Below are 57,671 nucleotides of genomic sequence, written 5' to 3' on the forward strand. Positions count from 1 at the left end.
CTTTCCCAAAAGAAGCGCAATTGGAGGCTTGTTTACCGTGGAATTATGAACCTGATCAGCAATTAGTAACTGAATGAAATACAAAAACGGACTAACTCAAATATGAGGAAGTCCGTTTTGTGTTTCAATACGTCCGGTTATAGTGTGCTTACTGTTAAAGCCTACAAAGACGGTCTTTGAAGAGTCAAAAATAATCATCACTCCAATCGGAATGATGATTATTTTCAATACATTGATTTTAATGCTAAAGATGTGATTTCGATTTGAACTAATCAACCCCAATTACCAAGTAACCGCGCCGCATTCTTGGGTAAAAGTCCCGTTAGCATCGTTCTTAGGGTCACTGACCATATTCAAATAAATCCTAATAGTCCGCCGCAATCTGATACATTAAATAAACAAAGTCTCCTTGGCTAAGATTATTTCTTAATGGTGACTGATTACTAAACACAACTGCAACGTGGTAATTATTCTTGCTGCTATCGTAACCAGTATGGTACCCCTGGCCACTAAATGAACCATTATTATAGACTTCACCTGGACGGCTAACGAATAAGCCGCCAGAATAATGGCTGCCGTAGCTAAGAAATTGCTGATACTGTTGCTTAGTCAAAATGACGCCGTTTTGAAGCGATAGAACAAACTTCAAATAATCGGTGGGTGTGGTGAGTATATTCCCAGCACCAACGATGGCTGATGCTCTAGGAAAAGATAACACATTTGGATCCATATAATTAGCCTTTCCCTTGAGAGTATAAGATTCTGCCAGTTTATTAGTTAAATGAATTGGCTTATCTTCTACCAAGATCGATTCGTGCATGCCAGCCTTACTAAAAATACGCGTTTCAACGTTAGACATGTAGGACTTGCCGGTAACTTTAGCAATAATTCCAGCTAAGAGTACAAAGTTATCATCGCTATAATGATAACCTGGATGCAAGTTTACTTTCATGACTTTTATAGCCAAATCAACCGCTTGCTGCTCGTTTAAGCTCTGACGTGGAAATTGTTCACTATTGCTGATTCCAGAGGTCATACTTAGAAGTTGTTTAATTGTAATCTGCTTACTGTTAGCTACTTGCGGATAATATTTGCTTAATTGTGTGTTAGCAGCAATCTTTCTTTGGCTGATCAGTTGTTCAATAATGACACCCGTGATTGCCTTTTGCAGTGATGCCAGCGGGTATACCACGGTGCCATCACTACTATTACTCAGTTTATTAGTGATACTGGCATACCCTGTATTGATAACAGTTGGGGTTGTTCCGCCTGCCGGAATTAACGCGACCGATCCTAAGAAACCAGCATTTTGCATGGTTCCTTGTGCGACATTTTTGAAAGACGTCGGCTTAATACCATGAATGTGCATCCAGCCTAGATATTTATTAAAATAACGTAATTTTACGTACGACCCTGTTTTGGTGGTCTTGGTCTGCATCACGCGAACATAATCATCGCGATAATTACTGCCGTTTGCATCACGGGTTTTCGTGCTCCGACTGGTATTATACGGTCCATCATTGTAAATCGCATAACCACTACCCAGCTGATTGATAATTTGTGCATCGTAGTGTCGGTTACTCGTTTTCAAAACACGGTTGTAACTTGCACTGGCCCTTTGGCAACCTCCAAGCATTTCCGCACACACGATAGTCACGACAACCGTTAAGAGTTTACAAGAAAAATCCAGACTCCTATGCATAAACAAGAACCCTTTCCTCTCTAAATTAATGATTCGTTGGGATTTAATCCTTTTCAACACAGTTCACAACTAGATTATGCTTCAAATACTAGTGATCTTAACTCAACATCCGATTAAAAAGCCGTTGCGCAACTGGTAATATCGGTTCTCCTGGGCGGTAATCATTTGATAATAGAATCACACCGGATTTACCATCATGCGTCAGTAACCCAGCCGATTCATAGCCATAGCCTACACCATGTAAACGCACGCCATTCAACTGATTATACACACCTCCACCGTAACTTGAAAAACTCCCTGGACGGTGAAGTATTCTGATATTCTTCTTTGAGACGATTTTGCCACGCAATAACTGCTGTTCGGCTTTAAATAGATTACTACTCGTCATGTAGATATCGCCAGTCCCCAGTTCCGTACTAATTGATGCTTGGGACTCTTTAAATGCTCGGAAGTAACTCGAACGGGTTTGCGCCTTTGAATGGTAGCGATAGCCATTCGTTTTAAACTGATTATGGGACCAATCTTGCACAAAACCCGTATGAGTCAAGTGCATGGGTTGCTGAATTGTTTTGGCAAAATTATTGACATACGATTGTCGCGTCAAGCGCTGTACGATTCCTGCTAGTAAGACATAATTAACCGCGTCATACTTCCATGACCCTAATTTATTGGGGCGACTTTTGACATGTTTAACTGCATAACGCACGATTCCAGATTCACTTAGGACCGTTTTGGCCTTCTTTTTCATTGAAAGTCCAGAAGTCATGTCTAATAAATTACGAATTTGAATCGCATGTGCATTGTGAATTTTGGGGTAAAAATTTGATAGTTTTGTCTTCATGCTGAGCCGATTTTGTTGGATCAATTTCATAATCATGGCAGCCGTTAACGTTTTTTGAATCGAGAGGATTTGATACTCAGATTGATTGGTATTTAATTTCTTTTTAGCATAGTTCGCATAGCCAAACGATTGTTGATAAATTGGATGGTTATTTTTGACAACTAGAGCAGTACCAACAAAATGATGTGAAACGAGTTCTCGTGTAATCCGATTATCTGTTGTATTGGAAGAATGTTGTGTTGCAGTTGGCTTCCGACTTTTTTCAGGTAATTTAGATTGTTGCTTTATTTCCGATACATTGTTTCTGGTTTGATGCCAATAATAAGCTGACCCAATAACGCCTAAGCCAAATAAAACCAGAAAAGAACTGATTATTCTCTTTCTCATATTCATTTGTTTCTGAATCTCCTTGACATTATAGTCAATAATTTCTTCAAAAATATACTGAACTCGCTAAAACGCTTCATAACCGGATCTAGTCACATAACCAATCTTTGTCAGAAAAATAGCGCGCTCAGAATGATTAAAAGTGTGACATATCTAGCCCGTTATTTAACGATTTTTTCCTGCCAATTCTTTGAAAAGTAGTAACGATTAATCTGATAATGTGGTGTTCTTTGACGTTTTGCAATGAACGGCTGTGCAGCTTGATCAACCGCTAACCACCCACGCCACCCTAGATGGATGCTATCCTGCATAAAATAATTGATATTCCCATCTTGAGTTAAATCAAGTACATTATTAAAACCTTGACTATTTAATTGTTGTTTAATTTTGTGACTAGTCGACATCAACATCTGCTGCGATAGTCCCGTATACTTTGCCCATTTGGCATTGACTGGCGGAATGATGAACAAAACATCAGTATTAGTCTGTTTAAACTGATTTAGCATAAGCTCAAAATCACTGTATTCGGGAGATTGTCGATAATCAAGGTTGACCTGACAATTTTTCAGCGTTTTAATTTTGCCACGTAACTTTTTACGATATAGATTGTTTTCAATCTGAAGTTGATTGGAATTGGTGTTTCTTTTCCCCATCGCTCCGGCTAATCGGTTAATCTTCGTAAATGAATAACTCTGAGGAAGTTTTTTTGTCCCGTTATTTAGCCGTCTCATCTTATTTTTTACAATAAACGCCGAAAAGAAATGGTCTTCACCGTGTAATACCTTTAAGCGTAACTGCAAGTAACGGCGTTGATTAGCTGACAATTGCTCACCGTTTGCAATTCGTAAAGTAGCTTTTCCCATCATACTAGTACGGTGAAAAGCGTTCATTTTGAGAAGTCGTTTTGCCGCATATTGATCTGCTTGGGTGTTCTTCGCTTTTAATAACCACTGAGCCGTTGCTAAAGGCGAATAATAAGCTGAAAAGGCTGCAGGTATTTGACCTTTTTTTGTAAACCACTGGGGCGAAACGACGACGACTGCTTTCTTATTTTTAAGTTGTGACGTCATGTCCTGCATCGCAAAATAGTGAGTCAATGATTGTGTCCCTGCCTTACCTAATAAGAATGGGCGTTTTGACCAATGATACTTCTTTGCGACGACACTTGGATGAGTCATATCCAACCGAGAAAGTTCAGATGACCCGAAAAAGGGAACGTAACCGTTCTTTAGTGCGGCTGTTTTGATAGCTTGTCCTTTTAACACATTATTCGACTGTGACAAAGAGGCCTTTTCGAGCCCTGAGGCACTATATGATCCAGCTTTGTACGGATAAATTAGTAATAAGCATGACATAATTATCGCTACCAAAACTGGCCCAATGGTTAATCCAAGTTGATGACGATGTTTCATTGTAAGCTTTCCACCTTTGAAATAATTTTGTTCGGTGTTTCCCATTCCGAACGATTGAATTCTGAAATTGGGATTGAAATGCCAAATTGTTCTTCTAACTCCATAACTAATTGAACGGTGGCCATAGAATCAAGCAGGCTATTCTCATAAAGATTGGTATCCATTTGACCGCTTAAATCTTGACCTGTTAGTTCCTTTAAGATGTTAAGTACCTTTTGTGTATTGTTCATAATGCAATTCCTCCAATTATTTTATTTGAACCATAATGTATTTAAAAATCCTGAGAAAATTAAGAAGCTAAAACAAACTGTGTTAAACGTTAAAAATATAGCAATCCCTTCCGTGAACATGTTGTGTTTAATCAGATTAGGATGGGCTTTTTTATATCTAAGCCAGTAATCATTGATAATGATGGCGGTTGCGTGAAATAGCCCATAAACAATGTAATACCACGTTACGCCGTGCCAGAATCCCATGATCAAAAAGTTAAGGAGATACGCTACTTGGGACACTCGAATACGATTTTTAATGAGTCGCTTTTTCATGATAAAGAATGTGACGCGCATAAAAACAAAGTCTCTAAACCAGAAAGATAACGACATATGCCACCGATTCCAAAAATCTTTAATGTTGTGCGATCTAAATGGTGCATTAAAGTTTTCCGGTGTTTTAATACCTAAGAAATAACTAATCCCAATTGCAAACAAACTATAACCCGCAAAGTCGAAGAAAAGGTACATGCTGTAAACGTACATATATTCGACCAAATGCAGTGAAAGTCCAGTTCCAAAAAATGCATGGCGTTCTAGTAGAGCAACGTGTGCAATCCGTGGCAGCAACCAGGTTCCAAAAAAGTATCCAAGAATAAACTTATAAACAAAGCCTTTGAATATATACTGTACCCCACGATCGACCATTACCAAGTATGCATCTCTGCTTAATACTTGCTGTTCATCCGCTTGGAATCGTTTAAACCGATCAATCGGTCCTGAAGACACCGTCGGAAAAAACAGAAGAAATCTTACAAAATCTCGAACACGAATTTCTTTAATGGTTCCATCTCGAAGTTCCATCAGAACTTGTACGGTTTTAAACGTTAGATAACTAATTCCTAAAAAGCCAAACAAAGAAAGCTGAGAGGACGGAAAAATTGGTGCTAACTTAACAATTACTAAGGGGAAAATACTGAGGATAATCATCGATAAAAACATCGCAGTTGAGTTATGACGCTTACGATAGGCTTTGTAAATTTGAACTAATAGTTGTTGAAAAATGATATAAGCTGCTAGTGCAATACCTTGGTGCCATTTAATACCACCAAAAGTAATCAATAGGAAACTAAATGTCCAGATTGCTTCATACACTTTCAACCTTTTTCCGAAATATAAACCGATCATTGCTGGCAGTAGTGTGCCAATTAAAAGAATAAAATACGCCGGATTCGTGTATGGTTGTAGGTTAATCATGACCATTAACCTCAGTAATCAAAGTTTTTACGTCGATTTTACCGTTAGCACTCAACGGTAATTTGTCCCGAAAGCTAAACCGTTGCGGGATCATATAGGGCATTACTAACTTACCTAAAGCGTCTTTTATTTGATTGGTGTAAGCCAAAGTATTGTCGGTGGATTGCTTTGGTGACACAATTCCAATGAGTTGCAGAACTTTTCCTCTGTTATCATATTTGGGTACTACTACACCTTGTTTGATCAGTGAAAGTTGAGAAAGATAGTGATTGATTTCTTCCAATTCAATTCGATAACCATTTAATTTAATTTGGAAATCGGTTCTACCACTATAAAATAGCAATTTGTCACTGTAGTAACCTAAATCACCGCTTTTATAGGCACGATGGCCATTTAAATCGATAAAAGCTGCTGTTGTTTTTTCTGGGTTATTCAGATATCCTTTTGAAACACTTGGTCCTACAATGATAAGTTCGCCTTTTTCATTATGTTCTGATTCAATCACAATCGAAGTATCAGACTTCACATAGCCAATAGGTAATCGGGAATATTTTTTTAGGATATCAGTAGTTATTTCGACACTTGTCACCGCTACGGTAGTTTCCGTTGGCCCATAGGTATTGTAGACGTGTGCTAGTGGGAACCGCTGTTTTAACTTTTCAGCCGTGGCATGTGAGAGTTCTTCACCGCAAAATAGGAAAGTATCCAATTGTGGGAATGCTTCTGCAGTGAAATTAGGATCGACTAAACAGATATCGATCAGTGATGGTGTTGAAATCCAACTATTCAGTGCCAGCTTCGGAAGCAAAGTAAACATCGACATGAAGTTATCGGTAATTTTTTTGGGTAATACTTTCAACGTGCCACCACATACAAGAGTTGGATAAATTGCCATAACTGATAAATCAAATGAAAATGAAGGCTGCAGTAAAACATTTTGCCTATTAAAATTAAATGATTGCGTCATCCATTCAACAAAACTTAGCAAGTTCTGATGGGTAATTTGGACGCCCTTAGGTTTTCCTGTTGTGCCTGATGTAAATAGGATGTAGAAATTATCATTTAAGGCGAGTTCTTCTTTTTTTGTATCGTTGGAAGAAGTGATATATATTTCGTGTAGCTCTTTCAAACGAAGTAAGGGAACCTTAGTTTCTAATGGGAAGGGTTCAATGCTAATAATCAGTCCAGGATTGGCAGTCTCGATGATCGAAGCCAGTCGCTGCTGAGACGAGTGGGCATCTACAGGGATGTATGCGTGTCCCGATTTAGCGACACCAAGAAACGACACTAACATGTCAAAAGTTTGACCGCCATAGACCATCACCGGCACATCTTTATTTAAATTCAAGTGTTTAATAGCTGTCGCCATGCGTCCTGACCAAGTTGACAGTTCTTGATAAGTATTTTGGATTCCTAGATAATCAAATGCTACTGCGTTAGGATGCGACTTTGATACTTGATCAATTGTTTCCAAAATGTTTTTGTTCATTATAAACACCTCTTAATTTTAATTTTTAAAATTCATTATAAATAAAATGTCCACCATTGATGCCACTGTAATCGTAAAGGTATACCAAGGTTAAAATGATGATGATATAGCCAGCGGTTCTTAAGATGAACTGGATGCCAACACCATGGCACATAAGCCAAGTCTTGACTAATTGGCATCTTTTCTTGAAATTACTTTTGCCAATTAACATAAAAATGCCTCCTGTCTGAGTTTTTACTTAGTCTACCCCAGTATCAGAAGTGGGACTACCTATAAAAAATAAACCTAAACTGAAAAAAATTTAGTATTGAAATACGTTTTATTTATTTAACAATTAACATTAACAGTTTAAATAACAGCACTAAAACACAAGAAGCGTCCCGACATTGATGTCAAAACGCTTCATACTAGCTGTTATCTAAAGGCTGAAAGTACAAAAACAGACCGAGTCTTTACTACAAAAAGCATGTGGTATCAAATATTAGTGCTTTTAGATTTATTAGGCATTACCCAGCAGCCTCGCCAAGTTGCTGGGGAATGCCTTTTTGAATTCATTGAAAATGGTATCAAGAACTGCGGTCAATATTTCGAATCGTGCACCTTGACCAGTTATTGTTTCTAGTAACCAGTCTAAGACTTGGGCAACCTCAATATCGGGTAATGCATAGTAATCAAGGGTCAGCTCATACCAGTAAAACGTACAACACTGTCTTAGCTGCTAATAGGGTTCAGCAAGTACATCACGGTGCCGGAACCCCCGGTAACAATAGTTCAATGGAGTCATTTTGAAGTCATATGAAAGATGAGTTTTTCAACTTCCATCAGGCGACCACTAGAACTGAACTAATTAACTTGATTAATCAGTATATTCATTGGTATAGCACCAAATGTCTACAACAAACACTAAACGGCATGACCCCGGAAGAATACCGAAATCATGCCGTTCAAAACTGCGCATAAATCTTTAATTATTTGGTTGTCCACTTGACCTGTGCCAAGCCACTGTACCTTTTTAACTTTCAACTTTTAGTTAATGTTAAAGATGCAATTTCAGTTCGAATCTAATTACCAAGCAACTTTGCCGCCTTCTTGAGTAAAGGTCCCGTTAGCATCGTTCTTGGGATCACTGGCCATTTCAATTCCGCGACGGGCACCATCACTGACTGACTGTGCGCCATGTTCTTCAAAGGACTTCTTATTTACTAAATCAGTTGCAGTCATACCAGGATCTACCGAGTTCACAGTGATACTGGTTCCTTCAAGCTCTTTAGCAAAGGACACAGTAATCCAGTTAACGGCACTCTTAGAAGCGGAGTAGCCAAATGAATTCAAGTGGTAGAACAATGAATCTGGATTCATAGCAGCGGTTAACGACCCCATTTCGCTGGAAACGTTCAGAATCTTACCAAATGGTGCTTTCTTTAATAATGGTAAAGCGGCTTGAATCATAGCGGTCGTCCCTAAGAAATTGGTATCAAAGACTTTTCGCAAAAATGCGAGTGAAGTTTCTGAGGGTTTCTTTGGTGCACCACCAGAAATGCCAGCGTTGTTAAACAGAATGTTCAGGTAGCCAAATTTCTTTTCGATTGCTGCCATGGTGCTATCAATCGTACTTTGATCAGTAATGTCACAGTGAACTAAATCAACCGCGATTCCTTCGGCGCTTAAGTCTGCTTGCGTCTTTTTACCGGCTTCCATGTCATAGGCACCGATAAAAATGTGCTGGCCTTTTTTACCTAATTGTTCAGCGTATTCACGACCTAGCCCTTTTTCAGCACCAGTAATTAAAGTAACAATTGTCTCTTTTGACATTATGCATTCCTCCGACTTTTTTAGATTCACAAATTACATTTAGGCAGGCTAAATGCAACATTAAATTGTAATGACTAATACTCCAAAAGCAGTGACGACTTGCAAAACTCTAGCGGTTATCCGGTCATAGTAGCGCTCAAAGAGATAACTAGGTAGATAATCTTGCTCAATTCATAACTTGATAAGTTAAATAAAATGTATCAATATGCCATTTTGAGTCGTTTAGCATCACTTTTTTGCGTATTAGAACTTACACCATAGAGCTTATCACGAAAATATGTGGCTGGCAACATTAATTATGTAGCCGGCGCCACTTTTTAAATTTATAGTTCTTATGCATTACCCGTATGGGGAGCCTTGGTATCTAGTATAAAATAACTAATTTTGCGTTACTGAACCATTGAACACATGCTAGTAACTTTGCCATAAGAAATTGCTCACCAATTCTGAATTTTTTTCATTTTTTATTCAGTTTTACCCCGTTGAACAGTGTGATATCAATTGTTTATACTGTCTATATGTCCAAATTTGGGGGTGTAAGTTACCTAAAATTTGGTCTTTGAATTCAGAAAAATGAGGATCGATAAAGATGAAGTTAATTCGTGATTTACACTGGTTTCAAGCACTAATCATTGCCGGCATAATTACTCTGGCAATTGCCGCGCCTGTGATTTTTCCGCATGTTACAATGATACAACGAGCTGGCTTGGGGTTTGGTGGACTAATCGTTGCAGGTATCCTCATTGGCACTGCTCATTGGCTTCAGCACCAATCGGCACGTACGCAACGGTGGGTACTGACGGGCCTATTAATAACCATTGGCATTCTTCAGGTAGGTTTAGCCATTTTTTTTGTTGACGCTGGCGCAGCAGACTCATTTATCGTGAAGAACCAGTCAGTTATGCTGGCCAGTCACCTTACAACGCACTGGAACTCCTATTTTCAGGTCTACAGCAACAATAATAACCTGGTGTTACTGCAAACGGCCCTGTTGAAAATCTGTTACTGGCTTGGATTAACTGCACCCTGGCGATTACTCAACCTCCTGCGCTTTTTATGGTTAGATACTGCATTGTGGGCGGGGCTCACTATTCTTAAAACGTGGCACCGCGAATCCTTAAGACCACTATTTGCCGGTATGTGGCTGTTGACGATTCCCCTTTTCTTTTTTGGCTTATTTTTGTATTCTGACCCACTCGTTATGCCGATTCCAATCGTCACACTGGCACTGTGGCAGCAAAGTCGCCGGCATACTGGTTGGGCACGCTATGGATTGGATGCCCTGTTAGTTAGTGAACTTTCCATTGGGGTACTCATTAAACCGAATATGATCGTTATCTTGATTGCTTTTATCGTCATGCTAGGATATGGTTGGTTTAGACGAATAACGGCAACTAAAACGGTCCTTGTTCTCGGGTTAGCTTGTATTTTAGCGTGCGGCGGTGGCAGTTTAATTGCCAAAAATGCTGCTAAGCAGGCTGGTTATCAGGCTGATTCGAACCTTGCCCTACCTTCCACTAGCTGGATCGCCATGAGCTGGAATCCAGCTACTAATGGTGAATATACTTTCCAGGATGCCTATCAGGAACGTCTATTGCCAACAAAACAGCAAAAGGCAGCTCATGCTAAACAACTGCTTCAAAAACGAATCATAAAATTAGGTCCTACCGGTGTTACCAAACACCTGATCAAAAAAAGTGATGCCTTTTTGTCGGCTGGAACGTTTGGCGGCTTCTATTTGACAAATCAATGGCAGACCGCACCACACTGGTTTCTTGCATCAAAAGAAGCCATTAATTACCGTCTGTCAGTCATTTCACAGATTCTTTATATTGGCGTGTTGTTAGTGGCACTGCTGTTTTTTGCAACACCAATGCTCTTTTGGGAAAACAGTTTTCTATCGCTTGGTCTTCTTGGACTAATGAGTTTTCACATTATCTTTTGGGAAGTTGAACCACGCTACGCCCTACCGTTACTACCGCTATTTTTACTTTGGGGGGCACTCGGTACCCAACAAGTACCCGCTTTAGCCGCCCATGTTCATTGGCGACTGCCGAAATACACGTTACCAGTACTGACCGGTATCGGTCTGGTAATTGGCGGTATTGGCCTCACTAGTTTTCAAAAAACGACTCACTTACGGAATGTTGCGGAGCAATCAGACGGCAAATACTATAATAACTACCAGCTCCGTCTTAGACCGGGTCAGTCAGTGACTTCACGCATTCGCGTTACTGTTCCAAGTTCCGCAATCATCTTGCAACTCAGTCAGCATTCACGAACGCCAGTAGCAGTAAAACTGTATCGCAACGGTAAGCTTGCGGCACACGTAGCTGGACCCGCTAACCTGAGTAATCAGCTTCGATATCACCGTACTGCAAACGGATTATTTACGGTTAAAGTAGCCAATATTGGACACCGTAACGTACCTTTAGGTGTGGCTAAGAGCGCGTTTTTAATCAATCAGGAACCGCTAGCCAGGCATAAAAATCTTTACCTGCGTTACCACGTACTGCTAGGTCAAATCGCACATTACTAATATCAACACAAGCGAAACAAAATAAATATAAATCAATTTTTTTAGAACCCTGAATTATCAAATCGAATGCAACACTAATAACCTATTCTCATAATTAGTCTTGTAGTGACTATAAATCAGGAGGTTAAAATAAGGCATACCGATTCTGCTTATTACAAGCAGAATCGGTATGCCTTATTAAATATCATTATTAATGACCCACAATGACCTTTTTAACTAATTTCACCCCACCAAAGCGCACCACAGTTTTACCCTGATGATTATGGTGATCGAGAATTAATTTAACCACGGAACCAGCTCCATCTTCAACGGTCCGCATGAAGCGGTTATCCATATGGTTATTCAAGTCGGTAGTCACACCGCCTGGAACGGCACCAAAAATTTCTACGGGAATATGCTGGGCTTTAAAACTGTTTCCAAACATCATGGTCATTTGGTTAAGGGCTGACTTGCTGACACAGTAAGCAAACGGATGAAAGAACCGGTTACCAGTAGCTGGAATGGTCATATTGACGATTCGACCGTGATTTTTCGCTAAAATTGGTGTAAATGACTTGATCAATTCAAAGTTGCCGGTGACATTGACGTCTAACGTTGCTTGCAGATCAGAAGTCTTAGTATCCATCGGTTCAGCACTCATATCACCGGGAATACCAGCGTTATTGACCAGTACCTTCAGCTCTGGATGAGTTTTAGCGATGTTAGTCGCCGCGAAGTGGATCGTTTCATAATCATTGAGGTCGATTGGCATCCATTCCACGACAATGCCTTCTTCCTGTAATTTTTGCACTGCGGTCAGTCCACGCTGCTTATTCCGTGCACCTAACAGAATCGTCCAGCCCTTTTTACCGAGCTGACGGGCAATTTCAAAACCGATGCCCTTATTGGCACCAGTGATTAATACTGTATCTGACATTTTAAGTCCCTCTTTACTGAAAGATAATCGTAATTCTAGTTTAACACGCCACAACTGATGCACTACAGCTTAAAAGTTACATACAAATTAAGAATCTAGTAACGTTGAACTAAGAATTGATACAGCGGATGCGTAAACTGGGTGTATTGAATGGCATCAGCAAAGTTGCCAGTGACCATATCGGCGTCATGACCCGTGATTAATTTTTGAACCCAGGTTGGATCAACTAACAGTTGCTGGCCAACTGCCGCAAACTCTGCGTGCTTTAGCAACCTCTCAACATCCGAACGGGTCCGCACCCCGCCAACACCAATCAGTGGTTTACGACCAGCAATGTGTTCATGTAAGTAAGCCAGAATTGATTTTTCCTGGTAGGTTTTGGTCCGTGAGACCCGGTCAAATTTATCCAATGAGACGTGCAGATAGTCTAGCGGCCTTTGCAGTAGCTGATCAACTAGATAAAAGGTATCGTCTAAACTAATACCCGGGGTTGTGAACTCTTCAGGCGAGAACCGGTAGCCAACAACAAATGGCCGGTCAGCATATTGGTCAACTGCGGTAAATACGCTGTCTAAAACCTGCTTGATAAACGTAAAGCGTTTCTCCCGGGTACCGTCGTATTCATCGGTTCGCCGATTGGAATGCGGTGAATAGAATTGCTGCAGCAAATATAAATTGGCACCGTGCAGTTCGACGCCATCAAAACCGGCTTCAATGGCCCGTTTAGTTGCTTGACCAAAGGCGTCAATCGTTTCGTGAATTTCGGCTAACGTCATAGTTCTGGGAGTGGCTGTTTTGGGTGAACCATCACGGTGCTGTCCCGCAACAGCACTGGCACAGAGCGCCTGCTGCCCGTTTAACGCATCCGAACGACTCATACGGCCAGCATGAAAAATTTGAACAAACGCCTTGGCCCCCTGCGCCTGAATTGCACTGGCCAATTTGGTCAGCCCTAGTAGATCGTCATCATGAGCGATACTGAGCTCGCCAGCCCAGCCTTTACCCATGTCAGTGACGTTGGCAGCACCGGTGATTACCGCACCAACACCGTGTGAGCGCTCAGCGTAGTAATTGATTTCGTCACTAGTAATTGTGCCATCATAGAAGCTCTGTAAAGTCGTCATTGGGGGCATGACCAGTCGATTCTTAACTGTCACACCCGATTGAAATGTAAATGGTTCCTGATAATTTGTCATGATATTCTCCTATTCATAATAGCGATGTTCATTAGCTATTAATTATTTAAGTCCAGCTTAATTGGTGCATGATTAGCCCGTTCTGAATGACCGACGAGTGCGGCATTTAAACTATCGATATTTCATGAAATAATTTGCATCTGCTTTTTCTCCCCGGATTAACTTATTTAAATTGACATCATATAGTCTAACATATACCATTTCAGTACCAAAAAAGACTAAGCTGTTTGCTTAGCCTTTTTGACGTCATTTCGTGGATATTAATTCAAATTCTTAATCTATGAAAATAGTTTCTTAGTGGCTTTAGCCAACGTCTTTAAGTCCTTATCATAACGTGGTGTACGAACCAGCTTGCTCATTGGAATCCCCGTAAAGTGATAGGCCGCAATTTCACCTGAACGAACGGCACTTTGTTCAGTAAAGACCATTTGATATGGCTGTTCGGCAAATTCACCGGTAAAGGCTAAATTAGTACTGTGGTCTGGGATGACTTTTGGCCGATCCGTTTTAGCCCGGTTATTGAAGAGCGCCGAAGCATATGGCATATAGACTGGAATGCAGTTGACAATGCTATCCATGATATCAGCTTTCTTGTCCATAATGTTACCTGGACCCGGATCAACTTTAGAGAGCTGACCAATCAATTCTTCAGCCATTTCTTTACCATTCATCTTGATGTACGGCTTGTCGACAAATTCACCGTGGCGTCTCGGATACAAGAAGTAGCCCCAGATAACGGATTCATTCGGCTTTTGCGTTGTAAAGTGTGGCTGATGGTGAACCACGATGGACATGTTAACGTCTTTTTGACCTAGGTCAGTAATCAGTGTGGTCGAGATAAAGGAGTTCAGCGCATTGCCGGGTAACTGGGTGGTGATCCGGGTAATTTCATTTAACAGTAAGTGATTCTTAGTAGTCAACGTGAAACTGCTCCACTCGCAGGCGTTCCGGTCAGCAAAGAACTTGTCAGGGTTACCAAGGTTGTAGAAGTGCTCCGTAGCTTTCTTCCACAGACCGGATGCGGCCCCGTAGTCCATGTTTTCGGTAACTGGCGTATCGTAGTCCCCCATGGTTGCTGAATCGGTAATAGAACCGTTGGTAAAGATCACCGCGGTCTGCTCATCAACATCCACCGTTTCTTCTTCACCCGTCTCCGTGTTGGTCATGACTAAACCAGTGACGGTAATTTCATCTTGCAGCGGCGTGTCTTTAAAGTGCCAGTCAGTAACTCGCCGGTTCAAAACGAAGGTACAGCCTTGATCTTTGAGATAGTTGATCAATGGCAGCATCATGGATTCGTATTGGTTATAACGGGTCCGGTTGACACCAACTAAGTGTTCAATTTGTGTAAATTCGTAGATCATTTGATGCATGTAGCGCCGGAGTTCTTGCGCTGAAGACTGAATCCGGAAGGCAAAGGTGGTTTCCCACATGTACCAGAAATTAGTCTGGAACATGTGCGGATCATCATTGAAGTAGTCCGCAATCGTCACGTTATCCAGCCGTTGTTCCTGGTCATCAGGCATCAAGATCAGTTTAGTCAACAGCGAACGGTCCTTATTATTTAGTCCCAATTTACTGCCGTTAACGATTCCCTTGCCACCTTGCAGCAAGCGGGCTTTATCAAACGTTTGGTGACGGGCGTCAAATTCATGGGTATCGGCTGCGGCCGTCATACCCGTTTCAGTACCGGACGGAATCCGCCCCAGCAGATCCATGAGATCAACGTACGTCCGGTAGTTAAGCATCCGACCGCCACGGGCTACATAGCCGGCCTGATTTTCGGTGGGATGATTTTTATTCCAGTAATCATCCTTGGCATACTTCACTTCATCACCGTCGTTTGAACCATGGTCATCAATTGAATAAAACGTGATCTGATCGCCAGACCAGTGAGCTTCTTGAATCAGATAAACGGCACTTGCCATGTTAGCCAAACCAGCACCGATCATTATCGCTTTAGTTTTAACCATGCAAAATCCTCCTTTATCTTTTATACCGAATCACCCTTATTATAAAACGCTTTCATGAAAATCAAAACCCCTAGAAAAGCTTCAATCAAAAAAAGACCCGCAATCGTTCGCGAAGTCCTTAAATATAGTCTTATTATGATAGCAAAATCAAGCTTTATCAGTGTCCATGAGCCAGGCTAAGGCCAAGGATTTTTCACCTAAATGAGTCCCAATAACTGGACCAAAGAAACTGCGTTCAATGGGAATCTCGGGAAACTTATTTTTGATCTGTTTCATCCAGTTATCGCCACCTTCAGGATCGTTACCATCGATAATGATCCCACGGAGCGGATAATCTGCTTGCGCTATGGCTTCCGCAAATAAATCCTCCACTCGCAGCAACGCTTTTTTACGGGAGCGCACCTTTTCAAAGGCCACGATCTCGTGACTTTGATCATCAAAAGTTAAAAGCGGCTTAATTTTTAGCAGACTGCCAACAAACCCGGAAGCGTTTGAAAGCCGGCCACCACGAACTAAGTTTTGCAGGTCATCCACCACAAAAATTTCATCAATTGTGGCTCGGACAGCGTCTAAACGAGTAATGATCTCGTCAACGTTCTTACCCGCACTTGCCATTTTAGAAGCTTCAATGGCCAAATAGCCCATTAGTTTAACCGTGATCTGTGAGTCGTAGACCACCACATGTGTATTGGTCAGATTTTCGTTTACCTGTCTGAGTGAATTCACAAAACCAGAAATCGTGCTGGCCAAGTGAATACTAATGATGGTGTCATAGCCCTCATCACCCAGCTGCTGGTACAGCTGAATCATTTCACCCAGCGGTGGCTGAGAGGTACTTGGAAATGATTTTGAGGATCGCAATTTTGCCCAAAATTCTGCGGTGCTAATATCGACACCTTCATTGTAGGAACGGCCGTCAATGATCACTGGGATCGGAACGACGTGGATCTGGTAGCGCTCAATGTCTTCTGTTGACAAATAGCTGGTACTATCAGTGACGACAGCTATTTTCATTGTAAACACCCGTTTCTTTTTTCAATTTGATTAACTTACTTTTTAAGTCTGAGTTTAATTGTAACTAATCCCGGAAGTGAAAGCAAGCACTCACCAAAACGTAACGCTTGTTTAAATTTTAAACGGTTTGGTGGTTATTTGGTGTCTTCTTCTAAAATGCTATCTGCCCGATCCAGACTGCGACTCAGCCGGTTCAACATGATCTTCATCATTTGCTGTTCGTCTTCCGGCCAATAATGAAAGACCGCATCGATCAACGCTTGATAGTCAGTATCAATGTTGGCCAGTGTCTCGTGCCCCGTTGTTGTTAAAGCATATTCCAACTGGCGGCGGTCTTTACCAACCGCAGTTTTGGAAACCAGTCCTTTGCTGGTCAAACTTTTTAACTGCCGGCTTAACGTTGACGTATCCAACTGTAATGCTTCAGCCATGGCATCTTGCGTGATAACTTGATTCTGAATTTGACGTAAAAGTCGCCATTCAGCAATGGTCACGTGATAATGTTTCGTAATTTTCGTCGTTTGCGTCTGCAATGATTTGGCGGCTAAGCTTAAATTATCTAGGATTCCTTCCAAGGCACGTCTCCTCCTTATAAGACTGATTTACTTGTATTATACATCTTTTTTATTAAAATGCGGCTGATTTGCGCTATTTTACGCTATAATATAGAACCAATCGGTTTACTAAGCTTATGAACACCGTTATACTAGTAGCCGTGCGAAAAAACGAACGAAGGAAGTGAGACCATGTCATTTGATGGTGCATTCACCCACGCGATGGTTGGCGAATTAGGTCAACAACTGGTTGGCGGTCGCGTTTCAAAAATCAACCAACCCTATAATAATGAAGTGATCTTAACCATTCGGGCTAACCGCAAGAGCTTGCCATTACTGTTATCGGCAAACCCAACTTTTGCCCGAATTCAAATTACCGATATCCCCTATGTTAATCCGACCACTCCGACTAACTTTACGATGATGATGCGGAAATACTTGAGTGGTGCAATTTTAACCGCAGTTTCTCAGGCTGCCAATGATCGGGTCGTGCACTTGGACTTTACCAGCCGCAACGAACTGGGCGACCAAGTGACATTACGCTTGATCATTGAAATCATGGCCCGCCACAGTAACGTGATCCTGATTGATTTGGCAACGGCCACGATTTTAGATACGATCAAACACGTTGGTTCCGACCAAAATCGTTACCGAACGCTGTTACCTGGTGGCCATTATATTAATCCGCCAGCTCAAGATCTCATTGATCCCTTTGAAACGGCTGCGAGTCATTCGGTTGAAACACTGGTCCGTGATTATCCCAATGAAGATGTGCTGGCCAAACAGCTGCGGCATACTTATCAGGGACTGGGTCAGGATACAGCATTGGGATTAGCCCGAGCCCTGCATCAGCCTGGTCATCTCGATACTAACTTTAACGGTTTTTTTGACCGGTTTGATCACCCAGAGCCGGTTCTGGTCACAACGGACAAGGGCAAGACTGGCTTTAACGCCTTCCCGTATGGCCAAGAACACGTGACGAGCAAGTCGTTTGACAGTTTAAGCGCCATGCTGGACTTTTACTATCAAGACCGCGCTGAGCGCGACCGGGTCCAGCAGCAAGGCAGTACCTTGATTCACGTGGTTCGCAATGAACTAAAGAAAAATAAAACTAAGCTCAAAAAACTGCAGTCAACGCTTAAATCAGCCGAAGATGCGGATGAGTACCGGGTCAAGGGTGAACTTTTGACCACCTATCTGAACAAGGTTTCCCGTGGGATGACAGAGATTTCGCTGCCTAACTTTTATAATGACGAGAAACCGCTAAAGATTGCCTTATCCAATCAAATCAGCCCCTCACAAAACGCTCAGAAGTATTTTAAACGCTACAATAAGTTAAAGGCTTCAGTAGCCTACGTCAACGACCAAATGGCCAAGACGAACGCCGAAATTGATTATCTGGATAACATTAGTTCACAAATTGAACTGGCGGCCCCTAAAGATTTGGCAGATATTAAAGCTGAATTACAACAAGGCGGTTATCTGCGTGATCATGAGCATAATCAGCGCAGTGGCAAGAAGAAGCGCCGGCAAGTTTCCAAACCAGAAGTTTTTGCCGCTAGCGATGGGACAAAGATCGAAGTTGGTAAAAATAATCTGCAAAACGAAAAATTGACGTTGCATAGTGCAGCTAAAACTGATATCTGGCTGCACGTTAAAAATATGCCAGGTTCACACGTAATTATTCATAACCCAGATCCGACTGACCAGACCCTTTTGGAAGCTGCGAACATTGCTGCTTACTATTCCAAGGCCCGGCAGTCTAGTTCGGTGCCAGTTGACTATGTGCAAGTTAAGAAGATTCGCAAACCCAATGGCGCTAAACCCGGTTACGTGATCTATGAAGGACAGAAAACCCTGTTCGTCACGCCGGATAGAGCGTTTGTGGCAAAACTAAGTACCAAGTAATAGAGATAATAAAAACCAGGCTTTCAGCCAATAACTGAAAGCCTGGTTTTTTAGTTATAGCGTTTCAAAACTAATTCGAGCACCCACTTCTTGTGTCGTGAGCCCCAACTGGTCAGGTAGCTGCAGCTGCTTAAACGGGAAGGTCCCGCGAACTTGCGAGCGCCGGTCCGAGCGAATATCCACTGCTAACTTCGCAATCAGATCCTCATCGATCTCACCCAAGGCTTGCCGAACTAACATGCGTACCCAGTTAATCCCCGTCACCTTATTTAAGTAGGCAATGGTCGTCAGCCGTGTCGGCCGCACCCCTGCAAACTGAGGTGCCTGCTGACCATTAGTTGTATATAGCATCTGGACCATGCCAGTCCGTTTGTGGGCACCAAGATAGTCCTTAGCATGGGCGATGATCGCCGTTAACTGCTGATCCGTTAAAGTGGCCGGCGTGCGCATTAACGTGATCTGGTCCAGCGTTGTTGCAATACCCCGATCCGAACGCAGATCACTGGCTAAGATCGGTACAATGTGGCCCTCAGTGACGAATAAATCAAGGCCGATATTGGCGTGGTCATTAAGCAGCTCACTACGTTTCTCTTGATCCGGTGGCAAAATAGAAATCACGTAATTGCGGTGACGCAACTCCCGTGTTAGATAGTGCCGGTTACCGGGAACAAAGATTTTAACGGGGTGTTCAATAGCAATGACGTTCATAATGTCCCCTAATTGCACGGGGTCAATGATCTGCTTGTCAGACAACGTTGCAGTTAACGAGCCGGCATTCGGATTGGTATTCATGATCACCGTTTGATAACCTGATTTGCGCAGCTGCTTAAGCATTTCGGTTGTAAAATAATCCGCTGAAGCGTTCGGTCCCAGTTGATTGCCGCCACGGCCTAAGACCAGCACGGTTTTCGCCGAGATCTGCTGGCTTTCATTTTCCAGTTCAAAGGTACTGTAATACGCTGTTGGTGAATTGAGCAGCTCGCCGGCGGACGGTTCGATACCTTTATAAGTTGGCGAGATATGATTATCTTGGCCGAGTTTACGAACAGTGTCGATATCGGTATGCCAGATTCGCGCAATCATCCCGTCACCAAAACCGTAATAGCGGCCTTCATGTAGCGCATCGACGCCCATTGGATGGGCTTTGATATGGTCTTCAATCTCTAAAATATGTCTTAATTTAACAAAGTAAAACGGATCAATTTTAGTTAATTCAGTCAGTTCATCGATCTGATATCCCCGTCGCAGTGCTTCAATCAACACGAGAATACGGCTGGACAACGGATGAATCAGCTGTGAGATCAGCTGTGAATCCGTTAGATCGTTCATTGATGGCAATTCATCTTGCGGACTGAACTGCGATGAACGTAGGGCCTTTAAAATGGCCTCTTCAGTACTGCGACCCACCCCAATAGTCGAACCCACGGACTTCATGACCGTGCTTAAATGCTGGTCAGCATTTTTGACATCTTCAAACGGCCATAGTGGGATTCGGACGACCACGTGATCTAAGCTAGGTTCTAATAACGCCGTCTGTTTAAAATGATAGATCTCTGGCAGATGCACATCTGTCAGTTTTTGATTTAAGTATAGATTAGCGGCTACGTAGGCAATCGGATAGCCGGTAGCACAAGCAACCAGTGACGTTCCCCGATCATTATAGGGAGTGACTTTAGTCACGTAGTAGCTGTTCTCAGAGCTGCCTAACGCAAAATGGGTGTGGACCACGCCGGTAAATTGAAACTGATTGTTAATGGCAAAGGCGGTGTCGCGCAGCGTTTCGTATTCTTCATTGCTTAAGGTCAATGTGGGGGTGACCACCATTGAGTCGCCCGAGTGAATCCCGATTGGGTCAATGTTTTCCAAACCGGCAATGAGCACTTGGGTACCCATGGCATCACGCATGGAGACTAGTTCAATTTCTTTATAGCCCACGATACTTTGCTCGATCACACACTGCTTGAAGCGCGACCAGGAAAAGCCCCGGGAAATCGCGCTGATCATGTCCTGTTCGTTTTCACATAGCATCCGGTTGGTATCGATGCGCGGTGCAATCGGTTTGACAATCACCGGATAGCCAATTTTAGTGGCCACGTTAATGGCTTCATCTAAAGTTCCAACCGTTTCCGAAGCGATTACAGGAACGCCGACATGGCGCATCACGTCATTGAGCCGATCCGGATTATTAATATCCATCAAAGCATCGGCCGGAATGCCCAGCGTTTTCACATCGTTGTCAGCCAATACGCCATTTTCCTGCAGTTCTTGAACCACACTGATTGCCGTTACGCCACCCACTGAGGCTAAAATTGCGTCGGGCTGTTCCCGTTCAATGATGCGCTGAACGTTATTCGCCGTGACCGCCTGGATGAATATATTGGTTGGCTGAACGTCCTCCAGCGCGACTGAAAACGGGTTATTATCAATTAAGAGTGAGCGGATGCCCTGTTTTTTAAAGGCCTGAATGACTTGAACGCAAGCCGCGTCTAATTCAGTTTCATGACCAATTTCAGTTGGTCCACCACCGATTATAAGTACTTTTTGAATTTCATTATCCATCTGATCACTCCCGTGTCCCCATGATTTCAACAAATTCGTCAAAGAGGTCCACCGAGTCGTCAGGACCGGGTGCACCATCGGGGAAAAATTGGACCGAAAACGCTGGATAATCGCGGTGCCGCAATCCTTGAATCGACCCATCGATTAAATCTAAGTAAGTCGTAATTAACCGATCACGGTCCACCGAATCTGGATCCACAACGTATTCTTCACTTTCCATTGCATAAATAATTTCATTAGTGATGATTTTTCGAATCGGGTGATTAGCGCCGTGGTGAGACAATTTCAATTTAGTGATTTCAGATCCATTGGCTAACGCAAACAACTCGTGGCCTAAACCAATCGCAAATAACGGAATACGCTCCTCAATCGTCCGGATCATGTCCAAGACACTTTCTGGCAGATCAAGTGGCGAGCCCGGACCTGTGGATAACAAGACCCCATCCGGATCCAAATTGATAATGTCTTGTGCGCTGGCGTCCCACGGTAAAACGGTCACGTTGCAATCCCGTTTAGATAACTGCCGTAAGATCCCATGTTTAAGACCAAAATCGATTACGACCACGTTATAGCCCTGATTCGGGTTGGGGTATGGCCGTGGTGTCGCCACTTGCGCCACTTGCTGGTTCGTTAACACCGTGGCGTGCAGCTGATCGAAGGCGTGGTCGTCGGCGACATCCACAATACTGCCTTTAATCGTCCCAGTCTGTTTGATCTGGCGGATGAGATGCCGAGTATCAATACCACTAATTCCCGGAATATTATGCTGTTTTAAAAATTGATCAAGGGACAGTGAGCGCTGCCGATTTTTCGAAATGTCGGTGATATCGCGGACCACCATGCCTTTAGCGGTTGGCAGAATTGATTCATAGCTGTCATGTGCAATACCGATACTGCCGATAATCGGCTGTGAAAAAACAATAATCTGGTTGTGGTAGATCTGGTTCGTCACGATTTCTTGATAGCCCAGCATACTGGTGTTAAAAACAATCTCGCCAGTGGTCGTTGCACCAGCACCAAAACTGTGACCTGGGTAGATTGAACCGTCTTCCAATATTAAAAAACGTTGTGCCATTTATCTCTCATTCCAATCCTGATTACTGGACTATCTTTCGATGATCTCGACGCTGTCTTGACCATCGATCTCACTAACGGAAACTTTGATGCGTTCCTGCTGAGAACTGGGAATGTTCTTGCCCACAAAATCGGCGCGAATCGGCAGTTCTCGGTGACCGCGATCAACCAAAACCGCCAAGTTGATCTGCTTAGGCCGGCCGAGATCCATGATGGCACTCATCGCAGCCCGAATCGTGCGGCCCGTGTACAAAACGTCATCTACTAAGATCACTTTCTTATCGGTAACGGGAAAATCAATTTTGGACACAGTGACTGTGGGATCAACATCTTGAGCGTCGTGTTCAATATCATCACGGTATTGGGTAACGTCTAATTCACCCACTGGAACGGTAGCGTTTTCTAATTGTTTTAACCGGCTGGCGATGCGCTGTGCCAGATAGACACCACGGGTTTTAATGCCAAGGATCACCAAACCATCGATACCCTTATTGTGTTCAATAATTTCGTAAGTAATGCGTGTCAGTGCCCGTTGCATTGCCATTGCGTCTACAACTACTTTTGCCATGAGTGGCCTCCTATTTTTTAATCCTAAATGTTTAAAAACTGCTATAACTTTACAATATGCTGGAATGACTGGACTTGCAAGCCAGACTATTTTAATCCCGGTGTCTGTTCTCTAAGCCGATTGACCACCCGCTTAAAATCATCAGGCAGCGGTGCTTCAAAGACCAGTTGTTTACCCGTAACGGGATGCTTAAAGCCCAACTTTTTTGCGTGCAAGAACTGACCGGAACCGGCAATGGTTTTACGTGGTCCGTAGAGTGGATCGCCAGCGAGCGGATGACCGATGGATTTCATGTGAACCCGAATCTGATGGGTTCGGCCGGTTTCCAGCCAGCATGAGATCAGCGTATAGTTCAAATAGCGCTCTAAGACCCGGTAGTGGGTAACGGCGTGGCGACCATCGGCTACGATTGCTTGCTTTTTGCGATCTTTTGGCGAGCGGCCAAGCGGTGCATCAACCGTTCCGCTATCTTGTTTGATCACCCCATGGACCAGCGCAATATATTCCCGGAGATTAGTCTTATTTTTGAGCTGTTGGGCTAATGACCGGTGCGCGTTATCGTTTTTAGCAACCATCAAGAGACCCGAAGTATCCTTATCGATGCGGTGCACGATGCCGGGTCGATACGTTCCGTTAATGGTGGACAGCGGTGAATGATACAGCAGTGCGTTGACCAGCGTATGATCGGGGTGCCCGGGTGACGGATGGACTACCATGCCCGATGGTTTGTTAACGACAATGACGTCATCGTCTTCATAAACGATATCGAGGGGAATGTTTTCCGGTTCCAAGTCCAGTGGCACGGGATCTGGAATCGTGACTTCGATCTGATCGCCAGGTTGTACTTGATATTTAGGCTTTTCAACCTGACCATTGACCAGGACCCGTTTTTCGTCAATGGCTTGTTTGAGCTGCGAGCGGCTTTCATCGGGCATCATGCTGCTCAGAACTTTATCTAACCGGCCCGTTTGATCCGTAATGGTTAACTGTTCTTTTCTAGCCATGGTTGGCCTCCGCTTTATCCTCGAAAAATAACACGATCATGATCCAAATGACGCCAATAGTGAGACACGTATCGGCAAAGTTAAAGATCGGGAAGTTAATGAAGTCCAGCTGAAACATATCCACGACAAACCCGTTAACCAGCCGATCATAAAAATTACCGAGGGTTCCCGCAATCATGAATGCCAGGCCGATCTCATACTGCCAGTTGTGACGGTAACGGACTAAAAACCAGATCATCACGGCTAAAGCTACCACCGAGATCACTAGAAATAACCATTGCTGACCTGCTAGCATACTCCAAGCTGCCCCGTTATTTCGCAGATACGTTAACGACAGGACGCCGGGGAGCACGGTATGGGTACCGCCCAAGGCAATACTCGCCACAACCAGGTGTTTGATCCATTGATCAATGAAAAATAATAAAATAATAAATACGGTACTTAGCCCAATTAACAAGTTGGCAGCTCCCTTTATTCTGTAATGTGTGAATCACCTGCTCAGTTTAAATGACAGGTAGTGTTCAGATAGCTTTATTATATCAAAAAAGCGGCTGATAAACTTAATTGTCATCAATCCGCTTTGTTTGATTTAAGTTTTAATTTAAAACAGGCCGGTAATCTTGCCGTCAGCATCAATGTCCATATCTAAGGCGGCCGGATGTTTTGGTAATCCTGGCATGGTCAGCACGTTACCGGTCATGGCAACGATAAAACCAGCACCTAGTTTTGGCACAAATTCGCGAACGTGGATGGTAAAGTCAGTTGGTGCCCCAAGGGACTTCGCGTTATCCGATAATGAGTATTGCGTTTTGGCCATGCAGACTGGTAATTTATCCCAGCCATATTTAGCAAAGCGCCGCAGTTGCCGCTTAGCCTTAGATTCCAAAACCACGTCCTTGCCGCCATAAATCTTTTGGACGATGGTCGTCATTTTGGTGACGAGGTCATCATCTGACTGGTAAAGTGGCTTGAAAGTACTAGTTTGATGAGTTGCGTTGACCACGGCATCGGCTAAGTCCAATGCACCGTCACCGCCATTGGCCCAAACGGTGGTGTCAAAGGCTGGTACCTGCAGGTCGTTTTTAATATAAGCTAATAATTGCTTGATCTCAGCATCAGTATCTGAGTTGAAGCGGTTAACTGCGACGACTACTGGTACGCCGTAACGCTGCATACTTTCCACGTGACGTTTCAAGTTAGCCGAACCAGTTGCTAAAGCATCTAGATTCTCAGTTTCCAAATTCTTTTTGTTGACCCCGCCATTGTACTTCAAAGCGCGGACAGTAGCGACGATCACGACAGCATCTGGCGTTTTACCTAAAACCGGTGTCTTAATGTCCATGAACTTTTCGCCACCCAGATCAGCACCGAAGCCCGCTTCAGTGACTACGTAATCAGCTAATTTCAAAGCGGTTTGAGTTGCCAAAACGGAGTTGCAGCCGTGGGCAATGTTAGCGAAAGGACCACCGTGAATGATGGCTGGGGTGTGCTCCAAGGTTTGAACCAGATTAGGCTTGATCGCGTCCTTTAACAGCAACGTGATGGCCCCGCCGACCTTTAGATCAGCCACTGTTACGGGCTTTTTATCGTACGTATAGCCAATTACAATGCGATTGATACGGGCCTTTAAGTCAGCGAGGTTTTTGCTAAGGCAAAGGATCGCCATTAATTCGCTGGCAACCGTGATATCAAAACCGTCTTGACGCGGTACACCGGATGTCCGGCCACCTAGGCCGATCACCGTTTGCCGCAGTTCCCGGTCGTTAATGTCTAGAACCCGCTTCCAGATGACCTGGCGTGGATCGATGTTAAGTTCATTACCCTGCTGAATATGATTATCGATCAGCGCTGCCAGCGTATCATGGGCTTCAGTAAGCGCATGCATATCACCGGTAAAGTGAAGGTTGATGTCTTCCATTGGCACGACTTGGGCGTAACCACCACCGGTAGCACCACCTTTCATGCCCATCACTGGGCCTAAAGAAGGTTCCCGCAGTGCGATGGCAACTTTCTTACCCTGACGTTTAAGCGCATCACCTAAACCAACGGTCACCGTTGACTTACCTTCTCCAGCCGGTGTGGGGTTGATCGAAGTCACTAAAATTAATTTAGAATGCTTAATGTCCCCTTTAACGGGTAACTTAATTTTAGCTTTGACCGCACCATAGGGTTCAATCTGGTCAGCAGATAGGCCGAGACCAGCAGCAATCTTGGTAATTGGGTCTTCTTTTGCAGCTTGTGAAATTTCAATATCGTTCAAGTTAACAACCTCCAATTTATTTAACAATTCCCTTTTGGGTCTCACTAATGATATTACTCAGTTCGATGGTAGAATTCAATGGCATTAAAAATTGATAAATTTTGCCACCATAAATAAAGCCTAGGCGATACTTTGAAACGGTCACTTCTTGAACGTCTTTTAATTTAATGTTGACCCAGTTATGATTAATGACGCGACTGACCCGAATGCTGCCATGATCGAGGTAAATGTGGCGAAAATGGATCTGCGCCCAAGTCAGTATGAGAAAGACTGCGCCTAACGCATAAGCCACCCACTGTAATTTAGCGGACAACTCTAACCCTAAGATCAGGGATAAAAAGAGGACACAAAACGTCCAGGACCAGAGGATGATGCTACTTAACGGCGCTGGCTGATATAAAAATTTACGTTTTTGATTTATGATAAGAATACCTCATTTCGAAAGGTTTGATCGCATGTATACGTTATACACAGATGCAGCAACCAATGTTGATACGCAGCGCAGTGCAGCCGGAATCTTGATCATCCACGCTGGCAACCAGCAGCAGCTGCATGCACAGTTACCCAATGGTGATAATCACCACGCGGAATTTTACGCGGCACTGGCTGGTTTTAATGCCTTATTAGAGACTTTAAACGGCACGGCAAAAAACGTCACCGTTCAATATTTTACCGATTCTAAGATTGTGGCCGAAAGCGTTGAAAAGCGCTACGCTAAGCACTATCAAGAACTAGTGGATCAATTATTAGCTAAACAGACCCAGTTCGGTCTGGTCATTACCCAATGGCTGCCAGAAAAGCAGAATCAAGGTGCCCATAATTTAGCTCAGCAAGCCTTACATGAAACGAATTAACTCAGGTAATCCGACAAAGGCTTTTCGTAGTTAGACCAGTCGGGAGTGCCACCATAGATCAAGGTACCGGCTAATAACCGACCAATCAACGGCCCAGTGGTCAACCCAGAAGCGCCTAATCCACTAGCTACTAATAGCTGCGGATGTGATTTTAATCGACCGAAGAATGGTGAAAAATCAGTGGAATAAGCCCGCGTCCCCACTTTGACCTTGGTCACGTTGTCGGCAGTTAAGTAATCCGCAAACTGTTTGGCGCTATTTAGCAGATCCTGAGTTGCTTCAGGAGTAGCTGTTAGATTAAAGCCGGCTTCATCATCATGGGTAGCCCCCACGATCAGCTTGCCGTAGCCCAACGGAATAAAGTCCCGTTCACCTTCTGGCATGAGTGCTGGCATGTTTTCCTGCGTACTATAGTCAGGGACTGACAGTTCGATCAACTGTCCCTTTTGCGGTCGAACAGCGGCTTTAATCCCCAGTGGTTTCAGTAGATCATTCAGCCACGGACCAGCGGCGATGATCACGTGATCAAAGTGCTGCTTTCCCGTTGGAAATTGCAGATTACCGTCCCCATCGAGGTTCACCCGTTCGTGTTTGACCGTTAAATTCACCCGTTGTGCCTGTGCTAACAGCTCAGTAACTAAGGCTCCACCATCGATTCTGGCACCACCGCTGACGAAGATTCCCGGTTGCGGGTTGGTCAGTAACGGCATCCGCTGTTGAACCTCTTTAGCGCTCAGCAGTTCAACGTCACCCATATCGGGGGCATCAGCTTGCCGTTCCTGCGCTAATACGTACAGGTCATGCAGGTCTTTTTCATTGGTTCTGGTAATAATGGTCCCTGTTTGATGGTAGATATCGGTAGCCAGATTGGCCTGCCGAGCTAATGTCATTAAAGTGGTTGCCCCATCCTTGGCCAGCTGATACCACCGTTGATTTCGACGCTTAGATAGCCACGGTGAAATGATACCGGCCGCAGCTTTGGTTGCTTGACCCGCACCATCATCATATAACGTCACACTAATTTGGCTGCCTCCAGGTAAACTGCTGAGATAATAGGCAGCACTTGCTCCAACGATGCCGCCACCAATAATTGCAACTTTTTCGTTCATGATATTGACCACACTCCTGACATCAATTTTGTTCTCATAGCGTAATTCTAGCATACTATTGCTTTCAACAGTAAACTAGAAATTTCTGCAAATTTATGAAAATCGATAGCTAAAAAGTCCGTCATGATCATCATGACGGACTTTTGGCGTTAGTTGTTAATGTTTAGCTTATTTAAGAACCTTAAACCGATCGTCATCAGCCATAAATTCTTTATCACCGGCTGGAGATTCAATGGAGCCAAAGTCCATTTCAGCTCGTAACTTCCAGCTAGCTGGAATGTTGAAGGCAGCTCTGACTTCATCATCGATCAGTGGATTGTAATGTTGCAGATTAGCGCCCAAACCGTTTTCAGCTAACGCGGTCCAAACCGCAAACTGGGCGTTACCTTGGCCCTGTTCTGACCAATCATAGAAGTTATCAGCGTAAAGCGCAAAGTCACTTTCAAAACGGTGCACGATGTCCATATCAGTAAAGTACATCACGGTACCATAAGCGGCTTTAAAACCATTGATCTTCTGTAACGTTTTTTGGTAAGCCTCTTCGGTTGGTACTTCAGACTTTAAGCGTTTAGCAACAATGTCCCATAATTTTTCGTGGCTGTCACCAAACAGGATCACGGCACGAGTCGTCTGGTTGTTAAATGAAGTCGGTGCCCACTTGATGGTATCTTTGATCAACGTTGCTAATTCATCTTGGCTAGCAGTCACGTTGCGACCTAAAGCGTAGATTGAGCGGCGGTTCTTGGCTAGATTTAATAATTGTTCTTTCATTTGATTAACTCCTCCATTTATGTAAGCTAGTTGTTTTTGTTTACAAGCAATAGTATAACAGCTTACTTTTTGTAAGTAAAGCATAATCTTAACTAAAAACTGGTTTGTTCTCTCACAGTCGGCATGCTAAACTGAGACCATTGATTAATATGGAGGGCGTGACAATATGTTGCATCAACGAGCTGGCCGTCAGTTGCTTATCCAGTACGGCTACTTTTTAGTTTTATGGTTTGTAGTTCAAATCTTTGTGAATGTACCGATTCTTAATTTAACCCGTGGCTGGACCCAGGAACTGCTAACGGATGCGGTTAAAACGCTGATTTGGCTTGGTATTGGGCTATTTATGATCCACCACACAAAAAAGGACCAGTTCGTTATCGAACGGCCCTTTCAGTTGAATCTAAAATTTAAACCACTCTACATCACGCTTTTAGCAATCGTGGTTTATATGTTAGCAACGGCGCTCATTCAACGCCACAGTATTGGTATCGTGGCCACGTTTAAACCCACGATGCTGCTGCAGGACTTTTTGGTTGTGGGAATTTGTGAAGAAACGCTTTTTCGGGGGTATCTGCTGAATCGCCTACGAAAATTAGTCCCTTCAGAACAAACTGCCTTGATCATTCAAGCCATTTTATTTGCCCTGATTCATTTGCCGCGGTACCTGACCACCTATCCAGCGCTTTCGCTGCTCACGATCGTCGGTCAGTTAGTCACCGTTGCCTTACTTGGCTACCTGTTTGGCTGGCTGTTTCTCAGGAGTCGCTCACTGTGGCCAGGCATCATCGTGCACTCCGTTTGGGATCTATTGATCGTTCTTTTGATTGGCAGTTAAGTGTAATTGCCCATTCATGACTGAAGACACCGCTGAAACGGTGTCTTTTTTTGTAAAAATGGCAAGCATTTCCATAAAGCTTTCAGCCGTATTCGTGGCGTTCAAGGCCGTTAGCGGCAACCAGAAGATACGGCCTTCATCGCCCTGTTTAATGGTACCTGAAAAGTGACTAGTGCGATACAAGAACCCAATCTTTCGGTAACCGGCCTGCTGGTCGAACCATTCGACACAGCCACAGGCTTCAAGCTGGCTAATGTGCAGACCAGTTTCTTCAAAGACTTCGCGAATAACGGCATCGGCCACGGGTTCATTAGGTTCAACGTGGCCACCAGGAAACGTGTGACCAAACTTCCATTTGATATCCGTTTTATCTTCAACTAATACCTGCTTAGTTGCCGTATCGTAAACCATGCACATATTTACTAATTCAACGCGCTGCGTGCGATCCAGTCCCATGTGACCACCTCATTTAATTTAGTAGTTTCATTATAAGATAGTCGTTCATTTACGTAAATGGGCTGTTTGACCCTTAAATTCAGTCGCGTAGAGTTTCATATCAGTTTGAGCTTTAGCCATGTCTGAGCTGAGCCCAATGGTGTAGTCAGCTTCTTCGCCATGTTCACCAATATCTAGACCTAACGCTTCTTCGTCACGGTCGACCCGCATTGGCATAACGAGTTGAAGCACTTTGATGAGGACAATACACATGATTGCTACAAAGCCAATGGTCAGGGCCGTGGCAGCCAGCTGAATTAAAAATAGATGAGCCCCACCGCCATAGAACAAACCGTTTCCGGTCAAACTGCTGTTCACGGATTTAGTGGCAAACAAACCAGTCGCAATACTACCGATAATGCCACTGACCCCGTGACAGCCAAAGGCATCTAACGCATCGTCCACGCCAATGCGATCCTTGAGCACGTTCACAAAGAAGTAACTGCTGCAAGTGGCGATCAGCGCGATCCAAAAGGCCCCGGCAATGGTCACATAACCAGCTCCCGGTGTGATGCCGACCAACCCACACAGTGTCCCGGTACAGACACCGACCAAGGTTGGTTTGCCCTTAGTGAAGATGTCCAGAAACATCCAGGCCACCATGGCCGTAGCCGTGGCTACCGTGGTGGTTAAGGTTGCTTGGACCGCCACATTGTTAACGCCCAGTGCGGAACCCGCGTTAAAGCCGTACCAGCCGATCCACAAAATCGTGGTGCCCAGTAAGACCCATGGCAAATTGTAATGGGTGTGGGGAATATCGCCGAACTTGATGCGTTTACCCAGAAAGGCTGATAACACAAATGCTGTGACGCCGGCATTAATATGAACCACGGTCCCACCAGCAAAATCAACAGTCCCCAGCTTAGCTAGAAGTCCAGTTGGGCTCCAAACCATGTGCACCATTGGGTAGTAAATAAAGATGGACCAAACCACTAAAAAGGTCAGTAGAAATTTAAAACGAATCCGCCCGACCACAGCACCCACGAACAAGGCTGGCGTAATAATGGCAAACATCATTTGAAATAACGAATAAAGGCTAGTCGGAATATGAGTGCTGGTTAACGTATTCAGATTTAAGTGACTCATGAACGGATGCGCAAAACTACCGAAAACACCGCCATGATCACCCACAAATGACAAAGAATAGCCAATTAAGACCCACAACATAATAGCAACACCGGTCATCACAAAGACTGATAGCATTGTATTGACAACGTTTCGCTTTGACACCAGACCACCGTAGAAAAAGGCCAATCCAGGTGTCATGAACAAGACTAGGATACTAGCTAGAACCATGAACGAGACGTTAACAAGACTCATAGAATCACTTCTCTCTTTTATTATGTTATGAATAGTAACATGCTTTCAAACGCTATTCCAGCGGTATTTTACCGATGTCAACTCAAAAAAATAAATAGTTTACCAGTAAACGGTGTCGGCTAGACATGAGGATAGCATTAAATTTTTTTGAAGTTTTCCATAGTGATGTGAGCTTTTAACACGCTGAAAGGTCATAAGTAGCAAAAAAGCAGCAACCGACATGTTTCGGTTGCTGCTTTAGCGTTTGATACAGTTAGTTTTTACGGTGACTAGCCCAGAATTGGAAGTAATCCGTTCTTAGCGCACCGTTATAAAGCTTCCGGCGCTTAGTGGCTTTTTGACCGTAAAAGGTTTCAAATTCAAGGTCGGCTGTCAAAATATACTTCGACCAAGTCGTTAACGGTTTGAAGACGTGGCCCATTTGTTCGTATAACTTCCGGACACTCTTCTGATCGCCCATTCGTTTCCCATATGGTGGGTTCACGATGATCACACCGTCTTCTTTGTCGGTCTTAAAGTCTTTGACCGCTACTTGTTTAAAGGTGATATCGTGCAGTACGCCAGCGCCATTCGCATTGAGCTTAGCGATATCGATCATTGACCCGTCAATATCGCAACCGGTAATGTCGACTACGTCATCGTTTTGTTGCTCTTTAGCTTCTTCTTTAAGCTCATTGGAAGCCTTTAGATTATCAGGATGCCAGTTCTCACATGAAAAATGACGGTTGATTCCTGGCGCAATGTTGCGTGCCATAAGAGCTGCTTCAATGGGCAACGTCCCAGAACCGCACATTGGGTCAACAAATGGCATATCAGTATGCCAGTTTGTCAGCATGATCAAGGCAGCCGCAAAGTTTTCCTTTAACGGTGCTTCACCTTTTTCCTGACGATAGCCCCGTTTAAACAAACTGTCACCGGTGGTATCAAGGGTTAAGGTCGCTTCGTCCTTATTTAGTGCAATCTCTAGTGAGAATAATGCACCCGTTTCTGGGAACCGGCTCTTACGGTGATAGGCACCAGCCATTTGGTTAACGATTGCTTTTTTAGTGACCGCTTGAATATCGGGAACACTAAACAGTTTTGAATTTTTAGACCGGCCGTTCACCGGAAATTTAGCATCCATTGGGAGTAATTGATCCCAATCCATGGCCGTCACCGTGTCAAAAATATCATCAAAAGTCGTTGCCTTAAAGGTTTTCAAAATAATTTTGATACGGTCTGCCGAACGCAGCCAAATATTGGCCCGTAAAATATCGGTCATATCGCCTTCAAAATAGATCCGGCCATTATCAACACGAACTTTGTATCCTAAATCCCGTAATTCTTGACCCGCTAACGCTTCAAGTCCACTGGCGGTTGCTGCATACAGTTGAAATTGTTGTTTTGCCATGATTTGCCTCTTTCTTTTATGGTGAGTGGCCGTTTAAGTGCAAAAAAAAGGTGAGAGTCGCCTCTCACCAATCCTGAACTGTAAATCTCTATAAGCCATGTTCCGTACTTTACTAGATGTCAGGGACAGTCTAATAAAGCGGTAATCATCTATCTCGAGAGTTAAAAACTCTCCCCCCACATTTAGTTCATTTCCAGATGTGAAGCTCCCCTACCATAGTTTGGGTTGCCCGCTCGAGGGGTTTACCAACGTTCCACCGTACCAGTTTTCCAATACGTCATCGTCGCTGTGGCACTTTTCAGGGATATTAACGCATAGCCGAGGCCTTAGCGCGTTTTCCCGCCGTAACTTCTTACGAAGTCCCCCGGCTTATTTTTTCACCGAGCACGAACACTACAAGCATCTCAGCTTGTGCGAGCATGGACTTTCCTCAGCCGACATAAGCCGGCCGCGATTACCCGAGATTTACAAGTTACTATCAAATTGTTAAAGACGGTGTGATGTGTTAGCACCACTGTCTATTTGAGAACCAAACACATGACGTTCCAAGTTAGAAAGACGCTTCAAAATATCCATGTTCGTTACATTGGTAGCTGGCTGACTCGGTTGAGCCGTTGTTGTGCCACCAACAGACAATTGTTTCGTCAATTCATCAACTTTTGCACGCAGACGTTCGTTCTCGTCTTGAAGGTGCTGACTTTCCTTCGTAAATGCTTCATAGTCCTTGATCACATTATCTAAAAAGCTGTCAACATCGGCAGGATCGTAACCCCGCATCTTCTGACGGAACTCTTTTTGAAGGATGTCTTTTGGATTATAATTAATGGTTGCCATTTAAATACACCTCATCATTTATTCAACACCAACATTTAAGATGTTATCAAATTTTAGTTTAAATTGAAACCCTTTTTTGAATTTTCTTTTGAATTTTCTGCAAATTCGTACGAGAATTCTTGTAATTGATCGAAATCAACGAGTTGCAGCGGATAATCATGCTCATCTTGCCATTTCACAATTGCATTATAATCGTACCTCGATTTGCCTTCGTTGTCTACATCGTATACTAAGATTGCGCCATCGGTATGTGTCAGCATGAATTCTTGATAATTTCTTAATTGTTGCGGTGACGAATAATCGTGGTTGCTGACACTGGCATGAAAATCAACCTGTGAGATCAACGTGGCTAGCTTAGCTTGATTATCTGGTTTCCAATTATTACCAAAGTGAGTAAAAGGTGTCATCATGGCAACCTGAAGTTCCGGATAATCTTTTTTTAACGCCACACCAACCTGGGCGGCCCACTGCTCGATTCCCATTTGACCGCCCGTGATCAGCCAGTTCGTGCCGTCTTCAACGGCTTGTGTCATGAGCCGTTTCAAGGCGTATTGCAAAACTAAAAACTTGGGTTCCTTCTCAGAAAAAACACCTAATTCATAGGCGCGATAACCTGTTATCCACACACGTTGCATACCTCTAAATCTCCTTTTGTGGTATCATTTCAACCATGAGTATGATACTGGAGTTGATTTTCTTACATCATACTTAACTTAATAGTTTCATATTCCAGTTTTTATTCACTAGCCAACTTGGTATAATAACCCTAACTGGGTAGGCACTTTTTTTCAATATTTTACAATAGGAAAGAGATGATCCAGCCAGTGACAATCCATTATCCTAACGGGACACAATACCGACCGCAACCGGTCAATCGGTCTAAGCATACAGAATCTGCCTTAGTCAAACACGGGGACCGCGGCATGACGTTAGAACAGGAAATAAACGAAAGCAATCAATATTATCTTGCCCACGATATTGCAGTTATTCATAAAAAGCCGACTCCTATTCAAATCGTCAAGGTCGATTATCCCAAACGGAGTGCTGCAGTGATTCGGGAAGCCTATTTTCGGCAAGCCTCCACTACTGATTATAACGGAATTTATCGTGGCCGGTATATCGATTTTGATGCTAAAGAAACCAAGGAAAAAACGCGTTTTCCACTGGATAATTTTCATCAGCATCAAGTTGAACATATGCGTAGTTGTTTAAAACAAGGCGGAATTTGTTTTGGTTTAATTAAATTTGTCGCGTTTGATCAATTATATTTGTTGAAGGCAACTGATTTAATCAACTATTGGGATGCGCGTAATCATGCGGGGGGCCGAAAATCAATTCCGTTCACTGCATTTCAAACCCAAGCCATTCCAATTAAATATTCACTCAACCCCACCATCGCTTATCTTGATGCGGTTGATCAACTCATCTAACGCCTTAATCAAAGGAGTCTATTTATGTCAAGCAATCAATCCGATCCACAACCGACCCGTGCAGAACTGCGAAAAAACCAAAAGCGTGGTTCTAATAACGGTCATCACTATATACGGCGAATAATTAAATGGGTAATTGGCCTTTTCTTAGCTGCCATCCTAGTAGGTGCCGCTGTGTTTTTCTACTATGCACAGGGTGCACCAAATATTTCACAGTCGTCGCTAAAGAGCGACACCTCTACCAAGGTATATGATGCTAATAACAACGTCATTTCCAGGTTAGGTGCTCAAAACCGTGATTATGTTAAATCGAAAAACATTCCTTCACAGTTAAAAGCAGCCGTTGTTTCCATTGAAGATCGACGCTTCTATAAAAACCATGGTGTCGATCCCGTCCGAATCATGAGTGCAGCGATGCATAACGTCACCGGTTCTTCACTGGGACTCCAAGGTGGCAGTACGCTGACGCAGCAACTCGTTAAGCTGTCAGTCTTTTCAACCGCTCAGTCTGATCAAACTTTGAAACGTAAATCGCAAGAAGCCTGGTTGGCAATCAAAGTTGATCAAAAATATAGTAAACAGCAAATTTTGGAATTCTACATTAATAAAGTTTACATGGGTAATGGCGTTTATGGGATGCAGACTGCAGCTCATTACTACTATGGTAAATCATTGTCCAAACTGAATTTACCGCAATTGGCCATGTTAGCTGGGATGCCGCAAAGCCCCACTAACTATGATCCAATTCATCACCCTCAATATGCGAAGTATCGGCGTGATCAAGTGTTGACCGCGATGGTTGCTAATAAGCAAATTACGGCTGGTCAAGCAGCCACTGCTAAGGCCACGAGTGTCCAAGCTGGGTTAGCCACAACGCACCCAGTAAGTACGGTTAATTTGACCAATCAAAAATATATCGATGCTTACCTCAAACAAGTTTATGCCGAACTGAGAAGTGATGGCTATAACACTAATACCGATGGACTGCGGGTTTACACTAACCTTGATATGTCAGCCCAAAAGCACCTTTATAACATCGCTAATAGTAATAATTACGTGGCTTATCCAAGCAACAAGTTCCAAGTTGGTGCCACGATGGTCAATCCGCATAACGGTAAAGTTGTCGCTATGCTGGGTGGTCGTAAGACCGGTAAGGTGACCTTTGGACTTAATCGCGCGGTTCAAACTGACCGTTCCAGTGGGTCAACAGCTAAGCCGTTAGCCGATTATGGGCCAGCAATTCAGTACCTGAAGTACCCAACGTATCAGCCCGTTCAAGATACGCAGTACTACTATCCGGGTTCTAACCGCCAGTTAAATGACTTTGATAATAAACATGAAGGTACGATCACCATGCGTAAAGCACTGGTTGAATCACGTAACATTCCAGCGGTGAGAACGTTGGATGCTGTTGGTATTAACCGTGCTACTGATTTCTTAGGTAACCTTGGTATGACGTTCAATAATAAATTGACGCTTCAAAACGGGATTGGACTTTATATTTCCACGGAGCAAGAAGCAGCTGCTTATGCAGCTTTCGCTAATGGCGGTACTTATTACAAGCCACATTTGCTTAACCGTGTGGTTACCGCTGATGGCAAATCACATTCCTATGGTTCTAAGGGTACTCGGGCAATGTCGCCGGCAACTGCGTTTATGATTACCGATATGCTGAAGGGCGTGATGTCCAGCTCAGACGGTTCTGGTACCGCAGCCAACATCTCTGGCCTGTACCAAGCCGGTAAAACTGGTACCACTGCTTATCCAGATGATTTTGCATCGCAAGTTCCTGCTGATGCAGCGATGGATTCTTGGTTCACCGGTTACACCAAGAATTACTCACTCTCAATCTGGACTGGCTATGATAAGCAATTCCAGACTGGCCACTATATTCCTGAGGCTCAAACTAGGATTGCGCAGGAAATCTATCGTTCCGAAATGAGTTACGCGCAACAAAACGCAAGTAATACGGACTGGACTGCCCCATCGGATGTTGTTTCAACAAAACGGGGTAATTCAACTGAGTATTACGTTGCGGGATATCCTGGTGATGCTTCGACACCAACTAATGATAGTAATAGCAGCAGCACAAATACCAACGATACCACTGGTAATAACCAAGCCAATACCAATACTACGTCCAGACCGACCTCTTCCAGTGAACGGTCCGGCACGTCCACTGAGCAGCGTCCAACCGGTGGTAATGGCGGAAATGGTAATGGGAACGGAAATGGCGGCGGAAATAGCAATAATAATGCTCAGAATACTAATTCTGCTTCCGCTGGCAGTTCTCGAACCGGCAACAATAATAGTAACAATAGCAATAGCACTACTGCTAATTCTAACGCGAGTTCTGGTAGGTCAAGCACATCAGCGCCTAGAGCTGCTCAATAAACAAGCAATAAACTAAGAGGGTTCTGGTATTAATCAATGAAAATTGGTTAATGCCAGAACCCTTTTAGTTTTCGAGATAATATTAAAATTCAAAATTGTTACCAGTAACGCTATTAAAGCTGATTATTAGCATTAACAAATTGTCTAATTCGTTCGGCTTCTTGTTTCAAATACTTGGCATCCTTTTGATCAACAATGTCCCCGACTACCGATACAAGCGGTATGTGAACAGCTGGATGATCAATATTAGCATCAATAGTCGGGTCGTATACGAATTTAAGATTGGCACTATACATGACTTTCATCTCAAAGGGATCGTTGATCGGTGTATTTAAATAACTCGCCATAATTTTGGCAACTTCTGAAATGATTGCTTCACCAGTGAGTTTAGTATTTTCGTTACACCTAATAAAGAAATGTAGGGCATCGCTATCAGGCATACCAATGGTGATGTTGGTTAAGCTAAGACTGTCAGCATCGCCCGCTTCATGAGTGATGCTGACCTCCCTATTCAACATTTTAAAAACTTCTTCAAGAAAACCCTTTAGTTCACTGGGCGAATAGTTCTGAAATAGTTTCATATCCTTTACCACCTTTATTTTCAAACAGTGAGGAAATATAAGTTTATAAGTTCTTAAATATAAATCAGATGGAAGAAATTGTCTATTTTAATGTTTGTTGGTGGTTTTGGGTTTGTTTTTTAATAATAAGTTAAAGTAACTTATTATTAATTTATTTAATTAAAAAAGATCAATTCGTAAATGAACTGGTCTTTCCCATTTCCATCTTAAATGCATCTAGCCTATTTCTCAGGCTTTTATTTTTGTGGCCGCTCCCCAATCTTAAACATGGGAATATCTGGCAGTCCCTTCTTTTTAGCACCCTTATTCGCTTTATTTGAGCTTGTAGACGTCTGTGCTTGACGATGCTGTCGTTCATGCTGAATCTGTTCAGGCGTCGTCAGGTGCCTTTTTTGCCAGTTCAGCAGGATTCGATCCATGTACTTCAAACTGTAAACTTGGTTTAAGACTGCCTCTTTCAACGCTAAGCGAATGATCTCAACTTGATAATGATCTTCGTCCAGCCATTGAGAAATCATCTCCAATTCAATTGGGGAAAGTGGCCGACCAAACTCGGTTTCAATCTGGTTAAAAATCGTTTCGCGATTATTTTCAACTTGACTGGTCACTGCTTTGGTTTCGGCTTTTTTAACGTACTGGGCTAACTTTTCGTACAGTAAGGTAAAATCATACGAATCACGCGCCAATTGACCTGGCTGCTGCACCGTGTCGATCTGCATCAACCGCTTACCGATCATCGTGTGTAGCTCTTGGAAAATTTGGTTATCAGTCAGTCCGACTGCCTTCGCAATCGTTTCAGTCTGCGGAAAACTAATGCCCCGATCGTTATAGCTTTTGATCTGCAAATAAATCAGGAATTCAGTATTGCTCATGCCTAGTTCGCGATAATGTTCCAGCAACAAGGTTGAAAGGCTGGTATCGCCCGATTTAAGTAACGCTTTCGCAAATGCATCCATGCGAACTCCTCCAATCATTTAAAATTGTTCTAAACGTGAAGAAACTCCCCCATTGCACTAAAAATTAGGCATTGGAGAAGTTTCTGCATCAAAAATAGTTGTCTATGGCCTACGGGTAGATCCGGTTCAATAAACGTGGAAATGGAATGGTCTCCCGGACGTGGTCTTCACCTGTGATCCAAGTAAGTGCACGTTCAAGGCCTAAACCAAAGCCTGAATGAGGAACGCTGCCGTACTTACGAAGATCTAAGTACCAGCCATATTCCTTGGGATCAAGACCTGCCTTGATAATTTGATCATACAAGTAATTGTAATCCGTTGCCCGTTCAGAGCCACCGATAATTTCGCCATAGCCTTCTGGTGCTAATAAGTCAGCACAAATCACAACATCTTTACGAGTTGGATGCGGCTTCATGTAAAATGGTTTGATTGATTTCGGATAGTTCAAAACAAAGACGGGTTGGCTAAAGTGATCCGCCAAGAAGGTTTCTGCTGGTGAACCGAAGTCAACGCCCCAGTCAACATCAAAATCATTTTCCTTCAGCATTTCAACGGCTTCATCATAACTGATTCGGGGATAAGGTAGCTGAGTATAACGCTTGAGTGTTTCAACATCACGACCCAGTGTATCCAATGCATCTTTACAGTGATCGATCACGTTTTGAACCAAGAAAGCGATGTATTGTTCCTGAACCTCTAAGCTTTGTTCTTGGTGCATGAAGGCCATTTCTGGTTCGATCATCCAAAATTCGATCAAGTGACGACGGGTCTTGGATTTTTCAGCACGGAAAGTTGGTCCAAATGAAAAGACTTTATCAAAAGCCATGGCACCAGCTTCTTCGTAGAGCTGACCAGATTGTGACAAATAAGCATCACGATCGAAATATTCCGTATGGAACAGATCAGTAGTTCCTTCAGGCGCACTGCCAGTCAGGATCGGGGCATCAATTTTAGTGAACCCTTCCTTGTTGAAGAATTCATAGGTTGCCCGGATCACTTCGTTACGAATGACCATCGTGGCGTGCGGCCGTGATGACCGTAACCATAAATGACGGTGATCCAGTAAAAAGTCGATCCCGTGTTCCTTAGGTGTGATCGGATAGTCTTCACTTTCGCCAACGACTTCGATAGTTTCCACTGCAATTTCGTAGCCAAATTTAGACCGACTGTCTTCATGAATCACACCGGTGATCCACATACTGGTTTCTTGCCGAAGTTCTTTAGCAGTTTCAAAGACTTCCTCTGAAACGTTGTTTTTTAACACAACACCTTGGAAAAAGGCGGTACCGTCCCGTAACTGCAGAAAAGCGATTTTCCCACTGGAACGTTTGTTAGTCAGCCAAACACCAATTTTGACTTTTTCGTCAACATGGTCTTTGGCGTTGATGATGTTAATCTGTTGCACAATGTAACCCCCAATAAATAATTAGTCTTTAAATTGTACCATGAACTGGTTAATTCTAGCCATAGCTGTTTTTAATGCGTCCAGATCAGTTGCATAGCTGATACGAACGTGGTTTTTAACACCGAATGCAGAACCGTCTACTAAAGCCACGTGGGCTTCAGATAATAAACGGCTAACAAATTCACCAGTCGTGGCGATATCTGAGATCTTCAAAGCACCACTCACGTCTGGGAAAAGATAGAAGGCACCCTGCGGTTTAACTTGCAAGTCGAATCCGGGAATCGCTGTTAACAGCGGATAGATCGTGTTTAAGCGGTCTTCAAACGCTTTGCGCATCACTTCAACTTGATCTTGATTCCCGGTAAAAGCCTCTAATAATGCGTATTGACTGACAGCAGTCGGGTTACCGGTCGCGTGGGACAGAAAAGCTGAGATCTTACTGATCAGCTGCTCATCGGCCACAACGTAACCCATCCGCCAGCCAGTCATAGAATAGGTCTTGCTGCCACCAGAAATAATAATGATCCGCGGATCTAACTGATCAGCCAATTGCGCGATCGAAGTGAAGCTCGCACCGTTATAAACCAGCTGACCGTAAATATCATCCGTGACCACCATAATATCGTGATCTTTCGTCCAGTCATTCAAGGCCGCCAACTCCTGCTGATCGTAGATAACACCAGTCGGATTTTCAGGACTGTTCAGCACAAAGGCCACCGTTTTATTGGTTAATTTCGCCGCTAGATCAGCTGGGGTAACTTTAAAGCTGGCCCCAACTGGCACTGAAACCGGTACCCCGCCAGCGAGTTTGATCTGTTCAGCATAACTGACCCAGTATGGTTCTGGCAATAAGACTTCGTCGCCCGGATCCAGAATCGTTTGAAACGTGCTGTACAGAGCCATTTTGGCACCAGTCGTAATGGCAACGTTCTGAGCTGATAAGTCAGTTAGACCGTAGTCACTAGCCGTTTTATCCGCCACAGCAGTCCGTAGTGGTAAGATACCGGCAGCCGGGGTGTAAAAGCTGGTTTTTCCCGATTTGATAGCATCAATTGCTGCCTGTTCAATATTTTTAGGCGTTTCAAAATCCGGTTCACCAATGCCAAGGTTAATCACATCAATACCGTCAGCAATCATTTGCTTTGCCTGAGCAGAAACTTTCATGGTAGCAGATGGCTGAAGCTGTTGTGCACGCTGCGAAATCTTCAAAAGAATGGCCTCCTTGAATAACTAGATGTTTTCGATAGACTGTAATAATTTACCCGATTTAAAGTCTAACGTTTCATAACATAATTGACCCTTTTGATTCATATAACTAACGACCCATGCTGTATGGCCGTTAAAGACACTTAGTGACGCCGAGAGTACCTTCTTAGGATGATGTTTTGACCAAACGCGGCTTAACGCTTGATTCCGTGATAAGCCGTTACTTTGCTGCAGAACCCTAACGTTGCCACCCTTTTGGGGAACAATAATATATACTGACTGATTCTGATTATTTTTACCAGCAACGGTGTAGTAGGTCTCGTCTAAATTAGTCCAGTAAAAGCCGTCAGTCGTTTTTAAACCAGCATATTTTCTGGCAATCGAAACGGACTGCGCTTTAGCTTTAGTCACTGGAGAAGTAGCATGATGAATCCCCACAAAACCAACTAATATTAAAACGATGATGATGCCAAGTACCGTCAGCATAAGCCGACTGCCAAACCGTTTTCGGCTCGCATGTTCCCTTCTCATGTTCTTTGATGCGCCTTCTTTCAGTTATCACTGCGAACAATTATATCAAAATCTCAGCTGTCGTGGCTGATACTTTTGTGTTTTTTAAAAAATTTAGTCATATCGCTAAGTAATTGCGACACCGTCCCGGTCATCGTCGGTAGACTAGCCGGCAAAGTTTTCAAAATGGTCTGCCCATAATGTCGCGAAACTAACCGACTATCTAAGACGATCACCGCACCGTAGTCTTGCCGTGTTCGAATCAGCCGGCCCACGCCCTGACGCAGTCGCAGCGTCGCTTTAGGCAGCGAAAGATTGTAAAACGGATTTTTGCCCTTAGCTTTCATCCGGTCGTACTGAACTTTCGTTTCTAACTGATCCGGTGAATCAAACGGCAAGCGGGCAATGACTAGCAGCTGCAGTTTATCCTGTGGCAGGTCAATACCCTCCCAAAAACTAGCTGCCCCCAGTAAAACGGCGTTGTCTTCATCCATAAACCGCTTGATGAGTTTTTCCTTAGACCCCGAGATCCCCTGCGCTAAAATCAGCCGCTGCCTAGGGTGAATTGCATCCGTTAGCCGCTCATAGACGGCTTCGATAGCTGCTAAGGAATTAAACAGGACTAGCGTCGGTCGGTTGACCCGCGACAATGTTTGAATCAGCGTTTGTGAAACGTACTGATTGTAAGCATCCTCGTCTTTAATGTCAGGTGCGTCGTTACTAATGTACATTTTCGCTTGGGTCGCAAAATCAAAGTCTGATTTCAGCCGGCGCATCTTCACGGCACCCCGATCAAGGTCTAACTGATCATACAGATACTGTGAACGGTTGGAAGAAAAGAGCGTCGCACCCGTAAACATTGGTGCTTGAAAATGCGAGTAGATCTGCTGTGATAAAAAGCCTTCCACGGTCATCAGGTTAGACGCCACCATAATATGACTCAGATCATTACTGATCGTCAACCAGTAGAGGTAGCTGCCCGTACCAGCTTCTTCATGCTTAGGGGCTTGCCGAATTGCCGACAGCGTGTCCCAGGCATCCGTGATGGCATTGACCGCATGACTAAAGCGTAAAAACAGTTCTTCATCGCTCTTCAGCCAGCGGTTAGACTGTTTGTAAAAGGAATCGGTGATCTTAGCTAACCGGTCTTGGAACTTACCCACTAAAATGTCTAATTGTTCAAATAAACCTTCACGCTGGGTGAGAAAGCCGACCCAGTCATCCTCAGAAATCACAATTTCCTTGTACGGCTTGGTAAACTTACCGCCAAACTGGGCTTTGAAGTGATTGGTTAAATAATCGCTTAAAGCGCGCAGCTGGCGACTAAATTCAATCAACCAGCGGTAAAAGGTATTCAGATCATCATTTAACGTTAACCCGTCAGTGGCAGCCGTCAGCCCGTACTCGTTTTCCGGGTCCAACAACTCCATTAATCGCCGGCTGGTCGAAAGTGACACTTGAAAATCGAACTTTTGCCGCTGAGTCTTTAACGCGTAATCCGCCAGGTGCTGGGCTTCATCCACAACCAAATACGGCTGGTGAAAATTATCGCCTAGCAGATCAGCATGCTGAATTAAAAACGCGTGATTCACGATAATAAAACGCGTGTACTTCAACCGCTGATACAGCCGACGGAGAAAATCATCTTCGTAAAAGGGATCCGTATCCGTTAAGTCGGCCATCCCATGATGGTAAACACTATCTAGGTATGGCGGTTCATTTTTAAAATGCAGTTCATCGAGGTCCCCAGTGGCGGTCTGGGTTAACCAGACTAACAGTCTGAGTTTAATTAATTGCGTCTGCTTCGAATGGTCGGTTTGACTCAACGAGATCTTAAACCGTGACAAGTCCAGATAATGGGCGTTGCCCTTAACCACTTCCGCGTGGGTCTCAAAGGGCAGCATCCGTTCCAATAATGGCATGGTCTGATTGATCAGTTGATTTTGCAGCAGCACCGTATCGGTAGCGATGACCACCTGCTTATCAAATTTTTGGGCGAGATACGCCATTGGCAATGCATAGCCCAGCGTTTTCCCAGTACCAGTCGGCGCTTCAACGATCAACGGCTGATTTGCCGTTTGCGCATCCGTGTACTGCCGGTAAATTAGGTTCATCATCTTGGCTTGATCAGCGCGCCACTCAAAGTGTTCGGGAAACCGTTTTAACTTATTTTTTTTGGTCCGTGGATACGTGTATTCACGGTCATCAGTCGCCGTGATCACCGGTGTCTTACGCAGGGCAATCCCGTGTGACACGTACAAATAATCTGGTAAACTGCGAGGGTGTTTGCGAACTTCCGCTAACCCCCACTTAAATACTTCACCAGTATCCTGCGGTAATTCAGCATCCTCCGCGACGATTTGCTGCAGCGTCACGATTGGCAATTCCAGCATCCGCTTAAACAATACGATCAACAGTTCACCGGTCACTAACGCATCATCGTTAGCCGTATGCGGGTGATCATGAACGATATTTAAGTACTGGGTTAAATCATGCAGGCGATAACTCGGCACAGTCGGCATTAAAACCTGACTCAGCGTCACCGTATCAATGGCTTGAATATCAAGTCGCGGATACCCGACCCGTTCCAGCTCAGCGTTAACGAACGGAAAGTCAAAATTGACATTATGTGCCACAAAAACCGTGTCAGACAGCAGACTAAAAATCGTCCCAGCAACGTCATCAAACAGTGGTGCCCGCTTGACCTGCGCTTCTGAGATCCCGGTCAAAGCCTGAATCGACTGCGGAATTGAAGTTTGGGGATTAACGTCCGTATTGAAATGGTTAATAATTTTGCCATTTTGCACGAGGACGCACCCAAATTGAATCATTCGGTTGCCTTCAGCAACGTTAGTACCGGTCGTTTCAATATCAACGACGGCATAAATTGTATTTGCATCCATTAATTTCACCAAATTCTCTATTAGCTTTCTTTGTTTATCATACTACACTTGGTTCCTAGGCGGAAGCAGACGTTGACAGATGACCCGTTTTAACCGTCAAACAACCGCTTTTTCAAGGTTTGTCGACTTTTCCTATATAATAGCTGATTAATGGTAGCTGGTCACTGATAACTCCAAGTTAATCCGTCAAACCATTCTTAACAAAGCATTAAATTTAGCGTATTTCGAGCGCTACACGCCACGCTATCTTGTAACCACGGGCTATTTGTCGTATGATACCATGTGTTTCTAAGCATTCAAAACAAGACTAATTTAACTTTAAAACTAAGATTAACTATTTGAGGGGAGCAGTTACAGTGGAGACACCGGTCAGTGGCAACAGTCACGCAAAAATCATATTAATTGGTGAACACAGTGTGGTTTATCAGCAGCCTGCAATTGCACTGCCCTTACCTGCCGTGCGTGAAACCGTCACTTTAGCTCTGCGCCCAGATGGTGTGCAGCAGCTGATCAGCCGCTATTACACGGGCAACCGGCAGTCAGCTCCTGCACAATTACACGGTATCAATGAATTAATTGATGACCTATTAGCGCGGTTTGAAACTCAAAATGTCGGTTTTGACCTCACCATTAACAGCCATTTACCGGCTGAACGCGGCATGGGTTCATCAGCCGCTACCGCAGTGGCTATCATCCGCGCCCTGTACCGTTTTTTCAAACGGCCACTCTCCCACGCTCAATTATTAGCAGATGCCAATATTTCAGAAAAAATTATCCACGGTAATCCCAGCGGCATCGATGTCGCAACGGCCAGCGCCAGCAATCCGATCTGGTTCGTAACTGGCACGCAGCCGGTCACCCTGCCCTTTCACCTGCACGGCTATTTAATCATTGCAGACAGCGGGGTTCATGGTCAAACCGGCTTAGCCGTGAAGGCCGTGGCCCAATTACGAACCGCTGACCCGCAGTCCGCTAATCATGCGATCAAAGATCTTGGTCAATTAACGTACGCCGCTAAGAACGCACTGGCGACTGACCGACTAACCGAATTGGGCACGATTTTTGATCTCGCTCAGATTCAATTAACCCAGCTTGGCGTTAGTCATCCGCGGTTAGACGAAATGATTACGGTCGCTAAGCAAAATGGTGCGCTGGGCGCCAAATTAACTGGCGGCGGCATGGGTGGCTGCATGATCTGCCTGGCAGAAAACGAGGCCACCGCCACCAAGATTCGTTTAGCCTTAGCCAATCACGGTGTGGCCCAATCTTGGGTTCAGCCCTTAAAAAGTGAGGAAACCAAATAATGGCAATCACAGATCACCCCATTACCGCTAAAGCCCATACCAACATCGCTTTAGTAAAGTACTGGGGAAAATTAGACGAACAGCTGATCATTCCGCAAAATGATAGCTTATCGATCACACTGGATGAATTTTACACCCAAACAGCGGTGCAATTTGATCCGAATTTAGCGGCAGATGAAGTCGTGTTTGATGATCAGATTTTATCCACTACTGATAGTCACAGAGTGCGAACCTTTTTAGATCAGGTCCGCGCTTTAGCCCACATCGATTATCGGGCAAAAGTGACTACGCAAAATTTCGTACCGACCGCTGCTGGATTAGCATCTTCAGCCTCTGGGTTTGCTGCTTTGGCAGGAGCTGCCAGTCGCGCAGCTGGACTTAACTTAAACCGCCGAGATTTGTCTCGGCTTGCACGGCGCGGCTCCGGTTCAGCTACCCGCTCCATTTTCGGGGGCTTTGTCGCCTGGCAGCAGGGTCATGACGATGCCACTTCCTACGCCTATCCCATCGATGAACAGCCAACTTGGGATATTGCAGTGGTGGCCTTAGTTTTGACCGCCAAGCAAAAGAAAATCTCCAGCCGAGTCGGAATGAAACGCGCCGTTGAAACCAGCCCCTTTTATCCGGCTTGGGTCACTGCCAGTCAGGCTGATTTTAAGACGATGAAGACCGCCATTGAAACGCAGAATTTTGACTTACTTGGACATACGTCCGAACAAAACGCCATGCGTATGCACGCTTTGACCCTAAGTTCTGATCCAACCTTTACATACTTTAACGCGGATTCACTGAAGGCGATGAAGATGGTCACCGACCTTCGTTTGCGAGGAATACCGTGTTACTTTACAATGGATGCTGGTCCCAACGTCAAAATCATTTGCCACGGCAACGATGCCAAGCACATTGCTCAGCATTTTCAAACAGCATTTGGTCAGGATCACGTGCTCGTTACCCGACCCGGTGCGGGTATTTCAATTTCAGATTAAAAATTTAAAGTAATTAATGATTTAATTTATCAATTAGCAGTGAGTACCTTTAGCCTGCTAGTGAAAGGACATGATGTTTTGATTTCTGTGAAAGCCCCAGGCAAACTTTATATTGCGGGTGAATACGCCGTCGTTGAGACTGGTTTCCCCGCGATCATCGTTGCTCTGGATCAATTTGTAACGGTGACGATTCAATCAGCTGATCAAATTGGCAGTATTGTTTCCAGCCAATATCAGGAGAATTCCATTTATTGGCGTCGTGAAGAGGGTAAAATGGTTTTTGACAACCGTGATAACCCCTTCCACTATATCTTATCAGCTATTAAAGTAACTGAAGATTACGCCAAAACAGTGGGAAAGGACTTAGGTATTTACCACTTAACCGTAGAAAGCGACCTGGATAGTAAGGATGGCCGGAAATACGGCTTAGGTTCTTCAGCCGCCGTGACTGTGGCTACGATCAAAGCACTCTGTGAATTTTACGCCCTGCCAGTTGACCATGATAAATTATTTAAACTGGCTGCTATTGCCCACTTCCACGTACAGGGCAACGGTTCTTTAGGGGATATTGCTGCCAGCGTCTATGGTGGCTGGATCGCCTACCGTTCATTTGACCGCGACTGGTTAAAATTAGCCGAAAAGAGCTATAATTTTGCTGAATTGCTGGACATGGATTGGCCAGGGCTCGACATTGAGTTACTGACGCCACCGAAGAGCTTAAAGCTACTCGTTGGCTGGACGGGTTCGCCGGCCTCCACTTCTCATTTAGTGGACCGGGTCGCACTTAATAAAGCCAAGCGCCAGCAAGCCTACCAGGATTTTCTCAATCACAGTCAGGCCTGTTTGAAACGAATGATTGCCGGTTTTCGCAACCAGGACCTGCACGCCATTCAGACTGAAATTGCGATTAATCGCAAATTACTGAACGAACTGGATCAATTTACCCACGCCCACATTGAGACACCACTACTAACGAAACTGTGTGACATTGCTGAAGAATTTGGCGGCATTGCCAAAACTTCCGGTGCCGGTGGCGGTGATTGCGGCATTGCAATCATTGACTCACATAAAAAGTTAAACCAGTTAATTGAAAAATGGGCCGCCAACCAGATTATTCCCTTAAGTTTTAACGTGCATCACGTCAAGGAGTGATAAAATGACTTCGCAACAGTCCCACCGTAAGGATGAACACGTGTCGTTAGCTGAAAAATTCCACCAGCCGGTTGCCGACAGCAGTTTTAATCAAGTGCGGATCCTCCATCAGAGCCTCCCAGAACTGGGCTTATCTGACGTGGACACTAGCACCATCTTTGAGGGTCATAAACTAGCCTACCCAATTCTGATTGAAGCCATGACCGGTGGCAGTGAACAGACTGGTCGGCTGAACGCACAAATTGCGCGGTTAGCTGCCGCAACTCACCTGCCGATGGCTGTGGGCTCTCAGAGTGTCGCTTTGAAACAACCGGAATTAGCCCCAACCTTTTCCGTAGTGCGGCAATATAATCCTGATGGCCTGGTGATTGCTAACGTCGGTGCCGGTCATAGTGTGGCTGATGCGCAGGCAGTGGTTGAAATGGTTGCGGCCGATGCGCTGCAGATCCATATCAATGCCGCTCAAGAAATTATCATGCCGGAGGGTGACCGGGAATTTTACTGGTTAGATCAGCTGGCAGCCATCGTTGCTAAACTTGATCTGCCCGTCATCGTGAAGGAAGTCGGCTTTGGCATGACGGCTAAAACGGTGCAAAAATTAATGGGCATCGGCGTTAACAACGTTGATTTAAGTGGCCGTGGCGGTACCAGTTTTGCTAAAATTGAAAACTTTCGCCGCCCCGAAAAGGAGATGGCCTACCTCGATAACTGGGGGCTGACCACCACCGAATCATTACTTGAGATGCGCAAATTATCAACACGGCCGTGGATCTTTGCCAGCGGTGGTATCAAAACCCCGCTGGATGCCATTAAAGCCCTAGCTTTAGGAGCAGACGCGGCTGGCATGGCAGGTGAAGTGTTACACCACTTGATCACCACTGACTACGCGACCACGGAAGATTGGTTACGTCATTGGCTGCAAGGGTTTAAACAACTGATGCTGCTGACTGGCAGCCAAACCGTTAAGGACCTACGCAAGCAATCAATGGTCTTTTCCCCGGAGCTAGAGTCATTTGCCCGGCAAAGATTCATTTCACTTGAATAACTTTAGGATAAAAAAGAAATCGTAAGCTTTAAGTTTACGATTCCTTTTTATTATGGGTTGGTTTTATGATATTGATATATAAGTTAAAGTAACTTTTGTCAGCTTAACATTCTCATAAAAAAAGCAGCCCTTTAAATCAGGCTGCCTACTTAAGTCTTTAATGAACGTTAAACCTTAATCCCTTAGGAAAGAAGTTTTTAACCGTCTGATTAACCGCCTTACCAAACGCCACTGGCTGCTCGTTACAGAACAGCCGGACCCAGCCCTTTTTAAGGGGTAAATCCGCTTTGGTGAAAATGTCACCATGGACGACTTGTTTCCAGTCATCCTCTGAAATTTCGGTTTCATACTTAAACTGACCGGGGCGTAATGCCAACGCCATGGCGTAGCTCGGTTCAAAGCGGTTCTTTTTAAGGGTCCCCAAATGCAGCCCTGGCCGAACGACTTTTAACCCCCTGAGTGACGGTGTACCAGCCGGCAATAAGTACAGTTGATCACCAAATGCCACTAAGCGATGCGAATCCACCTTAAAGTTTAAGTATTGATCAGCAAATGCTTCAAATAAATTGGATTGGTCACGGGAAACGTTAGAGGGCTGTTGATGGTACTTTGTCACTCTGCCAATGGCTTCCTTCAATTTCAGCTTGGCAACAAAGTGACCTTCACCACGCATTAAATGCGGGAACAGTCGCGCAGCTCCCTTCAAAGCTGGATCACCATTGCCCCACTCTGGCTTGGCATCAATGATTCCGGCCGTTTTTTGAATCGGCACCACTTCAAACTGCGGGTAAGTTTCCAGCAGCCAAGAAATCATCTGCTCGTCTTCTTCAGGTGCAAAGGTACACGTCGAGTAAACCAGTTCACCGCCCGGCTTAAGGACCTTCACCGCTTCAGTGAGAATTTCGCGTTGCCGTTTAGCACAGGTTGCCGGATAATCGGGGGTCCAATAGCTAACAGCATCTGGATCTTTTCGGAACATCCCTTCACCCGAACACGGTGCATCCACTAAAACTTGGTCGAAGAAAGTGGGAAAGGCTTTCGCAATCGCCGCTGGGTCTTCATTGAGCACCAAGGTGTTACTTAACCCGAAGCGTTCCGCATTTTCTGCCAGTACTTTTGCCCGTTTCGGCATGATCTCGTTGCTGACTAGTAACCCCGTCTGCTGCAAAAAGCTGCTGAGATGGGTTGTTTTGCCTCCGGGAGACGCACACAGATCGAGCACGCGCATGCCTTCACTGGGATGGGCAACTTCCCCCACAAACATTGCGCTGGGCTCCTGACTGTATACGGCACCGGATTGATGGTCCAGCGTGTGGCCGCTGACTTTACCGTAATACCCCCATTTGGTGTAGGGTACCGGATCCGTTAAATCAAGGTCAGCCGGAGTTGGCCGCAAAGGATTGATTCGAAAACCGCTATTTTCTGATTGATCGAAGCTAGCAAAGAAGGCTGGCGCTTGATCACCAAGTAAGTGTTGATATTTAGTTTTAAATGCTGCTGGTAATTCCATAATCTATCCCTTTCATTACGCAAAATTAACTGAAAAAAGTATACCTTTTCAAAGCCTAATGGTCAATTCAAATCACCCTTGAACCCGTCAGTATGACGCGAGACATTCTTGCCCTAGTCCCCTTGATTGTGGTAAATTAGGTTTATTAATCTGCAAAAACTAATCAACAAGAACGGATGTGTAATCTTGAATCAAAAATTAATCGCACTAGACCTAGATGGCACGACCTTAAACAATGAAGCTAAACTCTCTCAAAAAACAATCGCTACCATTCGGGCAGCTATTAAAGCCGGTCACATTGTCAGTATTGTCACTGGCCGACCGAACCGACTTTCGCAAAACTACTATGACCAATTAGGGCTAACATCCCCAATGATCAACTTCAATGGTAGTTTGGGTCACGTCCCGCATAAACACTGGCAGTATGAATACCAGTATACCTTTGATCGCAATATCGTCTTTGACCTACTGAAACATCAGCAAGAGTTTAACATCTACATGATTGCTGCAGAAGGTAAGCACCTGTTTTTAGCACACCAAACGACATCCACTCAAGTGGGCTTCTTCCCCACTGTGTTAACCCACGATCAGCAGTTGAGTCCCACTACGTTGACCCAAAACCCAACCAGTATGACGATTGCGGTTGACCGGCCACTGCAGAAAAAGCTGCAAGCCTACATTGAAACCCATTTCGGTAACGACGTCGATGTGGCGCCTTGGGGCGGTCCCAACAGCGTCCTCGAAATTGGCACTAAGGGTGTCCAGAAAGCGGTTGGCCTAGAACGTCTGGCTAATTACTATCAGATCGACCGTCAAAACGTGATCGCCTTTGGTGACGAACATAACGACAACGAAATGATTGCTTATGCTGGTCAAGGGGTGGCTATGAGTAACGCCACTGATAAATTAAAGGCCATTGCCGACGATGTAACGGCCCTCAATAATGATCAGGACGGAATGGCTGACTACCTCGCTAAAACATTGAAATTAGCTTAAACTAAAATAATGAAGCTGTGACAAAACTCGGTAGATTCCAGAATTTAACCCCAAAAATGCTTGTTCCGGCGAACTTTTTCGGGACAAGCATTTTTGGGGTTAAATGGCCGGAATCTGAGTTTTGGCACGCGATTAGACTATATTGAAGTATTGAATAAATAGACACTTTCTTGCTATCTTCAGTTAAGAAGTCAGTTGAAATACTTACCAATATCGACTTATGTCACGGGCTCTATTTAAGTAGATGCTTCTTACTTCCAAAGCGTTTTTTCAACACGCTGAATGGTGTTCAGGTAGTTCCCGTTTGCTTGGTGCTGTGACTGAACGAAATACACGTATTTACCCAGTAGTGAGATACCCGTTAGCGCCGTATTTTCCGGTAACTGGTCGATTGGCTGATCATGAAAACCGTTTTTCAGTAACCAAAAGCCCTTGCTGACGGCATGTTCGTCGCCATAACTTTTAGTTGCGTAGAGCGCTCTGCCGTTTGAAAAACTAATACTTTGAATACTGCCGATCGTTTCGGGTGCCAGCTGCTTAACTTTAGGCTTAAAGGATTGGTAGACCGTGGCTATCATTTTTAGATCACCCGCTTCAATGGTCGTTTGACCATGAGCCGTCAGCTGCCAGAGTAAGTGATTCATCTGCGCCATATTATAGACCGTCCCCTGCAAGTGCTGGCCTCGATCTAACACCATGACAGCCAGTTCACTACGATCACTGGATAAGGCTGAAACCGCACCAATAACTGGACCTGGCAGCGCTGTACCAGTAATGTTGGCACTTTCTAAATGGGTCATCTTAAAGATCTCTGGCTGCTGGTCTTTAGTAGCCGTATCAACACTCACACGCCATAGCTCAGGGGCGTTCAGCTGGCCACTGGCATCAGTTGGCTGACCGCACAGCAACAAGCTTAATTTGGGTGCGCTGGTAATCAGTGCTAAACTATGCACGTTAACCAAGTTAGACAGGGTAATCTGCGTCTTTAAATCAGCTGAAGCACTAGCTGTCGAATCATCTAAATGACACGCCGTAATCACCGTAGCTTGCTTAACCGTTTGCGCAACGTAGCTTGTCTGATGGTCAATACAAAAAGCGGTCACGGGCGATTGGTGTGCTAATCCCTGGATCGTATAGGCTAAAGTTGACTGCATTTCAAAAAACTCCTTTTCTTTACAGGTGTTTATCAAGCATCTATATAATCATTAACATAATTATACCATAAGAATTTAAAACAAATGGCGGTGACAAAATTGACCCATCAAAAAAATCGTTTTACAGCCCATCTGGTTGATGGCCAAATGATTCATCAATCAGGCAGTTTCACGCCTAACCGTTTCTTGGTCAGCCGCAAGCAGCCAAATCGGATCAGTCCGCGTCAGCAAGTGTTTCCTGCACACCAACCGGTTCACTATCGCGGCAAGCTAAAAAGTGACGGTCGCTATTGGCTGATACTTAATACTGGTTATCTTTGTGTGGCCACCAATAATCAGGGTTTATATGGCCAGGATGACAATCCGAATTGGCGGGTTAACACCAATTCCCCCAAAACAGCTAAACCTAAACCGCAGTTATCAGTTGTCGACTCACAGTCTAAAACCCATGAATTTATCACTGCTGAACCACTTGTTTTTCGAACTAAACCGGAGTGGTCAGCAATCCGAAAAGACAGTAAATTGTTGCATACAGGAAGCCTAATTGTATATAGCAAAATCGTACAAAATCAGTCAATCTCCTATCTGCAGACTCAGCATGGCTTTTTACCTTATTATGATCATCAAACGGGTAAACAGTATGGCGTCCTAATCAATGCTAACTTAAATCTGCCGTTTAAAACCCAGCGAGAGCGACCCACCTTTTTCAAAATGAACGGTCAATTTTGTTTCAGTCGGCGGGGTATTGATTGCTATCAGCATCCTGACCTGCACGCACCGATCATCGGTCACCTTAATCAGAATACGGTGGTCAACTACACGGGTAAATTAGCTGATCAGCATCGCGGCTGGTTACAGCTCACCCACGCTGGCCGCCAGACTTACGTCCCCTTTATGAGCAGATATCCCCATTTTGAACACTACTTTGGATATGAAATAACCGGCTCAAAAAGCGTATCTCGTCTACGGGAACCCTGGACGTTTGATCAGGCTGATACACCGGTCAGCCTTAAGCCAACTCCATTAGAAAGGAAAAATCTGCTTAAGCTCACCCGACAGCTCAAGCAATTACGGCGGCCGGGAGACATCGTCATCGGCCTCATTAATGACACTCACTACGATTCACACCAGTCAACGTACAGCCAGCAATCATTACGTGATCTGCAACTGATCAGCATCATGGCACGTGAACAGCAGTTTGACGGCTTAGTCATGAACGGCGACCTTGTCGATGGTAATCAACCGCTTAGTCGAACGATCATCGATACGGGTGACGCAGTGTCCGCATTGCAGCAAAGTCAAGTACCGACCTTCATCACTCAGGGCAACCACGATGACAATTCCGGTTTCGCCCGCTATCTAAACGGTTACCGGACGGAACAGGTTATGACTGAACAGCTTGCTCATAACCTGCGCAATCGACACCATAATGACTGGTTAGCAAACCAGAACAACTTTTACGGCAAATACCGGGTTCCTGGCACGAAGGTAAGCCTGATCATGCTCAATACCTTTGATATTCGAGATTCAACCGCTAACGGCTATTTTAGCCGTGATTATGACGACCGGCCGAATGGCATTCATTGGACGGGTATTTTGCAAAATATCCGCCACAGCCGATCCCGCATCGCGCATCAGCAAGCTGCTTGGTTCACGAATACGTTGGATCAATTAGCCCCAGATGAACAGGTCATCGTGTTTACCCATGATTCCATTCGCTCCGCCACGGATAAACAAGCTGTCTGGCCCTTTTGGACTTACGACTGGTTTGCTAATAATCAGCAAGGTGACTTTGCCCGCGTTTACAACAGCTTAGTCCAACACCGTCGGCAGATTATTGCCGTGATGTCCGGCCATACCCACGTGGATGACTGGTCGCACCAGGACGGCCTCAACTGGATCGCCACCACCAGTGACATTGCTGATCGACGAAAAACGAGTCGCCTGAACAGCAAGACGCTGGGTGCCTGGGACGTCTTAGTGATTCACCCTCAGCAACACCAGTTGTTCCGTTTACGCTACGGCTGGCAGGATCGTGCTGGCCGGCTGCGTCACTGGCAGTACCGCTTGTTTGGTGATGGCACTGATACTCGGCACCGTTCGTTAAAGGAAATTTTGAAACAGCCCGATTCACGGCCGCTAACTGGCAATGCCATGTACTATCGCAATCAAAATAAACAAGTCGATCAAGTTTGGCGTGGTTTCCGCGGTTACTTTGAGTATTAATTGGCTGAAAGCACAAAAAGGGACTAATCCAGTGGATTAGTCCCTTTTTGTATCATACAATCTTAATAATCAAACCTGTTTTGGTACATTCTCACCAAGAGCTGCTTGCCATTTTTGCCAAATTGATTCAGTACTGAAAGTCTTGGCTTTATTCACTGCAGCTTCGGCCATTTGATCAATATTAGGATCCGTGAGTACTGCCACGATCTTATCAGCCAGCCCAGAAATGTCACCGCTTCGAACGAGATAACCATTCTTACCTGGATCGATCATTTCATTTGGTCCGTAGTTAATGTCGTAAGCAACTTGAGGGATACCATGAGCTTCGCCCTCTAAAATAGTCTGACCAAAGCCTTCAGAAGTACTTGCCAATACAGCAACCTTACCACCATCATAAGTACCATTAAGGCGTTTTTTGTCAGTGGTATACGGCCGTTGGATCACTTTATCCTTTAATTTAAGCTCATCCAGCAATTTCAGAATTTTTCTGCCGGTATCGCCACTTACGTATCCCCTAAATTCAAGAGTTGCATCAGGAACTTTTTTGATGACCAGACTCAATGCACGCACAATATCTTGTGGTCGCTTCTCATCTGAGATTCTCGAAACAGCAATGATCCGGTTAGGCTTTTCGCTCAATTTCTTGGGGGTCTTTAATTGGTCAACGTCGACCATACCAACTGGTACTTGATACAGCTTACTATCCAAATTAGGGTATCGTAGACTTAAATCATTTCGCTGATGCTGCGTAGAGACAATGATGGCATCTAGTTGCTGCGAATGGTTTTCTAAAATATTGGCATAAGCTGGGTTCAATTTTCCATCCACTTGATTATCATCATCCAAGGACACAGTGCTATGAATAACTGCAACTTTCCGACACTTTGTCTTCATGCTCAATAACCCGGTGTCTGCATCATTCACTCTACGATCAGACATAAAGGTATTATTGCCGCCATAGGAATTATTTAGCTCATCTAAGAAAAACGTAAATAGTTCCAATAGGCTATTAAAGTAATAGTCTTCACCTTGATAATTCACTAATTTCAACAATGAATTCCGCTGTTTACCACTGGCATCCTTTGCGTAGTAAGACTCATAAACGACGTCACCGGTTGGCGTAAGCATCTGTTCCTTAACCGTAATGCCGTTCACATCGTAATATTGCTGCATCGATTTAAAGCCACGCCAATCGTAAAAATCAGTCTCAACGGCGTTACCAAAGCGGTCTAAATAAGTGATGGTATTGATTTCTTCGAAAGTCCCCGGGATATAGTCGATTTTCATGACCAGTCGATCATTGTCGTAAACCTTGGTGTATTTGCTTTGACGGTCTAGCTCGTAGGCGTTATCGATTGTTAAATCATCGGTACGAAACGGCTTACGTTCATAACCGATGGTGTGCTGAAAGAAGTCAAACATACTAACGGACTGATCAGCTGGCACCCCTTCATCCTTTAGAAACTTGTATAAAAAGCGATTATAATTTCGCGTGACCAGTTTGGCTTCTTGCCCGTGATTTTTGAACAGTTTAAGGCGATTAAAGGCAGCGTGCTCGACACCAGAGTTATTCTGCACCACTGTGGGATCAATAAAGAAGTACATTATTTCTCACCCTCCTCATAGTATTG

General features: G+C 44.3%; 50 protein-coding genes and 1 other RNA gene (1 of these 51 running past the window's edge). 13 read left to right on the top strand and 38 right to left on the bottom strand.

Going from position 1 to position 57,671, the window contains the following annotated elements:
- Positions 1-364 precede the first annotated feature (364 nt).
- The 7 genes from FFM73_RS00005 to FFM73_RS00035 form a co-directional block, all read right to left on the bottom strand.
- Positions 365-1,591: a serine hydrolase domain-containing protein gene (locus FFM73_RS00005; protein WP_235874412.1), complete on the bottom strand. Its 1,227-nt coding sequence runs from the start codon at positions 1,589-1,591 to the stop codon at positions 365-367.
- Between the two features lie 208 nt (positions 1,592-1,799).
- Complete coding sequence (locus FFM73_RS00010) at positions 1,800-2,936, bottom strand: serine hydrolase domain-containing protein (protein WP_137629756.1); 1,137 nt, start codon at positions 2,934-2,936, stop codon at positions 1,800-1,802.
- Positions 2,937-3,091: 155 nt separating this feature from the next.
- Positions 3,092-4,342 carry a D-alanyl-lipoteichoic acid biosynthesis protein DltD gene (gene dltD / locus FFM73_RS00015; RefSeq protein ID WP_137629757.1) on the bottom strand — a complete coding sequence of 417 codons (1,251 nt, stop codon included), beginning with the start codon at positions 4,340-4,342 and terminating at the stop codon, positions 3,092-3,094.
- On the bottom strand, positions 4,339-4,572 hold the full coding sequence (gene dltC, locus FFM73_RS00020; protein ID WP_137629758.1) for a D-alanine--poly(phosphoribitol) ligase subunit DltC: 234 nt from the start codon (positions 4,570-4,572) through the stop codon (positions 4,339-4,341). The genes dltD and dltC overlap by 4 nt, the downstream gene beginning before the upstream one ends.
- 21 nt (positions 4,573-4,593) lie before the next feature.
- Positions 4,594-5,808: a D-alanyl-lipoteichoic acid biosynthesis protein DltB gene (gene dltB / locus FFM73_RS00025; RefSeq protein WP_137629759.1), complete on the bottom strand. Its 1,215-nt coding sequence runs from the start codon at positions 5,806-5,808 to the stop codon at positions 4,594-4,596.
- Positions 5,801-7,297 (bottom strand): D-alanine--poly(phosphoribitol) ligase subunit DltA, encoded by a 1,497-nt coding sequence (gene dltA, locus FFM73_RS00030; RefSeq protein WP_137629760.1) that lies wholly within the window; start codon positions 7,295-7,297, stop codon positions 5,801-5,803. Before dltA ends, dltB begins: the two co-directional genes overlap by 8 nt.
- Positions 7,298-7,322: 25 nt before the next feature.
- A complete protein-coding gene (locus FFM73_RS00035; RefSeq protein ID WP_137629761.1) occupies positions 7,323-7,508 on the bottom strand; it encodes a teichoic acid D-Ala incorporation-associated protein DltX in 186 nt (61 codons plus the stop codon).
- A gap of 584 nt (positions 7,509-8,092) precedes the next feature.
- Here FFM73_RS00035 and FFM73_RS13150 point away from each other — a divergent pair.
- A complete protein-coding gene (locus FFM73_RS13150; RefSeq protein WP_137629762.1) occupies positions 8,093-8,257 on the top strand; it encodes an IS3 family transposase in 165 nt (54 codons plus the stop codon).
- 105 nt (positions 8,258-8,362) lie between these two features.
- Here FFM73_RS13150 and FFM73_RS00045 read toward each other — a convergent pair whose 3' ends face one another.
- A complete protein-coding gene (locus tag FFM73_RS00045) occupies positions 8,363-9,109 on the bottom strand; it encodes an SDR family NAD(P)-dependent oxidoreductase (RefSeq protein ID WP_137629763.1) in 747 nt (248 codons plus the stop codon).
- A gap of 589 nt (positions 9,110-9,698) precedes the next feature.
- Between FFM73_RS00045 and FFM73_RS00050 the strand changes: the two genes are divergently transcribed.
- Entirely contained in the window at positions 9,699-11,648 is a 1,950-nt protein-coding gene (locus tag FFM73_RS00050; RefSeq protein WP_137629764.1) for a glycosyltransferase-like membrane protein, read from the top strand.
- A gap of 190 nt (positions 11,649-11,838) precedes the next feature.
- Here the strand turns inward: FFM73_RS00050 and FFM73_RS00055 are convergent, their stop codons facing one another.
- The 5 genes from FFM73_RS00055 to FFM73_RS00075 all read right to left on the bottom strand — a co-directional run bounded on the left by FFM73_RS00055 (position 11,839) and on the right by FFM73_RS00075 (position 17,322).
- Entirely contained in the window at positions 11,839-12,564 is a 726-nt protein-coding gene (locus FFM73_RS00055) for an SDR family NAD(P)-dependent oxidoreductase (protein ID WP_137629765.1), read from the bottom strand.
- Positions 12,565-12,659: 95 nt separating this feature from the next.
- On the bottom strand, positions 12,660-13,760 hold the full coding sequence (locus tag FFM73_RS00060; protein WP_137629766.1) for an NADH-dependent flavin oxidoreductase: 1,101 nt from the start codon (positions 13,758-13,760) through the stop codon (positions 12,660-12,662).
- A gap of 278 nt (positions 13,761-14,038) precedes the next feature.
- On the bottom strand, positions 14,039-15,733 hold the full coding sequence (locus tag FFM73_RS00065; RefSeq protein WP_137629767.1) for an oleate hydratase: 1,695 nt from the start codon (positions 15,731-15,733) through the stop codon (positions 14,039-14,041).
- A gap of 147 nt (positions 15,734-15,880) precedes the next feature.
- The gene (fakB, locus tag FFM73_RS00070) at positions 15,881-16,747 is read right to left on the bottom strand and encodes a DegV family protein (RefSeq protein WP_137629768.1); all 867 of its coding nucleotides are present in this window, start codon (positions 16,745-16,747) and stop codon (positions 15,881-15,883) included.
- Positions 16,748-16,881: 134 nt separating this feature from the next.
- Positions 16,882-17,322 carry a MarR family winged helix-turn-helix transcriptional regulator gene (locus FFM73_RS00075; RefSeq protein WP_137629769.1) on the bottom strand — a complete coding sequence of 147 codons (441 nt, stop codon included), beginning with the start codon at positions 17,320-17,322 and terminating at the stop codon, positions 16,882-16,884.
- A gap of 171 nt (positions 17,323-17,493) precedes the next feature.
- Between FFM73_RS00075 and FFM73_RS00080 the strand changes: the two genes are divergently transcribed.
- Positions 17,494-19,209: an NFACT RNA binding domain-containing protein gene (locus FFM73_RS00080; RefSeq protein ID WP_137629770.1), complete on the top strand. Its 1,716-nt coding sequence runs from the start codon at positions 17,494-17,496 to the stop codon at positions 19,207-19,209.
- 54 nt (positions 19,210-19,263) lie between these two features.
- Here the strand turns inward: FFM73_RS00080 and FFM73_RS00085 are convergent, their stop codons facing one another.
- The 7 genes from FFM73_RS00085 to FFM73_RS00115 all read right to left on the bottom strand — a co-directional run bounded on the left by FFM73_RS00085 (position 19,264) and on the right by FFM73_RS00115 (position 27,104).
- The gene (locus tag FFM73_RS00085; protein ID WP_137629771.1) at positions 19,264-21,768 is read right to left on the bottom strand and encodes a carbamoyl phosphate synthase preATP-grasp domain-containing protein; all 2,505 of its coding nucleotides are present in this window, start codon (positions 21,766-21,768) and stop codon (positions 19,264-19,266) included.
- A gap of 4 nt (positions 21,769-21,772) precedes the next feature.
- Positions 21,773-22,843: a carbamoyl phosphate synthase small subunit gene (locus tag FFM73_RS00090; protein WP_137629772.1), complete on the bottom strand. Its 1,071-nt coding sequence runs from the start codon at positions 22,841-22,843 to the stop codon at positions 21,773-21,775.
- 30 nt (positions 22,844-22,873) lie between these two features.
- A complete protein-coding gene (pyrR, locus tag FFM73_RS00095; protein WP_137629773.1) occupies positions 22,874-23,410 on the bottom strand; it encodes a bifunctional pyr operon transcriptional regulator/uracil phosphoribosyltransferase PyrR in 537 nt (178 codons plus the stop codon).
- 86 nt (positions 23,411-23,496) lie between these two features.
- On the bottom strand, positions 23,497-24,414 hold the full coding sequence (locus FFM73_RS00100; RefSeq protein ID WP_137629774.1) for an RluA family pseudouridine synthase: 918 nt from the start codon (positions 24,412-24,414) through the stop codon (positions 23,497-23,499).
- Entirely contained in the window at positions 24,407-24,865 is a 459-nt protein-coding gene (gene lspA, locus FFM73_RS00105; RefSeq protein WP_137629874.1) for a signal peptidase II, read from the bottom strand. The genes FFM73_RS00100 and lspA overlap by 8 nt, the downstream gene beginning before the upstream one ends.
- Before the next feature lie 150 nt (positions 24,866-25,015).
- Positions 25,016-26,674, bottom strand: coding sequence for a formate--tetrahydrofolate ligase (locus FFM73_RS00110; protein ID WP_137629775.1), 1,659 nt, complete (start codon positions 26,672-26,674; stop codon positions 25,016-25,018).
- Between the two features lie 16 nt (positions 26,675-26,690).
- Positions 26,691-27,104, bottom strand: coding sequence for an EbsA family protein (locus tag FFM73_RS00115; RefSeq protein ID WP_137629776.1), 414 nt, complete (start codon positions 27,102-27,104; stop codon positions 26,691-26,693).
- Positions 27,105-27,129: 25 nt separating this feature from the next.
- Here FFM73_RS00115 and FFM73_RS00120 point away from each other — a divergent pair, with 25 nt between their 5' ends.
- On the top strand, positions 27,130-27,528 hold the full coding sequence (locus FFM73_RS00120; protein ID WP_137629777.1) for a ribonuclease HI family protein: 399 nt from the start codon (positions 27,130-27,132) through the stop codon (positions 27,526-27,528).
- On the opposite strand, the gene FFM73_RS00125 is transcribed toward FFM73_RS00120, so the two are convergent.
- Positions 27,525-28,637, bottom strand: coding sequence for an NAD(P)/FAD-dependent oxidoreductase (locus FFM73_RS00125; RefSeq protein ID WP_137629778.1), 1,113 nt, complete (start codon positions 28,635-28,637; stop codon positions 27,525-27,527). The two genes, FFM73_RS00120 and FFM73_RS00125, sit on opposite strands and share 4 nt — an antisense overlap.
- Positions 28,638-28,805: 168 nt before the next feature.
- Positions 28,806-29,408, bottom strand: coding sequence for a nitroreductase family protein (locus FFM73_RS00130; RefSeq protein ID WP_137629779.1), 603 nt, complete (start codon positions 29,406-29,408; stop codon positions 28,806-28,808).
- A 166-nt stretch (positions 29,409-29,574) separates the two neighbouring features.
- Here FFM73_RS00130 and FFM73_RS00135 point away from each other — a divergent pair, with 166 nt between their 5' ends.
- Positions 29,575-30,243, top strand: coding sequence for a CPBP family intramembrane glutamic endopeptidase (locus FFM73_RS00135; RefSeq protein ID WP_137629780.1), 669 nt, complete (start codon positions 29,575-29,577; stop codon positions 30,241-30,243).
- On the opposite strand, the gene FFM73_RS00140 is transcribed toward FFM73_RS00135, so the two are convergent.
- From FFM73_RS00140 to FFM73_RS00165, 6 genes are all read right to left on the bottom strand, one after another.
- Positions 30,214-30,699: an 8-oxo-dGTP diphosphatase gene (locus FFM73_RS00140; protein ID WP_137629781.1), complete on the bottom strand. Its 486-nt coding sequence runs from the start codon at positions 30,697-30,699 to the stop codon at positions 30,214-30,216. The genes FFM73_RS00135 and FFM73_RS00140 overlap by 30 nt on opposite strands.
- A gap of 45 nt (positions 30,700-30,744) precedes the next feature.
- The gene (locus FFM73_RS00145) at positions 30,745-32,058 is read right to left on the bottom strand and encodes an ammonium transporter (protein ID WP_137629782.1); all 1,314 of its coding nucleotides are present in this window, start codon (positions 32,056-32,058) and stop codon (positions 30,745-30,747) included.
- Between the two features lie 253 nt (positions 32,059-32,311).
- Entirely contained in the window at positions 32,312-33,448 is a 1,137-nt protein-coding gene (locus FFM73_RS00150; protein ID WP_137629783.1) for a THUMP domain-containing class I SAM-dependent RNA methyltransferase, read from the bottom strand.
- Positions 33,449-33,534: 86 nt separating this feature from the next.
- Positions 33,535-33,914: RNase P RNA component class B (gene rnpB / locus FFM73_RS00155), an RNA gene on the bottom strand.
- 20 nt (positions 33,915-33,934) lie between these two features.
- On the bottom strand, positions 33,935-34,282 hold the full coding sequence (gene gpsB / locus FFM73_RS00160) for a cell division regulator GpsB (protein ID WP_137629784.1): 348 nt from the start codon (positions 34,280-34,282) through the stop codon (positions 33,935-33,937).
- A gap of 53 nt (positions 34,283-34,335) precedes the next feature.
- Entirely contained in the window at positions 34,336-34,917 is a 582-nt protein-coding gene (locus FFM73_RS00165; RefSeq protein ID WP_137629785.1) for an SLOG family protein, read from the bottom strand.
- A 189-nt stretch (positions 34,918-35,106) separates the two neighbouring features.
- On the opposite strand from FFM73_RS00165, the gene recU reads away from it, so the two are divergent.
- Both recU and FFM73_RS00175 read left to right on the top strand, forming a co-directional pair.
- Positions 35,107-35,712, top strand: coding sequence for a Holliday junction resolvase RecU (gene recU / locus FFM73_RS00170; protein ID WP_235874413.1), 606 nt, complete (start codon positions 35,107-35,109; stop codon positions 35,710-35,712).
- Between the two features lie 24 nt (positions 35,713-35,736).
- Positions 35,737-38,106: a transglycosylase domain-containing protein gene (locus tag FFM73_RS00175; RefSeq protein ID WP_137629787.1), complete on the top strand. Its 2,370-nt coding sequence runs from the start codon at positions 35,737-35,739 to the stop codon at positions 38,104-38,106.
- A gap of 113 nt (positions 38,107-38,219) precedes the next feature.
- Here the strand turns inward: FFM73_RS00175 and FFM73_RS00180 are convergent, their stop codons facing one another.
- From FFM73_RS00180 to FFM73_RS00205, 6 genes are all read right to left on the bottom strand, one after another.
- The gene (locus FFM73_RS00180) at positions 38,220-38,687 is read right to left on the bottom strand and encodes a hypothetical protein (protein ID WP_137629788.1); all 468 of its coding nucleotides are present in this window, start codon (positions 38,685-38,687) and stop codon (positions 38,220-38,222) included.
- A gap of 236 nt (positions 38,688-38,923) precedes the next feature.
- A complete protein-coding gene (locus FFM73_RS00185; protein WP_171001129.1) occupies positions 38,924-39,643 on the bottom strand; it encodes a DnaD domain protein in 720 nt (239 codons plus the stop codon).
- A gap of 109 nt (positions 39,644-39,752) precedes the next feature.
- Positions 39,753-41,048 (bottom strand): asparagine--tRNA ligase, encoded by a 1,296-nt coding sequence (gene asnS / locus FFM73_RS00190; RefSeq protein WP_171001130.1) that lies wholly within the window; start codon positions 41,046-41,048, stop codon positions 39,753-39,755.
- 21 nt (positions 41,049-41,069) lie between these two features.
- Positions 41,070-42,257: a pyridoxal phosphate-dependent aminotransferase gene (locus FFM73_RS00195; RefSeq protein WP_137629791.1), complete on the bottom strand. Its 1,188-nt coding sequence runs from the start codon at positions 42,255-42,257 to the stop codon at positions 41,070-41,072.
- 21 nt (positions 42,258-42,278) lie between these two features.
- Positions 42,279-42,785, bottom strand: a complete 507-nt coding sequence (locus tag FFM73_RS00200) for a cell wall elongation regulator TseB-like domain-containing protein (RefSeq protein WP_137629792.1) — start codon at positions 42,783-42,785, stop codon at positions 42,279-42,281.
- 53 nt (positions 42,786-42,838) lie between these two features.
- The gene (locus FFM73_RS00205) at positions 42,839-45,667 is read right to left on the bottom strand and encodes a helicase C-terminal domain-containing protein (protein WP_137629793.1); all 2,829 of its coding nucleotides are present in this window, start codon (positions 45,665-45,667) and stop codon (positions 42,839-42,841) included.
- 356 nt (positions 45,668-46,023) lie between these two features.
- Here FFM73_RS00205 and mvk point away from each other — a divergent pair, with 356 nt between their 5' ends.
- The 4 genes from mvk to fni all read left to right on the top strand — a co-directional run bounded on the left by mvk (position 46,024) and on the right by fni (position 50,154).
- Positions 46,024-46,971: a mevalonate kinase gene (mvk, locus tag FFM73_RS00210; protein ID WP_137629794.1), complete on the top strand. Its 948-nt coding sequence runs from the start codon at positions 46,024-46,026 to the stop codon at positions 46,969-46,971.
- A complete protein-coding gene (gene mvaD / locus FFM73_RS00215) occupies positions 46,971-47,957 on the top strand; it encodes a diphosphomevalonate decarboxylase (protein WP_137629795.1) in 987 nt (328 codons plus the stop codon). Before mvk ends, mvaD begins: the two co-directional genes overlap by 1 nt.
- A 78-nt stretch (positions 47,958-48,035) precedes the next feature.
- Complete coding sequence (locus tag FFM73_RS00220) at positions 48,036-49,109, top strand: phosphomevalonate kinase (RefSeq protein WP_137629796.1); 1,074 nt, start codon at positions 48,036-48,038, stop codon at positions 49,107-49,109.
- Positions 49,110-49,113: 4 nt separating this feature from the next.
- Positions 49,114-50,154: a type 2 isopentenyl-diphosphate Delta-isomerase gene (fni, locus tag FFM73_RS00225; protein WP_137629797.1), complete on the top strand. Its 1,041-nt coding sequence runs from the start codon at positions 49,114-49,116 to the stop codon at positions 50,152-50,154.
- Between the two features lie 157 nt (positions 50,155-50,311).
- Here the strand turns inward: fni and FFM73_RS00230 are convergent, their stop codons facing one another.
- Entirely contained in the window at positions 50,312-51,664 is a 1,353-nt protein-coding gene (locus tag FFM73_RS00230; protein ID WP_137629798.1) for an RsmF rRNA methyltransferase first C-terminal domain-containing protein, read from the bottom strand.
- A gap of 186 nt (positions 51,665-51,850) precedes the next feature.
- Between FFM73_RS00230 and FFM73_RS00235 the strand changes: the two genes are divergently transcribed.
- Positions 51,851-52,660 carry a Cof-type HAD-IIB family hydrolase gene (locus FFM73_RS00235; RefSeq protein ID WP_137629799.1) on the top strand — a complete coding sequence of 270 codons (810 nt, stop codon included), beginning with the start codon at positions 51,851-51,853 and terminating at the stop codon, positions 52,658-52,660.
- A gap of 251 nt (positions 52,661-52,911) precedes the next feature.
- Here FFM73_RS00235 and FFM73_RS00240 read toward each other — a convergent pair whose 3' ends face one another.
- On the bottom strand, positions 52,912-53,814 hold the full coding sequence (locus FFM73_RS00240; protein ID WP_137629800.1) for a helveticin J family class III bacteriocin: 903 nt from the start codon (positions 53,812-53,814) through the stop codon (positions 52,912-52,914).
- Between the two features lie 99 nt (positions 53,815-53,913).
- Between FFM73_RS00240 and FFM73_RS00245 the strand changes: the two genes are divergently transcribed.
- Entirely contained in the window at positions 53,914-56,040 is a 2,127-nt protein-coding gene (locus FFM73_RS00245; protein WP_171001131.1) for a metallophosphoesterase family protein, read from the top strand.
- 69 nt (positions 56,041-56,109) lie between these two features.
- Here the strand turns inward: FFM73_RS00245 and FFM73_RS00250 are convergent, their stop codons facing one another.
- Both FFM73_RS00250 and FFM73_RS00255 read right to left on the bottom strand, forming a co-directional pair.
- Positions 56,110-57,645, bottom strand: a complete 1,536-nt coding sequence (locus FFM73_RS00250; RefSeq protein ID WP_137629802.1) for a glycosyltransferase — start codon at positions 57,643-57,645, stop codon at positions 56,110-56,112.
- On the bottom strand, positions 57,645-57,671 hold the end of the coding sequence (locus FFM73_RS00255; protein WP_137629803.1) for a glycosyltransferase. It continues 1,518 nt past the right edge of the window; only the last 27 of its 1,545 coding nucleotides appear in the window; its start codon lies off the right edge, out of view; it ends in the stop codon at positions 57,645-57,647. Before FFM73_RS00255 ends, FFM73_RS00250 begins: the two co-directional genes overlap by 1 nt.

Source organism: Secundilactobacillus hailunensis, from assembly GCF_005405185.1.
Taxonomy (GTDB): domain Bacteria; phylum Bacillota; class Bacilli; order Lactobacillales; family Lactobacillaceae; genus Secundilactobacillus; species Secundilactobacillus hailunensis.

Excerpts from the sequence above, each read along its gene's own strand:
- FFM73_RS00010 (WP_137629756.1), bottom strand. The coding sequence starts at position 2,936 with ATGAATATGAGAAAGAGAATAATCAGTTCTTTTCTGGTTTTATTTGGC.
- dltD (WP_137629757.1), bottom strand. The coding sequence starts at position 4,342 with ATGAAACATCGTCATCAACTTGGATTAACCATTGGGCCAGTTTTGGTA.
- dltC (WP_137629758.1), bottom strand. The coding sequence starts at position 4,572 with ATGAACAATACACAAAAGGTACTTAACATCTTAAAGGAACTAACAGGT.
- dltB (WP_137629759.1), bottom strand. The coding sequence starts at position 5,808 with ATGATTAACCTACAACCATACACGAATCCGGCGTATTTTATTCTTTTA.
- dltA (WP_137629760.1), bottom strand. The coding sequence starts at position 7,297 with ATGAACAAAAACATTTTGGAAACAATTGATCAAGTATCAAAGTCGCAT.
- FFM73_RS00035 (WP_137629761.1), bottom strand. The coding sequence starts at position 7,508 with ATGTTAATTGGCAAAAGTAATTTCAAGAAAAGATGCCAATTAGTCAAG.
- FFM73_RS13150 (WP_137629762.1), top strand. The coding sequence starts at position 8,093 with ATGAAAGATGAGTTTTTCAACTTCCATCAGGCGACCACTAGAACTGAA.
- FFM73_RS00045 (WP_137629763.1), bottom strand. The coding sequence starts at position 9,109 with ATGTCAAAAGAGACAATTGTTACTTTAATTACTGGTGCTGAAAAAGGG.
- FFM73_RS00050 (WP_137629764.1), top strand. The coding sequence starts at position 9,699 with ATGAAGTTAATTCGTGATTTACACTGGTTTCAAGCACTAATCATTGCC.
- FFM73_RS00055 (WP_137629765.1), bottom strand. The coding sequence starts at position 12,564 with ATGTCAGATACAGTATTAATCACTGGTGCCAATAAGGGCATCGGTTTT.
- FFM73_RS00060 (WP_137629766.1), bottom strand. The coding sequence starts at position 13,760 with ATGACAAATTATCAGGAACCATTTACATTTCAATCGGGTGTGACAGTT.
- FFM73_RS00065 (WP_137629767.1), bottom strand. The coding sequence starts at position 15,733 with ATGGTTAAAACTAAAGCGATAATGATCGGTGCTGGTTTGGCTAACATG.
- fakB (WP_137629768.1), bottom strand. The coding sequence starts at position 16,747 with ATGAAAATAGCTGTCGTCACTGATAGTACCAGCTATTTGTCAACAGAA.
- FFM73_RS00080 (WP_137629770.1), top strand. The coding sequence starts at position 17,494 with ATGTCATTTGATGGTGCATTCACCCACGCGATGGTTGGCGAATTAGGT.
- FFM73_RS00085 (WP_137629771.1), bottom strand. The coding sequence starts at position 21,768 with ATGGATAATGAAATTCAAAAAGTACTTATAATCGGTGGTGGACCAACT.
- FFM73_RS00090 (WP_137629772.1), bottom strand. The coding sequence starts at position 22,843 with ATGGCACAACGTTTTTTAATATTGGAAGACGGTTCAATCTACCCAGGT.
- pyrR (WP_137629773.1), bottom strand. The coding sequence starts at position 23,410 with ATGGCAAAAGTAGTTGTAGACGCAATGGCAATGCAACGGGCACTGACA.
- FFM73_RS00100 (WP_137629774.1), bottom strand. The coding sequence starts at position 24,414 with ATGGCTAGAAAAGAACAGTTAACCATTACGGATCAAACGGGCCGGTTA.
- FFM73_RS00120 (WP_137629777.1), top strand. The coding sequence starts at position 27,130 with ATGTATACGTTATACACAGATGCAGCAACCAATGTTGATACGCAGCGC.
- FFM73_RS00125 (WP_137629778.1), bottom strand. The coding sequence starts at position 28,637 with ATGAACGAAAAAGTTGCAATTATTGGTGGCGGCATCGTTGGAGCAAGT.
- FFM73_RS00130 (WP_137629779.1), bottom strand. The coding sequence starts at position 29,408 with ATGAAAGAACAATTATTAAATCTAGCCAAGAACCGCCGCTCAATCTAC.
- FFM73_RS00135 (WP_137629780.1), top strand. The coding sequence starts at position 29,575 with ATGTTGCATCAACGAGCTGGCCGTCAGTTGCTTATCCAGTACGGCTAC.
- FFM73_RS00140 (WP_137629781.1), bottom strand. The coding sequence starts at position 30,699 with ATGGGACTGGATCGCACGCAGCGCGTTGAATTAGTAAATATGTGCATG.
- FFM73_RS00145 (WP_137629782.1), bottom strand. The coding sequence starts at position 32,058 with ATGAGTCTTGTTAACGTCTCGTTCATGGTTCTAGCTAGTATCCTAGTC.
- FFM73_RS00150 (WP_137629783.1), bottom strand. The coding sequence starts at position 33,448 with ATGGCAAAACAACAATTTCAACTGTATGCAGCAACCGCCAGTGGACTT.
- gpsB (WP_137629784.1), bottom strand. The coding sequence starts at position 34,282 with ATGGCAACCATTAATTATAATCCAAAAGACATCCTTCAAAAAGAGTTC.
- FFM73_RS00165 (WP_137629785.1), bottom strand. The coding sequence starts at position 34,917 with ATGCAACGTGTGTGGATAACAGGTTATCGCGCCTATGAATTAGGTGTT.
- FFM73_RS00175 (WP_137629787.1), top strand. The coding sequence starts at position 35,737 with ATGTCAAGCAATCAATCCGATCCACAACCGACCCGTGCAGAACTGCGA.
- FFM73_RS00180 (WP_137629788.1), bottom strand. The coding sequence starts at position 38,687 with ATGAAACTATTTCAGAACTATTCGCCCAGTGAACTAAAGGGTTTTCTT.
- FFM73_RS00185 (WP_171001129.1), bottom strand. The coding sequence starts at position 39,643 with ATGGATGCATTTGCGAAAGCGTTACTTAAATCGGGCGATACCAGCCTT.
- FFM73_RS00200 (WP_137629792.1), bottom strand. The coding sequence starts at position 42,785 with ATGAGAAGGGAACATGCGAGCCGAAAACGGTTTGGCAGTCGGCTTATG.
- FFM73_RS00205 (WP_137629793.1), bottom strand. The coding sequence starts at position 45,667 with ATGGATGCAAATACAATTTATGCCGTCGTTGATATTGAAACGACCGGT.
- mvaD (WP_137629795.1), top strand. The coding sequence starts at position 46,971 with ATGGCAATCACAGATCACCCCATTACCGCTAAAGCCCATACCAACATC.
- fni (WP_137629797.1), top strand. The coding sequence starts at position 49,114 with ATGACTTCGCAACAGTCCCACCGTAAGGATGAACACGTGTCGTTAGCT.
- FFM73_RS00230 (WP_137629798.1), bottom strand. The coding sequence starts at position 51,664 with ATGGAATTACCAGCAGCATTTAAAACTAAATATCAACACTTACTTGGT.
- FFM73_RS00240 (WP_137629800.1), bottom strand. The coding sequence starts at position 53,814 with ATGCAGTCAACTTTAGCCTATACGATCCAGGGATTAGCACACCAATCG.
- FFM73_RS00250 (WP_137629802.1), bottom strand. The coding sequence starts at position 57,645 with ATGTACTTCTTTATTGATCCCACAGTGGTGCAGAATAACTCTGGTGTC.